Origin of the sequence: Helcococcus ovis, from assembly GCF_004524775.2 — a bacterium.
Taxonomy (GTDB): domain Bacteria; phylum Bacillota; class Clostridia; order Tissierellales; family Peptoniphilaceae; genus Helcococcus; species Helcococcus ovis.
Window position 1 is genome coordinate 634,385 of the sequence record NZ_CP119081.1, and the last position, 57,671, is coordinate 692,055.

Sequence of the window (57,671 nt, forward strand, 5' to 3'; positions counted from 1 at the left end):
TTCCTATGTTATATAATTAAATGTATATAAGTGGAAATTTTATCATTTAAAATATATTTGATTTATGATAAAATTTTAGGGTTAGGAGTTAAGATGAAATTAACAAAAGGAGACAAAATTCTAATTCTAATTCTTGTAATTTTCAGTCTTTTATTTGCTTTTTATATAACAAATGTAAATAAAAAAGTTACTGGAAAATATGTTAGTATACAAGTTAATGGTGAAGAGATAAATGCTATTAGGTTTTCAAAGGATATTATTGGAAAAAAGTATACTATCAAAACAAAATACGGAAAAAATGTTATTGAATTTGGAGATGATGAATTGAAAATTATTGAATCATCTTGCCTTGACAAATTATGTATAAAGCAAGGAAAAATAAGTCAAGTTGGTCAATTGTTAGTTTGTTTGCCAAATAGATTGGTTATTGAAATAAGAACAGATAGCCAAGATAAAAATAATTTAGATAGCATGGTATTTTAGTATGAATAAAGACATTAGAGATATGGTGTTTACAGGGATTTTAATTGCGATGGCATTAGCTGTGTCACTTGTTGAGAGGATGATACCAATTCCATTTGTAATGCCGGGAGCTAAACTTGGATTATCAAATATTATAATATTGGTAACTTTAATGGTTTATGGATTTGAGAGAGGATTGATCGTTGCATCATTGAAATCAGTTTTATTGATGATAATAATCGGTTTTGGACCAAGTTTTATATATAGTTTTTCAGGAGCTATTTTTAGCACTGTTATGATGTGGATTGCCTATAGATATTTTAATCAAAAGATTATGATATTTAGTATTATAGGGGTGAGTATAATTGGAGCTGTTTCACATAATTTTGCACAGATTACTGCTGCTGCATATATTTTGAAGTCACTTATGATTTATACTTATTTTCCTTTTTTAACAATTATAGGCATTATAACTGGATATTTTGTAGGATTAGGTTCATATAATGTGGCTTCTCATTTGAAAAAAATAGAAAATTTTTAAGGAGCAAATATGAACAATTATACTATAAAAGAACTTTCATTAAATGATAGACCAATGGAAAAGTTAATGAATTGTGGTGTTGAAAGCTTAAGTGATATTGAGCTTTTGGCGATTCTGATTGGAAGTGGTACCAAAACAAAAAATGCAATTGCTTTGGCAGATGAAATATTGAAAATAAAAATAAAAGATAATAGTTTGTTGTATACAACTATCGAGCAATTAATGCAGATTGAAGGTATTGGGCTTACAAAATCATGTAGGATAATTTCAGGATTAGAACTCGGAAAAAGATTATCCAAGATAGATAGATTTGAAAAAATATCACTAGATTCACCACAATCTGTAGCTAATTATTTGTATATTCACTATAGTCAATCAATTAGGGAAGAATTTTGTATTTTGCTTTTAGATACAAAAAATAAAGTGATTTCAATAGAAACTATTTCAATTGGTACAATAAATCAGTCACTTGTTCATCCAAGAGAAGTATTTAGAATTGCAATAATGAAAAATTCTAATAGTATAATATTGACTCACAACCATCCAAGTGGTGATCCTACACCAAGTAGAGAAGATATATTAATCACAGAAAGATTGATTAAAGCAGGAGAATATCTAGGAATAAAAATCTTAGATCATTTAGTAATAGGAAAAAATAAATTTATAAGTTTGAGAGAAAAAAAATTAGTTAAAGGATTTTAATATGAGTTTATTAAATATATTTGGGGCAAATCTTGCTATTGATTTGGGAACAGCAAATACACTAGTTTATAAAGAAAAAGAAGGTATCATAATAAATGAAGCCTCAGCAGTTGCATTTGATACAAGAACTGCTGAGGTAGTTGCAATAGGTAATGCTGCATATGATATGTATGGAAAATCACCAGAAAATGTTATGATTTTGAGACCATTAGAAAATGGAAAGATTTCTAATTTTGAAGTTACAAAAATATTATTTAAGTATTGCATTGATAAAGCTATAGAGGGTTTTACATTATTTCAACCTAAGGTTGTTATAACTGCACCAAGTGGCATTTCTGATATAGAATTGAGAGCATTAGAGGATGCATGTACATATTCTGGAGCTAGAGATGTGTACATTGTTGAATCTACACTTGCAAGTGCTATAGGAAGCGATATTGATATTTCAAAAAAAGAGGGTAGATTAATAGTTGATTTTGGTGCCGGAAGTACGGAAATATCTATTATCAGTATGAATGGTATTGTTATATCTAAAAATATAAAATATGGTGGAGATTATGTTGATCAGGAAATAATTGACTATATTTATGATAAGCATTCATTGATTATTGGAAAAACTACTGCGAAAGAAGCTAAAGAGAGTATAGGTGCTATCGGAGATATCACAACTTTTAGTGAAAAAGAAATTAGTGGAAGAGATGTTATGACAGGGATGCCTTTAAGCATAATAATTAATTCATCTGATATTATAGAAGCAATCAATGATACATATAAATCTATTCTTGATGGTATTAGGTATGTTTTAGAAAAAAATCCACCAGAACTGTCTAAAGATATATTAAAAAATGGAATATTTATTACTGGTGGTGGAAGTAGACTAAAAAACCTTGATATATATCTTGAAAAAGAATTAGGGTTAAAATTAGTAAAGTCAAAAAATCCATTTTCAGATGCTATCAACGGGGCAGGAACAATAGTAACTAATTTAGAAGAATATAAGAAAATTGGGAAATAAATATGTTATATTATAATGAAAAAAAGCAAAATAAAAAGCATGTTATAAGAATACTAATTTTATTAATTATGATATTCTTATCTATTATAAATCCAAAAACGAATAATTATTTAACTGGTATTTTTGGTTTGATTACAAAACCATTTACAGTTTTGACGTCTGTTGTTACAAATGGAATAAATGATGTAATAGATTTCACGTTTGGAAGTAAACCTAATAGAGATATGGTAAATAAATTAAAGGCTGAAAATGAAGAATTAAAAAAACAAGTAAACGATTTGACATTTGTAGTTGATAATAAGGAATACTTAAAACAAAATTATGATTTTATGAGAAATGCTAATTTAATGAATGCTAAAGTTATTATGCAGGATAATGATATATTTTTTAGTAATTTTAAGATAAATAAGGGATCATTAAATGGAATAAAAGTAGGGGATATAATAGTAAATGCATATAATGATAGTAATTCTAAAGGGGCGTTGACAGGTGTTGTTACATCAGTTGGATTGAATTCATCAGATGTATCATCAATATTAAATTCTAAATATAATATAACATTTGTTGATTCTAAATCAGATATTACTGGTGTTATAGATGAAAGATATGATGGATATTTATATGGATATCTTTTAGAGAAAAAAGATATTAAAGTTGGCGAAAAAATTTATACATCTGGTACAGGTGGAAGATATCCAAGAGGTGTATATATCGGTGATGTAGTAGAAGTTAAAGAAAGTGTTGATAGATTAAAAAAAATTGTTAAAATTAAAAGTCCAATCAATTTTTCAAAAATGTATAATGTATATGTTTTACCAATTAAGGAGTAATAATGAAAGGGTTAAAAATTATAATTTTATTTATATTAAATTTATTAATAGATTTAACAATATTATCAAAATATAATTTATATGGTGTTGTTCCAAGTATTACTATACCTTTGATTATTGTTCTTTCAATTTATTCAAAAAAAGAAAAAATTGTATATTATGGCTTATTTCAAGGTCTTTTACAAGATATAGCATTTGGTAATACATTAGGACTTAAGGCTCTATTATTTTATTTAATTTCATATTATGTATATACACTTAATATAAATGAACATAAAAATTTAGCTAAAAATTATTTATATCTAGTAATTGCGATAGTATTAAAAAAATTATATGTAATCATTATGAATTTAGTTATTTATAGAAATTCAAATATAATATTTAAGGAACTATTTAATTTTTCAATATTTGTTGAAATATTATTAAGTTTAGTCATTTTTATACTTATAAATTTTATAATGTATAGAATAGAAAAAAATAAACTAAGAAGTATTGTATAGGAGGTAATATGAAGAAAAATAGATTAAGAATTGTTTTCATAGTTTTCTTAATAGCTTTCTTAGTTTTAATTTCAAGGCTTTTTGAATTAACTATTATAAATGGATCAAAATATAAAAAATTTTCAGATAACAATAGAATAAAGCAAATTAATCTAGACTCTACTAGAGGAATTATATATGATAGAAATGGTATAGCTCTTGCAGATAATAAAGCAATATATTCATTGATAGCATATAAAGATAGATTTAGTGCATTATCTGATAAACAAAAAAAATCCATATTATTAGAGGTAACTAAATATCTTGAAAATGAAGGAATTAGTTTTGCAAATAATGATAAATTTGGTATTTATGAATTTATATATAAAAAAAGGGAAGATTATTTTAAAGAAAAAGTTTTACCTGATGAAAAAGTTATTAAAGCAATTCAAGATAAAAAAATATTAGAGAAAATATTTTTATCAAGTTATAAATATGATTCAGATAAAATTATTTTTTATCCTATAAAGAGAATGATAGACTATATTAAATTAAGAGGGACACAAATGCCTCTTAATCTAAAATTTGATAATGATAAAATTGTAGTCGAATTTGATAAAAATGATCAATATGAAAGATTAATAAAAACTAAAGAAGTAACAAATGATACCAAACCATTAGACTATTTTATCGCAAAAGTTATAAACGATGACAGTTTTTTAGATTATTTAATATCACATCCATTATCTAGAAAAATTGTATATGATGTATTAAAAGAAAATAAAAAAGAATCTAATATAATTCTTTCAGATGTAGTATTTAATTTAGATAAAAATTTTATAGAAGAAAAAGCTAGATTAAGTAAGGTAACGCCAAAAATTACTTTTAATTCAGATGCTAAATCTGATTTTTTAAATTTAGTAAAAGACATTTCTATAAAAAAATTATTAGAAACAGCGTATAAGGATAAGGAACAATTTATCATACCTGCAAGTAAATTGATAATATTACTTGAAAAAAATGGAGTAAAGACAAATATAAAGTTTAATATTAATGAGGAAAATAAAACTGTAGAATTATATTATGGAGAGGATACTCAAAATGTAGACACAAGGTTAAAACCTGTAGATGCATTAATTAAGTATGCTAAAGATGCTAATTTATTGGATGATTTTATTGTATCGGAAGATATAATCTACTATGCCCAATCATCTATATTTGAATCCGGAATATATCCAAAAATATATTTGAAAGATTGGCAATATTCATATATAAAAGATAAAGAAGATTTAGTTGATGGTGAAAAAAAGGATATATCAGCTAAAGAATTTTTTGAAAAATATGCAAAAGACCATAGTTTAGATTTTAAGGATAATTATTTACAATTTTCAACATTATCTATTTTAGAAAAAATAAATTCTAGAGGATATTTAGCATATTCTCCTATAGAAATAGCAAAAAACCTTAATAAAAATTCTATTGTAAAAATTGAAGAAAGAATCCCTAAAGATTCCGGATTTGAGATAATTTTGGAATCTAACAGAAATTATCCATTTAGAAATTTGGCATCTCATATGCTGGGATATATAGGCAAAATTTCTAGTGAAAAAGAAATAGACAAATATGTTGAATATAAAAAGTATGACCTAAATGACGTAATCGGAAAATATGGATTAGAAGAAAGTTTTGAAGATACATTGAGGGGAGCAAAAGGAAAAAAACTAGTTTATACAGATGTTTACGGAAAGACAACTGATGTAATTGAAGAAACAAAATCAGTTCCCGGAAATAATTTATATACTTCAATAGATATTAATTTACAAAGACAAACTGAAAAAATTATTGATGATTTGTTGAATTCTATAAGTACAGGGAAAAATTATGATTCTTATTTTGGACCATATAGTATGGCTGTATCACCTAAAGCAAAAATAGCTTCAGCTGTGGTTATAGATACAAAAACTGGACAAATTTTATCTATGGTTTCAAAACCGGATTATGACCCTAATTTATTTGTAAATGGTATTTCAAATTATGCGTGGGATAAATTAAATAATTTAGACCCAAATGATATTTATGCTCCAAGACCAATATTAAATAATGTATTACAGTCAGCGTTTATTCCGGGATCAACATTTAAGACTGTAGTTTCACTTGCAGCATTAGAAAAAGGGTTAGACCCAAATGATCCTATTTATACATCTGGATATATAGAAATTGGAGATAACAGGTTTTATGAACTTTTATTTTCTCAAACAGGTAAAACATGGGGAAATTTAAATTTATATGATGCATTAAAGGTATCAAGTAACTTTTATTTTTATGTTTTAGGTTTAGGATATAATCCGGAAAAACAAAATGATGTAAATGTACAAGTTACACTTAATGATATAAATAATATAACTAAAAAGCTAGGCTTACAAAATCCAACAGGTATAGAAATAAATTATCCTTCAGAATCCGGAGGAACTTCTCCAAGTATTGAAGGTAAGAGAAATATTGTTAGAATACAACTAAGATATTACTTGGAAAATAATTTACAAAAATATTCTAAAAACAATGTTAAAATTAATGATGTTAAATTGAAACATGATATTAACACAATAGTTTCATGGGTAGATAAAGGTGCTGATAATTCTAGAGATGATATAATTAAAAATTTAGAAAGTATGGGTTATGAAGCTGAAAAAATAATAGAAGGTCAAAATGATAATTTGGCTGATAGAATAAAATATACTTATTTAAATTTAGCTGTTTGGACGACATCTGATTCGCTAAACATGGTTATAGGACAGGGGCAAAATTCTTATACACCTATACAAATGGCACAATTAGCTTCTATTATTGCAAATGATGGGAAGTTGGTTCACCCTACATTGATTAATAAGATTAAAAATTATAATAATAGTAAACTTATTTATTCTCAAACACCAAAATCAAAAGATACAGGTATAAATATTAACAGTTTTAAGGCTGTTAAGGAAGGAATGAGAAGAGCATCTACAGAAGTATCGTACAGACAAAATTTTCCGTTTGAAATCGGATCAAAAACTGGTACAGCACAATTAGGAAGTATTGACCCTAAAACAGGAAAAAGTTATGAAGATTTAGTTTCGGAAATATCATTCGGACCATTAAATACACCGGAGATAGCAGTGTATGTTTCTGTTGTAGAAGGTGGAAAATCATCAAATGTTAGAGGGGCAGTAAATGATATTTATTATGCATATTATAAATATGTAAAAAAAGATCCTGCTTTTACAAATACGAGACCGGGTGAATTAGAAGAAATAAAAAAATAGAAAGAATGAGATTGGAATGAAAAAATATTATATAAATATAAACCAATATAAATTCTTGATTGAAAAATTCCCAGAAATCTTAAAAAAGTTTTCTGGGAAAACTTTAATATTAAGTTTAATTCAAGAAGATAGAAGTTTGGAAAAAAAATTAAAAATAAGTGATGAAATTATATATGATAATTCAGACTATATAAATGGGACTGTAGGATTTACTAAAGCTATTATGGAAATAGATGAAAACTTAGAAATTTTACCTTCATCGTATAAAATGAAAGAAACGTCCGTTGATTTTAATAAAATATTAGACGAAATAGATGGAGAAGAATATGAAAATTTAATCGTTTTATTTGATGATAAAATGGTTATTGAAAATATGATGAAATCTTCTAATGAAGAAATTAAAAAATTATTTAGTGGATTAGATATAGAGGATTTTATACATGAAGAAATTAATCGAGAAGAAATAATAGAAAAAGAAATTATGGATGAAAATATTGAGAAAATAGAAGATAAACAAGAAATTAATAATACGGACAATAAAAAAATTTTAGTAAAGAAAGTTTCAATATTTGAAAAAATAAAAAGGTTATTTAGAAAAAATGGATAATTTTAAATTTTTTTATGAAAAAGATGAAGAATTAATATGTGGAGAAGTTAAAAATAAAAGACTAATAGAATATATAGATTTAAGAAATAATATTCTAGGAAACATATACCGTGCTAAGGTTATAGACTATATAAATTCTATGAACGCATATGTATTAAATATTGGTCAATCTAAAAACGCTCTTTTAAGAAAAAAATTTTTAATTGAAGATATAAAACTTGGAGATGATGTTATTGTAGAGATTATAAAAGTTCCCGATAATGATAAAATGATTGAAGCAAGTCAAAAAATCAGTATAACTGATGGATATTTAATTTTAATGCCATATATTAAAGATAGTTTAAAAAATGTAAAATTTAATTTTGATTTACCATATAAATTAAGGACAAGAGCAAAAGAAATATCAAATGAAGAAATAAGGAAAAGATATTATAACTTAATTGAGGATTTTAATAAAATATTAAAAGAAAAAAATTTTTTACCTACTCCAAAATTAATTTATAAAGGTAAGTTTTTAAGAGATTATTTAATAGATTACGACATGGATGTCATATCCAATAATAAAAATCAATATGCAAATATAATTGATAATGAATTTAATCCTAAATATAATCAAATAATTTCATTAGATTTAGCAAAATCTTTAGAAAGAAAAATATTAAGTGATGATGTAGAGATAGTTATAGACAACTTAGAAGCACTGACAGTTATAGATATTAATTCTAAATATTCTGATCATAGTTTAGATAAAGAAGCATTATCATTAAATGTAAATATAAAGAGTATTGAAGAAATAGCAATTCAAATTAAATTAAGAAAAATAAAAAAAATGATAATAATTGATTTTTTAAGGATGAATTTAAAAAATAAAAAAGCATTAATAAATAATGTTAAAAATATTTTTGAACAATATAATATCAAACATAAAATAATGGGATTTTCAAACATGGATTTGTTTGAAATTATAGTGTTTTAGTTTGACAATAAGAAGTTAAGATGATATAATATTTCAGTATCTAAACCGCATACAGATAGGTTTAAGCATAGTCACCTATTTAGCGAGAAAATAATTAAGGAGGAAGATACTATGTACGCAGTAATAAAAACAGGTGGTAAACAATACCAAGTTAAAGAAGGCGATATCTTAAAAGTTGAAAAATTAGATTTAGAACAAGGTGCAAAATTTGACTTTGAAGAAGTTCTATTAGTTTCAAATGAAGGTGGAGTAAAAGTCGGTTCACCGGTTGTTGATGGAGCTAAAGTAAGTGCTGAAGTTTTAGAACATGGTAGAGGAAAGAAAATCGTTGTTTTCAAATATAAACCCAAAAAAGGTTCTTCAAGTAGACAAGGTCATAGACAACCATATACAAGAGTTAGAATTAATTCAATAGGATAATGATAAGAGTAGATATATATTTAAGAGAAGGTAAAATTAAAGGATTTAATGTTTCAGGACATGCAGAGTTTGATGATAGCGGAAAAGATATTGTTTGTGCAGGAGTTTCAATTTTAACGTTCAATACAATAGACGCTTTTACTGATATACTTAAAATTAAAAAATATATTCAATATTCTATAGAAGATAATCATATAGAACTTATATTAAATAAAGAATTAGATAAAGAAAAAATACACGATGCACAGTTGATATTAAAAAAATATGAACTAGGCATACAATCTATATTGAAAGAATATAGTGATTACATCGAATTATACTATACGGAGGTATAAAATGTTAAAATTAAATTTACAGTTTTTCGCAAGTAAAAAAGGGGTATCATCTACAAGAAACGGTAGAGATTCTAGAGCTAAAAGATTAGGAGCTAAGAGAAGTGATGGACAATTTGTACTTGCTGGAAATATCTTGGTAAGACAAAGAGGTACAAAAATTCATCCGGGAGCAAATGTAGGTATTGGTAAAGATGATACATTATTTGCAAAAGCTGATGGTATCGTTAAATTTGAAAGATTTGACAAGACAAGAAAAAAAGTTAGTGTTTATACAAGAGAACAATTAGCTTAATTAATTGAAAAGTATGTATCCAGAAATTTAAATTTTTCTGGATATTTTTTTATAAATGTAATATGATTAGAAAACCTGAAAAGAGGTAAAAATGTTTTTAGATGTAGCAAAGATTATTTTAAGATCTGGAGCTGGAGGAGACGGGGCAATTGCTTGGAGAAGAGAAATTTTTGAGCCGGCAGGAGGCCCGGCTGGTGGTGATGGTGGAGATGGAGGAAGCGTAATTTTAAAAGCTGATTCCAATGTACAGACTCTTCTTGACTTTAAGTATAGACGTCACTTTTTCGCACAAAACGGAGAACCGGGTAGAAATAAAAAACAATATGGTAAAAAAGGTGAAGATTTATATGTAAAAGTACCGGTAGGTACAATTGTAAGAGAAGCAAAATCTAATAAAGTAATATGTGACTTAATTGAAGATGGTGAAGAATTTATAATTGCAAAAGGTGGAAAAGGCGGAAAGGGAAATGCTAAATTTGCAAATTCCATAAGACAAGCACCAAAATTTGCACAACCGGGGGAAAATGCTCAAGAGATAGAAGTTATATTAGAAGTAAAGCTAATTGCTGATATAGGATTAATAGGCCTTCCAAATGTTGGTAAATCATCACTATTGTCAATTTTATCAGATGCTAAACCTAAGATTGCAAATTATCATTTTACAACATTAACTCCAAATCTTGGAGTTGTTAAGATAGATTTTCAAAATAACTTCGTTATAGCTGATATCCCAGGTTTAATTGATGGGGCAAGTGAAGGAATTGGTTTGGGACATCAATTTTTAAAACATGTTGAAAGAACACGTCTTTTAGTACATGTACTTGATATGGCGGGAAGTGAAGGTAGAGATCCGATTGATGATTTTAATATTATCATGAAAGAGTTGAGCAATTATAGTGATAAATTGAGAGAAAAAGATTTATTTGTTGTTGCTAATAAAATGGATTTGCCAAATGCAGTAGAAAATTTAGAAATTTTTAAATTAAATTTCCCTGAATTGAAAGTAATAGAAACGTCAGCAGCAACAACAAATGGTATTGAAGACTTAAAATACTATATGTTTGAGAGATTAAAAGATATTAAAAAAGATTATCATAGTTTAGATGAAGATGAAAGATTAGACTTAGAATCATTCTTTAAGGTTGATAGAACTATTGAAGTTAATAAGAAAAATGGAGAATACATCGTTAAAGGATATCCTATTTCTGAACTTATCAGAAAAACAAACTTTGATGATTATGAGTCGTTAAGACACTTTGAAGCTGTTTTAGAAAAAATGGGAGTAATGGCTCAATTAGAAGAGTTAGGAATAGAAGATGGAGATACTATCCACGTTGAAAGTATACAGATAGAATATTTCGGATAGGAGATATATGATTAATTCAAGACAAAGATCTTATTTAAAATCATTAGCAAACACAATGGAAGTAAAAATTATTATTGGTAAGAATGGTATCACCGATAATTTAATAAAACAAATACATGATACATTAAATGCTAATGAATTGGTAAAGATTAAAATATTAAAAAATAATTTATTTGATGATAAAGAAACAATACAAGAAATAATAGAAAAATTAAGTGCTGATTTTGTATCGCATATGGGTTCAAAATTTGTGATTTATAGACAATCAAAAGAAAAGATAATTACACTTCCAAAATAGGAGTAAATTATGAAAAAAATAGGAGTATTTGGCTCTTCATTTAATCCAATACACATTGGACATTTAATAATTTCAGAGCAAGCAAGGATTAGATTATGTTTAGATAAAATTTTATTTATACCTACAGCTAATCCATATCATAAAAAAGTGGATTTATTAGATTATAATATTAGATATGAAATGACGGAAAGAACTGTAGAAGACAATCCATTTTTTGAGGTGTCAGATATTGAAAAACACTTAAAAACAGCTTCATATAGCTTTGATATAATGAAAAAATTAAAGTCTAAAATTGATGCTGAAATTTATTTTATAATAGGTAGCGATAGTTTCATAAATTTACACACATGGCATAGATACGAAGAGCTTATTAAAATAGTAAATTTAGTTGTATTTCAAAGGCCGGGATATAAGATAAACTTAGAATTGATAGAAAAATATAGATTTTTAACAAAAAAACAAATAATATTTTATGATGATATTCAATTATTTATATCTTCATCAGATATAAGGAATAATATAAAAAATAATATATATCCAAAGTATTTGTTAAGAGATGAAACTATTAAATATATTATGGAGAATAATTTATGGCGTTAGATTTTGAAAATATAAAAAATAAGTTAAAAAAAATGCTTAAATTATCAAGATATGAACATGTCCTAAGGGTAAATGAAACCGCCTTAAAACTAAATCGAGATTTAGGATTAAATATAGATGAAGGAAAAATACAATACTCTTGTTTACTTCATGATTGTGCTAAAAATAATGAAGAGTATTATTTTGAAATGTACAAAGAAAAATACAATTTAATAAAAAAAGAAATATTTAGATTGCCTCTATTAGCTCATACAATTTTAGGCCCAATAGTTGCTAAAGAAGAGTATGGAATAGAAGATAAAGAAATTCTTGATGCTATAAGATGGCATACCACTGGCAAGGAAAATATGACACCTTTAGAAAAGTTAGTATTTATAGCAGATTATATAGAGCCGGGAAGAAGTTTTGAGACAGTAGATGAAGTCAGAAAAAAAGTATATGAAAATTTTGATTTAGGTATTTTATTATCATTAAATAATCAAATTAAGTATTTAATTTCAATTAATGCTATAATTGATTTGAATACTATTGAAGCAAGAAATTATTTGCAAAGGAGCATAAATGAATAAACTAGATATAGTTGTAAAAGCATGTGAAGATAAGCTTGGTGACAATATAAAAGTAATATCAATTGATGAAAAATCAACAATTGCAGATTATTTTGTAATTGTAACAGGTAAATCAATTCAACAAACAAAAGCTATTTCAGATGAAATTGAACAAAAAATTGAAAAAGCTGGTTTTACTGTTTTAGGAAATGAAGGCTTTAGAGATGCAAGCTGGATTTTAATGGATTTAGGAGATATTATCGTCCATATATTTACAGAGGAACAAAGAGAGTTTTATAATTTAGAAAAGTTATGGGATTAAGACAGCTCGCCCTAAGAGGTGAGTATGAAAATAAAAAATTATTTAGACAAAATTTTAATAGCTATAGTTATAATAGTGATTATAATTATAGGAATTTATAATAAAAGTAAAGAAAATAATGTAGATAATTCAGATATACTCAATAATGTATTGGAAACAAATATTGAGAAATTTGAAAGTAAAAAAAATGAAAAATTTGAAAAAAAAACTAAAATTCAAGATGAAGAGATTTATGCATATATAACGGGATGTGTAAAAAATCCCGGTGTATATAAATTAAATAGTACAAGTAGGGTTAAGGATTTAATAGATAAATCCGGTGGGTTTTGTAAGGATGCTGATTTAGAAAGTATAAATTTATCACAAAAATTAAAAGATGAGATGAAAATCCATGTTAATAAGATAGGTGAAGTAAAAAATCAAAAGTCAGCTAATCACGTAGAAAGTACTGACAATGAACAAAAAAACGGATTGTCTAAAATTAATATTAATACAGCAAGTAAAGAACAACTTATGACATTGCCGGGGGTAGGATCCTCTAGAGCTGATGAAATTATAAAATATAGAAGTAAAAATAGATTTCAAAGTATAGAGGATATTCAAAATATTTCTGGCATTGGACAAAAAAGTTTTGAAAAAATTAAAGAAAAAATTATAGTTGATTGAAATTATACATTTAATTTGATATAATTTTAGTATTGTAAAGAAAATGAAAGAGGAAGCTATGCAAAATATTTTATTAGGGATATTATTAATTTCATGTGTTGTTGTAATCATTTCAACAATGTTTATGGAACCAAAAGCAGAAGGCATGGGATCAATATCTGGTTCATCTGCTAATGTGTTTGGAAAAACTGCATCAAGAGGAAAGGAAAAGCTTTTAAGTACATTAACTTGGGTTTCAGGTGTAGTATTTGTTGTTACAACAATATTGTTGGCTATTATAAAATAGTTGATTTTGATTGTGTTGCGAAATGATTTACATTTTGCAGCACTTTTTTTATTTTATAAATCTTTTATATATATGATATAATTATAATGAAAAAAATTTGAGGATAAAAATATGCAGAAATTAATTGGAAAAATAAGTATAAATAAAAAGGGATTTGGATTTTTCATACCGGAAGATGAAAATATTTCCGATATTTTTATACCTAAAAAGTATTTAAATAGAGCATTAAATAATGATAAAGTTAGTGTGAAAATAATAAAAGAAGCTATTGATGGACAAAGATGTGAGGGAAAGGTTATTGAGGTATTAGAAAGAAGTAAGGAAATACTTGTAGGAGATTTTCAAAAAATAAAAAATTTTGGATTTGTGGTGCTTGATGGTAATAAATCCGATTATGACATTTATATTCCTAAAAAATATATAAATGGTGCTAAAAATAATGATAAAGTTGTAGTTGAGATAATATACTTTAATAAGAATGATAAGAATCCTACAGGCAAAGTTGTAGAGATACTTGGAAATACAAATGATACTGGCATACAAGTATTAGCTATTGCAAAGAAATATGATTTACCGGATGAATTTTCTTATGAAACATTAGAATATGCAAATTCTTTACCGTTAAATCCGGATAAAAAAGATTATAAAAATAGGGAAGATTTTAGAGAATTATTTACAGTTACAATTGATGGTGCAACAGCGAAAGATTTTGATGATGCTATATCAATTGAAAAGGACGGTAAAGATTATATTTTATATGTACACATTGCAGATGTAGCAAATTATGTAACTGAAAATAGTGCAATGAATAATGATGCTTATGAAAGGGGGAATTCTGTATATCTTTTAGATAGAGTTATTCCTATGTTACCAAAAGAGTTATCAAATAATTTATGTTCATTAAATCCTAATGTTGAAAGATTGGCTGTAACTGTAAAGATGAGACTGGATATAAATGGGAAGTTAATAGATTATGATTTTTATGAGTCAATTATAAAAAGTAATCATAGATTGATATATGAAGAAGTTTCAGATTTATTAGAAGGTAAGAAAAATATATATAATGATGAAATACTTGAAAGTCATTTATTTTTAATGGCAGAGCTTCATAAAATTTTAGAAGAAAAAAGAGTTGTAAATGGTGTATTAGATTTTGACTTTAAGGAATCATTTATAGAACTTGATAAAAATGGAAAACCAATTGATATACGTGAAAATGAACGGAGAGTTGCAAATAAATTAATAGAATCTTTTATGGTTTTAACTAATGAGGTTGTAGGAGAACATTTTGCAAATATTCAGGTTCCATTTTTATATAGAGTTCACGAGGAACCGGATGAAGAAAAAGTACTTGAATTTAGAGCTTTGATATCAAAATTTGGATTACAGATAAAAGGGGAAAAACTATATCCTAAGGATTTTCAAAAAGTGTTAAAAGAGGTTGAGGGTTCAAATTTAAGTTTTTTAATCAGTAATATTATGTTGAGAACCATGAAAAAAGCAATTTATCAAAGAGAGCCTGATATTCATTTTGGGCTTGCTACAAAAAACTATTCACATTTTACTTCTCCTATTAGAAGATATAGTGATTTAGTAGTTCATAGAATATTAAAAGGCAGTTTACACAATAATTATAAGCAACCAAAACGTTCTTACTTAAAGAGGCTAGATAAAATTGCAGAACATATATCGGAAACTGAAAGAAAAGCTCAAGAAGCAGAAAGAGATGTAGATGCTCTTAAAAAAGCAGAATATATGGAGCAAAGAATAGGTAAAATATATGATGGTATTATTAGTTCGGTTACATCTTTTGGTTTATTTGTTGAATTACCAAATACCGTAGAAGGTCTAATTCATTTTAGAAATCTAAATGACGATTATTATGAATTTGATCGTGAAAACTATAAAATAATAGGGCAACATACTGGAAGAGTATATGAATTAGGTCAAAAAGTAAGAGTAACGGTAAGTAGTGTTAATGTAGATTTAAGAGAAATAGATTTTAAGTTAGTGAAGGAAGAAGATGAGCGTTAAAACATTAGCTAGAAATAAAAAGGCAAAACATGATTTTAATCTAGAAGATTATTTTGAAGCAGGTATAGTCCTAGAGGGAAATGAGGTTAAGAGTATAAAAGCAGGACAAGTATCAATTAAAGAGTCATTTTGTCAAATAAGAAATAATGAAGTTTATATTGTTGGTATGCATGTTACACCTTATTCTTATGGAAATAATTTTAGTAAACAAGATCCACTTAGAACCCGAAAATTATTATTAAATAAAAAGGAAATAAGAAAGATATTAAGTAAAGTTAGTGAAAAAGGTTATGCATTTTTACCATTAGAAGTTAAAGATAAAGATGGACTTGTAAAGATTGATATAGCTATTGGTAAAGGTAAAAAACTTTATGATAAGAGAAATGATTTAAAAGAAAAAGATGATAAGAGACGTGTTGAACGTGCATTAAAAGATATGTACTGATAGGAGCGATTATGAATTTGGAAGAATATTTAAATATTATAACTGAAGTAAATCATAAAGCAGGAGGAGGATCTGTAGCTGCACTTAATGGAGCTTTAGCTTCATCACTTATGTTAAAAGCATATAATATGGCTAAAAAATCCAATCCGGAAGTTGAGCAGAGGCTTGGAAATGAGTACTACCTAAATTTAGAAAATTTAAAAAATGAATTTACTAGATTAATTTTTGAAGATGGTGAAGTTTTTGGAAAGGTATTAGAAGCTTATAAATTACCAAAAGATACACATGAACAAAGGAAATATAGAAGAATTCAAATTCAAGAAAAATTAAAATTTGCTGTAGATTCTCCTTTAGAAATAATCGTTAAATCCTTAAAATTATTTGAAAGTATTTTTGTGTTTATAGAATATTCTAATCCGGTTATAAATTCAGAAATAGCAGTAGCTAAAAATCAACTTATAGCTTCTATAGAATCTGCTATGGTAAATATGAAAATAAATATTAAGTCAATAGAAGATAAGGAATATAGGATAAAAAAGCAAAACAGCATTTTAAGGATATACCAAAATTTAGAATATAATAAAAAGAAGTTACAAAATTTTTTAGATAAAAATTTATAATATAAATATCAATATTTTTAGGAGGATTTTATGAAAAATATTTTAGCACTAAATTTAGGTGGTGGAACAATAACATTGATAGTTATTGCTATGGTAGTTGTATTTTTAATTTTGTATTTAATTTCAGTTTACAATAAACTTATAGCCTTAAGAGAAAATGTTAGAAATTCCATGAGTCAAATAGCTACTCAAATAGAGTCAAGATGGGATGTAATTACTAATCTTATAGGAGCTACATCAAAATATTCTGAACATGAAGCAAAAACCTTACGAGAAGTAATAGGAATGAGAACTGGAATTAATAGAAATTCTTCAGCAGCTGAAGTTTTGAAAGATGATCAATTATTTCAACAAGCAATGGATAGAATAAATGTAGTTGTAGAGTCATATCCTAATTTGAAAGCTGACAGTTTATATATTAATACAATGAACAATGTCGATAAATATGAAAATAATGTTAGAAATGCAAGAATGATTTTTAATGATTCGGTAACAAAATATAATAGAGAAATTTTAATGTTTCCTAAAAATATTTTTGCAGGAATGTTTGGATTCCAACAAGAAATATATTTCAAAAATTCTGAAACAAAGGCTGACATGCCACAATGGTAAAATTTATGAAAAAAATAGTCACACTGACTTTAGTATTTTTAATGCTGTTTGCTAATATATCTTTTGCAAATAGCATTGATTCTATAAATATTAAAGCTGAAATAAAAAAAGATGGTTCTGTTATGATAACAGATCATAGAATATTTAAGATAGACAAAGGAACGGAGCATTTTATATCATTAGGTAATTTAGCAGATTCTACTGTAACTGATTTTAAGGTTTTTGATAACAGCAATAAACTATTAAAAAAGATAGATAAATGGAATGTAAATGCAAGTAGAGAAGAGAAAAATGGAAAATATGGGATTAATCATACATCGAATGGCATAGAACTTTGTTTTGGAATTGGAGAGCTTGGTAAAAAAGAATTTACTATACAATATAGAGTAACTAATTTTATTAAAAATTTAAATGATGGGAATCAGACATTTTATTGGAAATTTATAAATGAAAATATGGATCCAATTGATTTTGTAAATATTGAAGTTACAAATGAAATTGGATACAAATTTGAAACTCCAAAAACAAGAATATGGGGATATGGTTATAAAGGTAATACTCAAATTTTTTCAGATAAATTAATAGCAACAACCGCTAAAAGTAATCCTTCTATTAATTATATGGTGCTTTTAGGTATATTTGAAGGGAAAGTTTTTGATAGTCAATCAAATTTTGATAAGAGCACAGAACAATTAATTGAACAATCAAGACAAGGTTCATTTATTTACAGAAAAGATGGATCTAAACAATACTATAAAAATCAAAAAGATAATGGTGGACTTTTTAAATCTATTTGGAAAATAGTTGTTGTTTTTTTTGCTTTGACTGGTGCGGGTAGTTTAGCTATATCAAAAAGAAGAAAGGATAATTTAAAATTTGAAGAAACTGATGAATTAAATTATTATAGAGATTTACCAGACGAGAATTTCTTAATTTCAGATTATTTGGTAGAAGAAGCTAATGTACAAAGCATAATATCTGCACTTTTATTAAAATGGATTGTTGAGGAACGCCTTGTAAATAAAAAAATTGAAGAAGGTTTTATTTTTAAAAAAGAAAAAGATGTATTTAAGATAAATTTTACAGATACAAGACCATTTGATTCAACAATTGAAAAAGATTTTTGGGATATAGTGCTGAAAGCATGTGGAAAAGATGATATACTTACTCAATCAGAGTTAAATTCGTATATAAAAAATAATACAAAAAGATTTAATACATGGATGGAAAGTATAAATAAAACATCAAAGAATTATTTAATTAGAAATAATTATGTAAAAGAACAATCAAAAAAATCTTTTTTGGGTTCAACACTATATGAAAGAACTGAAAAAGGTATTAATCTACAAAAACAAATTTATGGATTTAAGAAATATCTATTAGATTTTTCATTACTAAATGAGAGAGATGTTAATTATGTTAAATTATGGGATAGTTACATGGTTTGGGCTGCATATTTGGGAATTACAAAAGAAGTTTATGAACAATTTAAGGTAGTAGATCCTCAATTTGAACAACAGGTATATTATAATCCTTCTACATTTATTTATATTAATTCCATTTCTGATTCAGTATATAATTCAAGTATACAAAGTTCATATAGCGGTTTTGGTGGCACATCATTTGGCGGCGGTGGAGGCGGCTCATTTGGTGGTGGCTTTGGCGGAGGTAGTAGATAAAATAAAGTTTGCTAGACACCACGTTTTCTAGACCTTTTGGCTGGGAGGTGGCTACGCAAACTTTTATTTTTATTTTAAATTAATTTAACAATATAGAAATTTAGCTGTATAATAGTATTGAAATGATAATGGAGGAATTTAATGAAAACATATTACAAGGCAAATAAGATTTTTACTGAAAATAGAGTAATCGAAAATGGATTTATGGTTGTTGAAGGCAGTAAAATAGTTGAATTCTTAAATGAATATGATGGAGAATTTATCGACTTTGGAGATAAGTATATTGCTCCGGGATTAGTAGATACACATGTTCATGGATATAAGAATGTTGATGTGACTGATGCAGTAGAGGGTGCTTTAAATGTAATGTCAGAAGGTGTGTTACAAATGGGAGTGACATCATTTTTGCCTACGACGCTTACATCATCTGTTGAACAATTAAATAAAGCTTTAGAAGTTATTGGAAAAGAATATAAAGATGTTAAGGGTGCAAAGGTTAAAGGTATATTTATGGAAGGTCCATATTTTACTGAGGAATTTAAAGGGGCACAAAATCCAGCATATATGTCAGATCCAAGTATTGATCAATTAAAAAAATGGCAAGAAATTTCTAATAATTTGATAAAAAAAATTGCAGTTGCTCCAGAACGCAAAGGAGTAGCGGAATTTACTAGAGAAGCAAGAAAAATGGGAGTTTATGTAGCTTTAGGTCATTCAAATGCAACATATGATGATGCTATGAAAGCTATAGATGCCGGTGCAAATATATTTGTTCATTTGTATAATGGAATGAGAGGATTGCACCATAGAGAACCTGGTATGGTAGGAGCGGCATTGCAATCAGATGCATATGCAGAATTAATTTGCGATGGACACCATGTAAATCCTAAATCTGTTGATGTTGCTGTTAAAGCGAAGGGACATGATAAGATTGCATTGATAACAGATTGTATGAGGGCTGGAGGAATGCCGGATGGAAATTATAAATTAGGAGAATTTCCTGTAACTGTTAAAGATGGTACTGCAAGATTAGATTCCGGAAGTTTAGCAGGTTCGATACTTGATTTAATTGATGGTGTTAAAAATGTATATAATTGGGATATAGCTACATTAAAAGAAGCTATTGATATGGGTTCAAAATATCCAGCAAGATCTGTTGGACTTGATAATGAATGTGGCATTTTGCAAATCGGAAGAGATGCAGATTTTATAGTTTTAGATAAAAATTTTGTATTATTAAAAACATTTATAAATGGTGAATTAAAATATCAGAAATAATTAAGGAGAATTTATGTTTGGATTATCAAAGGATGAATGGAAGAATTTAGATGGTTTGTATACAGCTTCTGAAATCTATCAACAGCCAAAATTGTGGAGTGAGGTATCTAAAATTTTAGAAGATAGAAAAGAAGAAATAAAATCATTTTTAGATAATGTGTTATCCAAAGAAAATGTGCAAATTATATTTACAGGAGCTGGTACATCTGCTTATACAGGAGATTTTATAACTCCATATTTAAATAAAAAAGTAGCACATAAGTTTAAGTCTATTGCAACTACAGACATTGTGTCTAATCCTGAAATATATTTAGATAAAGAAAGTCCTATATTATTAGTTAGTTTTGCACGCTCGGGAAATAGTCCGGAATCAGTTGCAACCTTAAATGTAGCGAATAAAGTAGTCAAAGAAATTTATCACTTAGTTATTACATGTAATAAAAATGGTAAGCTTGCAGAATATGCAGGGAATGATGAAAATGCCTTAGCTATTATTCTTCCTGAAGAATCAAACGATAAAGGTTTTGCTATGACAAGTTCATTTTCTTGTATGGCACTCACTGCTACTTTAATATTTGATAGTAATTATTCTAAAGAGGAACTTGAACTAACTGTTGAAACAGCTTCAAATATGTTAGGTAATATTGAAGAAAAATTAAATCCGATAGTTGATTTTGATTTTAATAGAATAGTATATTTAGGCTCAGGTTCATATCACGGACTTTCAAAAGAAGCTTCATTGAAATTGTTGGAATTAACTAGAGGAAAAGTTGTTGGATATTATGAAAGCAGTTTAGGATTTAGACATGGTCCAAAATCAATAGTTGATGATAAAACTGTGGTTTTAGTATTTCAGTCAAACAATGATTACTCATTAGATTATGATAAAGATATATTAAGGGAAATGTATTATGATAATGGTAACCATAAAGTTGTATCCATTGGTATAAATAAAGATGTAAAAGACTATACTCATTTTTATTTGGATATTCCTGTTGAAAAATTAAAAAATGATGTATTTTTAGGACTGTTATATGTTTTATATGCTCAGGCATTTAGCTTGTTGGCATCTGTAAAAAACGGGATAAATCCAGATAATCCAAATCCATCAGGAGCAGTAAATAGAGTAGTTAAGGGAGTTATTATCCACGAATTTAACTAAAAATAAAAAACGCCGCCACTTCAAGTTGATATTAAGCACAACTTGAAGTGGCGGCTTCCAATTTATAAATTATTTAATGTATTTTATTAATTCATTGTAAACTATTTCTTTATCGTTTGTTGAAATAAATAGATCTACTATTTCAGTTTTTTTTAGTAACTTAGCTAGACCGGATAAAATTCTTAAATGATTATTTCCTTTACCTGCTGAAGCAATTAATAATTCAGCTTTATTTCCATTTCCAAAATCAATGCCATCTTTGAATTGTAAAAATACAATACCTGATTGAATGATTAATTGTTGAGATTCTCTATCACCATGAGGGATTGCAACACCATAATCCATATATGTTGTCAATAACTCTTCTCTGTGTAACATTGATTCTACATATCCATCAGCAACATATCCGGCTTCAAGTAATTTATTTCCAGCTAATCTTATAGCTTCTTCTTTTGTTGTAGATTGTAAATTTAAAAATATATTTTCTTTTTCAATTGCGATATTTGCCATTATTCCTCCTAAAAACTTTCTATTTAATTATAACACTCTTTTTTAATTATTAAAAATTTTATTTTTTTTAATTATTTGGTACTATAAACTTAAAATAAAGTTAAAGATGAGAAACTATTAAATGGCAAGGTAGGAGAGAAAGTGACAATGTAACCAAATTCAGCGGAGGAGATTCATTAGGTAGAGGAGAAATGTTAGGTGGACTAGGGATAACTGGTAGACTTATAGTTGTAGTAATTTTATTACTTTTAGGACAAAATTCATTAAGTTTATTAGAAAATATAACTGGAACAGGGCAAACTGATACTATACAGTCACAAACATATACTCCGAGAAATAAAGAAGAAGCAGAATTAGAATAGTTATTACATTTGATTGTATAATTTTTGTTATAACCATTTAATATATACTGTCAAAATGTAATTAACATAATTTTTGGGTAATTCTGATGTCGATTTTAATTTTTTCATTTTATTAAATAATAATGAAGAAAATTGCTACAAAGTAACTAAAAAACATATCTTATAGTAACTTTTTTATATAAATATTTAAAATAAAAAACTACTACAAATAATTGCAGTAGTTAAATTATAAAAATTATTTTTTTATTTCCATAATTTCAGTTTTTCCAGCAATTACATCACCGGTTTTCTTTTCTAAGTTTTTAATTTCTTCCATATTTGTTATAACTACAGGAGTTTCTGTTGGATATCCGTTTTCTTCAAGATAGTTTAAGTCAACTTCAACAAGTTTATCACCTATATTTACTTTATCACCTTCTTTTACGAATACTTCAAAACCTTTTCCTTTTAGTTCTACAGTATTCATACCAATATGTATTAAAATTTCGATGCCTTTAACATTTATGCCTAAAGCGTGTTTTGTATGAAATACTTGAATTATTTTACCGTCAACCGGAGATACAACAGTACCTTCTGTTGGTTTAATAGCAACACCATCACCTAAAAATTTTTGTGAGAAGGTAATATCTTCTACTTCTGTAATATCAACAAGTTTACCTGTCATAGGTGAAACTAATTTAATTTTTTTACTAAATAATCCCATCATTTCCTCCTAAGATTTTATCTGTAAAAATTTACATCAAAAATATTCTACCATATTTATAAAAAAAATGAAAATATCTATAATATTTGTATTTTTCTTATGCTATAATGATTTATATATTATTATAGGAGAAAATTATGTTTTTTGAATTATTTGGAAGAAAATCTATAATTGAAAAAATAAATATTGCTGATTTAGTAAGTTCTTTAGGTGGTAAAGAAAATATTTTAAGTCATGAAATATGTTCTTCTAGGATAAGGATTACAATTTTAAAATCTTCTGATTTTAATGAACAAATGTTAAAAAAATGTAATTTACCGGGATATTCACTTCCTGAGGATAATAAGGTTCATTTGATTATTGGACCTGACGTGTCAAAATTTTATGAGAAATTAAAATGTTATATATGATATAATTTATTAGGTGTGATTAAATCCATTTATTGGAGGAAATATGAGATTGGATAAATTTTTAAAAAATTCAAGAGTTATAAAAAGAAGAACTGTTGCTAAAGAAGCTGCAGAATCTGGGAGAATAAAAGTTAATGGGAAAACAGCAAAGCCGGGACTGGAAATTTCTTTAAATGATATTGTAGAAGTTACATTTGGAAATAATATAGTCAAATTTGAAGTTTTGCAAATAATTGAAAATCCTAAAAAGGATGAAGCAGATAAAATGTTTAGGATAATACAATGAGAAAAGATGTAAATTCTAGAAAAAAAATTAAAAGGAAATTTATTTCCGATCCTAGAAAAGTTAATATAATTTTTTGTATTTCGGCTATATTTTTGATAGTGTTTTTGGTTATTTTCATTGGTCAAAAAAGACAAATAAAACAACTTAAACAAAATACGAATAAGTTAGTTACTAGGCAGAAAGAATTAGAAGATAATATCTCTAAATTAAAAACAGAAATTGAAAATTCTAATTCACTGGAATATATAGAAAAAAAAGCAAGAGAAGATCTTGGAATGATAAAAAAAGATGAAAAAATTTATACGGATGATGAAAGTAGTATAAATACTGTTCCAAAAGAATCACATGATGAGACAAAAAATGAAACAAAAAAAGAAAATTAGGATTTTATATGAAAATTGATAAAAATATTATTGATTTAATTAGAAAAAAAAATATTCTAATAGGGGTGAGTGGCGGAGTTGACTCAATTGTATTATTTGATTTGATAAATAAAATTAAAGATGAAATAAATTTAAATATTGAAATAGCTCATTTTAATCATTCTACTAGAAATGGAGAATCTGATGATGATGAATTATTTGTTAAAAAAATATGTGAAATAAATTCTATAAAATTTCATTCGAGAAGAGATTCTATGTCCAAATATGCAAAAAATAATAAAATCTCAGAAGAAGAGGCTGGTAGAATTTTAAGGCATAAATTTTTTGATGATATTCTAAAAGATAAAGACGATTTAGAAAACTGGTATCTTGCATTGGCTCATAATTTGGATGACCAAATAGAAACTATTTTTATGAGAATATTTAGAGGAACCGGTATAAAAGGACTTGAAGGTATGCATCAAATAGATGGTAAAATTATTAGGCCCTTGCTTAATTTCAAGAAAGAAGAAATTTTAGAATATGCAAAAAAAAATAAATTAGAATATCATCAAGACTATACAAATTTTGAAAATATTTATACAAGAAATTCTATCAGAAATGAACTAATACCTATTATAAAAGAAAAATATAGCAAAAATATTTATGACTCTATTTTAAATTTGTCAAAGTATTCAATTGAATATAACGAATATATAAACAATAAACTTAATGAGAAACTTAATGGATTAGATATTGAGATTTCACAAGATTACACTAAAATAAAAAAAACAGATATACATAAATTTACAAGTTTTGAAAGAAATATTTTTCTTAGAAATGAAATTGATAGGATAAATAATAGTAATTATGATTTTACTAAAAACCATTATTTAGAAATAGGAAAAATAATTGATTCTGATAAAGGAGTATATGTCATAATTAATGGAATGATATTTTATAATTCATTTAATTATTTTATAATAAGAAGGTATGATGATTTTAATGAAAGCGTTGATTTTGAAGTAAAAGAAGATATAATTGATTTTGGTAAATATAAAATATTTTTTAACAAAAACTGTGATAAGCCAGGACTTTTGAAACTTAATTCAGGAGATAAAATAAAGATTAGGTTTAGAAAAAATGGAGATAAGATATGCATCAATGGGAAAATAAAAAAACTTAAGGATTTTTTAATTGATAAAAAAATAGATAGATTTGAAAGAGATTTATTGCCTGTTATTGAATATAATGGTGAGATAGTTATGGTTTCAAATTTATATAAAAGAAAAATAAAAGATAATGGAAAAATTACTATACAAATAAAGGAGAAATAATGAATAGAAGAAAACAGAGTTTTATGTCATTTTTACTTCCTATATTATTGATAATACTTGTATTTTCATATATTGGAGATATATTTAATACATCAAATAATATTGGAATTGGTGAGCTTGTAAAAAATATCAGCTCAAATAAAGTGAAGAAAATTACTACAAAAGGCTCGAAAGTGGAAGGCGTTTTAAAGGATAATTCAACTTTCGTTTCTGAATTACCGGCAGAATTTCAAAATAATTTCTATGATAATTATTTGAAAAAAAGTGTAGATGCTGGACAAATTGAATATCAAGGATTACCGGTTGATGGACCAAATATATTTATCCAAATTTTACCAACACTTATACTTTTAGGAGGGCTGAGTGTACTGTGGTATATTTTTATGGCTAGAGGTGCAAATGGAAGTTCTCAAGCTATGAAGTTTGGTAAGAGCAGGGCAAAAATGAATCTTGAAAAAAATAATAACATTACATTTGCTGATGTTGCCGGGTTAAGAGAAGAAAAAGAAGAAATGGAAGAATTAGTTGATTTCCTAAAAAATCCTAAAAAATATGTTGAACAAGGAGCTAGAATTCCTAAAGGTGTTTTACTTGTAGGACAACCAGGTACTGGTAAAACATATATTTCTAAAGCTGTTGCCGGAGAAGCAAAAGTGCCATTTTACAGTATAAGCGGTTCTGATTTTGTTGAAATGTTTGTAGGGGTTGGAGCATCAAGAGTTCGAGATATGTTTGCAGAAGCAAAGAAAAATGCCCCATGTATTATATTTATAGATGAAATAGATGCTGTTGGACGTAAGAGAGGATCAGGTTTAGGTGGTGGACATGATGAAAGAGAACAGACATTGAATCAATTACTTGTGGAAATGGATGGTTTTGAAAAAAATGAAGGAATCATAATGATCGCTGCAACAAACAGACCTGATATTTTAGATCCCGCTTTATTAAGACCGGGTAGATTTGATAGAACTATTCATATTGGAATGCCTGATGTAAAAGAAAGATATGAAATTTTACAAGTTCATACAAGAAATAAAAAATTATCAGAAAGTATAAATTTAGAAAATGTTGCAAAATCAACTGCTGGATTTTCTCCAGCGGAACTTGAAAACTTAACAAATGAAGCTGCACTATTGGCAGCAAGAAACAATCAAGAGTTTATTACTCCTGATTTAATGGACGAAGCTGCAATAAGAATTATGGCAGGTCCAGAAAAGAAATCTAAAGTAGTTATTGAAAGAGAAAGAAAACTTACAGCATATCATGAAGCAGGACATGCTGTTACAGCACAATTTTTAAAAGATTTAGATCCTGTGCATATGATAACAATTGTGCCTAGAGGTCAAGCTGGTGGATTTACAGCATATCTTCCTGATGAAGATAAAACATTTAGAACTAAAGGCGAAATGAAAAATAGAATTGTTGCTTTATTAGGCGGAAGAGCTGCAGAAGAGATTGTATTAGATGATATATCAACCGGTGCTTCAAATGATATTGAAAGAGCTACACATATTGCCAGAGCAATGATTAAAATCTATGGTATGAGTGATATACTTGGACCTGTTCAATATGATGATGCTAGTGGAAATGTATTCCTTGGAGGAAACAATTATTCAAAAGGTGATCATTATTCAGAAAAAACGGCTATAGAAATTGACAAAGAAGTTACAGATATTATTAAATCAGCTTACGTAAAAGCAAAAGAAATAATAGTAGAACATAGAGATTTGTTAGAAGAATTGGCTCAAGAATTACTAAAAAAAGAAACTATCAGAAAAGATGAGTATATTGAAATTGTAAAAAAATATGATATAAACTTTAAGGAAGAGGAAGTTTCTTTCACACAAAATGATGAAAAATAATTATAAAGGAGAATAATATGTTTTTAACTCAAACTCAACAAGGAGGGATTAATTCATTTATATATATTTTATATGGTGGGTTGATTATGTTTTTTATATATAAATTTTATAAACAACATGTTGCTGCAAAAAGTGCAAAAGGACAAATTTTTAGATTTAGAAAAGATGTAAATAAAATAATGATTTTATTAACATTTTTAATTACCGGATTTGGAATTTATAATATAATCACTGGACAAATTATTTCAGGTGTAATAATGTTAATATTAATTTTAATATTAGGGGTTGAATATACATATCCAAATGTTTTCGCTGAAAACGGATTTGTAATTGATGGAAAATTTGTTGAATGGCATGAAGTTAAAAAATGGGGATTTGATGTTGAAAGGGGGGAACTTTTAGTAAGATTTAAAAAAGATTTTGAGGAAAAACAAGGCCTTTTAAGGATTGCAAAGAAAGACATCAAAGAGGTTGAAAATTTATTTAGAAAATATAAATTAAAAAAATAAAAAAATAAAAAAATTAAAATGACTGGTATCTTTTAAGAACTAGATCGGAGGAAAAATGAATAACAAAACACAAAACATTACTTTATTAGGAATTTTAACGTCAATAATTATAATTATGACAGCAGTGCCAGGTATTGGTTTTATACCAATTGGATTAGTAAACGCAACAATTATTCATGTGCCTGTAATTATTTTAGCAATAGTTAAGGGACCAAAAATGGGGGCTATTATAGGACTTATATTTGGACTTTCATCGATGGCGAATGCTTTTTTAAGACCAACACCAGCATCGTTTTTATTTATGAATCCAATTATAGCAATAGGACCTAGAGTTTTAATAGGTGTATTTTCAGGCTATAGCTTTATTTTTATAAAGAAATTATTAAAAAATGATAGCATTTCCGCAGGTTTAGCTGCTGGTATTGGTTCAATGACAAATACAGCAGGAGTTTTGGGGTTAATTTATATAATTTATGCACAAAGATATTTAGAAGTGACAAAGAGAGCGGGGCAAAATGCGTTTAATGTTTTACTAGGTATTGCAGGTGGTCAAGGAATTATTGAGATGCTTGTATGTATTGCGATTGTAATTCCGGTAGCTACAATTTTATTAAAACTAGATAAAAGAGGAATTTTATGATATTAATCATAGATATTGGAAATACCAATGTTGTATTAGGTATTTATAAACAAGATAAAAAAATCAATAGTTGGAGATTGGAAACTAGACAGACAAAAACGATGGATGAATATGGGTCACAAATTGAATCGATTTTATTACATGAAGGTATATCAGTAAATGATATTGAGGATGTAATTATTGGTTCAGTGGTTCCAACACTACAGCATACATTTAAACTTATGTGTAAAAAATATTTAAGTCATGAACCTATTGTGATTGGAGAAAATACTAGAACCGGCATGCCTATTAAATATGAAAATCCAAAAGAGGTAGGAGCAGACAGGATTGCAAATTCTGTTGCAATGATTGAGCATTATGAGTTACCGGCAATATTAATTGATATGGGAACAGCTATAACATTTGATGTTGTTAGTTCAAAAGGAGAATATTTAGGAGGAGCAATTGCACCTGGTATGAATATTGCTTCTAATGCTCTTTTTGAAAAAACATCAAAGTTACCTAAAGTTGAGTTTGATATACCGAAATCATCAATCGGAAAGACAACGGAAGAAGCTATTAAATCCGGTTTAGTTTATGGTTATGTTGGTTTAGTTGATAATATAATAGAGCAAATTCTTAAAGATTTAGGCGTTACAAAGGAAGATACGTCTATAATAGGTACTGGTGGGTATTCTAATTTGATTTCACAAATGTCTAAGTATATTACAGATATAGATAAGGATATTACACTGGAAGGTATGAGACTTATATATGAAAAAACAAAAAGGAAGGCTTAATGAAAAAATCAAAGACAAAACTTAATTTACTTGAGGGAAGTATTCTAAAAAAATTAGTATTATTAAGTGCTCCTTTGATGGCTACATCTTTTGTAAACATGGCTTACAATATGACAGATGCAGCATGGTTAGGCAGATTGGGGTCCGATTCGGTGGCAGCATCGGGATCGGCTCATTTTTTTGTTTGGATTGCTAGTGCATTAATAGGAATTTCAAGAGTGGGAACAAGTATATTTGTTGCTCATGAATATGGTTCAAATAATAAAAATAGATTAAAAAATACAATAAAAAACGGTATTGTTTTATTATTTTTAATAGTGTTGGCATATTCCTTATTAATAAATATTTTTGCTGAAAATTTAATAGGAATCTATAATCTAAATTCAAAAGTTTCAGGCCTTGCTATAACTTATCTTACAATATTTTCATACGGATTTATTTTTACAGGATTAAATATGTTGTTTTCAAATATTTATAATAGCTTGGGAAATAGTTTTTATCCATTTGTTGCTAATGTTGTAGGGTTGGTAATAAATATTTTATTAGATCCTATATTAATTTTTGGATTTGGTCCAATTCCATCAATGAGTATAGCAGGAGCAGCATATGCTTCAGTATTTTCACAATTTGTGGTTTTAGTAATTTTATTAGTTGATATCTTCAGGACTAAAAATGAAATTTATGAAGGAATATTTCAAGGTGTGGTATCTTTTAAGGATTTATCGATTAAATTTAAAAAGGGTTTTCCAGCTGGACTTATGAGTATTACCCATGCAATTATTTCTTTAACTTTAGCAAGATATACTTCATTTTATGGGACAAAGCCAATGGCTGTCGCATCAGTAGGAGCTATTATTGAATCAATAACATGGATGACAACAGAAGGACTACAAGGAGCCATAATAGGTTTTGTAGGACAAAATTTTGGAGCAAGATTACATAAAAGATTAAATAGGGTAATTAGTACATCATTAAAAATTGTATTTGGAATAGGAGTTATCGGGACATTTGTATTGATAACATTTAGATATCGTTTATTTAGCTTATTTATTCCAAATGAATCTGATACTATTGTGATAGGTGCTTCTTATTTACTAATTTTAGGAATGTCACAATTATTTATGGCTATGGAAATAGGAATTGCAGGCGTACTTAATGGTCTTGGAGAAACTAAATCTCCAGCAGTTGTTTCAATGATATTTAATATTTTAAGAATACCAATGGCTCTTATATTAATGCGATATTACCAATTTTATGGTATTTGGATTGCAATGACAATTTCTTCAATTTTTAAGGGAATATTTGCATATATTATTTTAATAAAGGAAAAACAAAAAGTTGAAAAAGTATTTGAATAATAAAAAAAGGGATGTTGAAAAATAAAAAATAGCTTTTAAATTACAAAAAATTAATAAAAATAAAACAAGCCCTAGATTTCAACATCTAGGGCTTGTTTTTAGGTATAATATTAATATGAAAAGCAAAAATAATATACCATGCTTAAATTTTAATTTAAATAACGGGACAAATTCAATTTCTAAAGTGTATAAATGTTTCGATTGAAACTTCAATTAAAAAGAAAAAGCTATTACAAAATAACATCTTTAGTTATTTTGCAACAGCCCTTTTTAAGTTTTTTACATTGTAATTGTAAAATCTGTACCTTTACCTAATTCAGAATTTACATCTATTTTAAATCCTAGTAGTTCAACATATGTCTTAGTTATCGCTAATCCTAATCCTTGACCACTTACTTTTGTATTTCTAACATTATCTACCCTGTAAAATCTTTCGAAAATATGAGGTAGATCATCTTTACTTATCCCAATTCCATTATCAGATATTGTTATAACATCTCGATTTGAAAATGATTGAAATATGATTTGAATTGTTCCATTTTCATTACTTGCTTTAATTGCATTTGATATTATATTTGCTACTACCTGTGTAAGTTTATCATAATCAGAATTTATTATTTTACTTTTATCAAAATTTTTAACTAATTTTATATTTTTTTCTTTCAGTAGAGGCTCAAAACTTGAAGATACGGTTTCTAATAAATTTACTATATCAAAATCTTCAATTTTTAACTCATTAAAGTTTTCTTTTTTATTAAATGTTATTTCCAAATTATCTATCATAGAACTAATTCTTCTAGTTTCAGATAAAAGCATTGAAATAGTTTCTTTATCTGCATCAATAATTTCATCTTTAATAGCTTCTAAATGAAGAATTAAATTTGTTATGGGAGTTCTTAATTCATGTGCTATATCATGGGAATAGTCAATTCTATATTGTTCTTGCATTTTTAAGGATTTTGATAAATAGTTTATATTATCAGATAACTCATCTAGTTCATATATATCATATTTTTTTTCAGAACTTACATATTTTTTCTCTATTAATTTTTTAGTTTTATCTTGAATTTCTTTTATAGGTATAGTGATATTTTTACTTAGTAGTACAATCAATATTGTTGCGATTATAATAGAAATAATGAAAATAACCACATACTGGGTAATTATATCTGATTGAAATACATTCATAATTTTATTGTAAGAATAAACATTGTCTATGTATGATACTTCTAATGTACCGGCAATTTCATTATTGGAATTTATTATATTATATGAAGATTTAACTATATCATTATTTTTTAGATTTTTATTATTTTTATAATCTAAATTGTCATATTGTAGTAAAAGTTTTTTTTCATTATTATAATATTTAATCAAAATTCCCTTATTTTTTGAATATAATTCCAATAGAAATGGATTTAAGCCATTTTGACTTTTTATTATTTCGGTAATATCATCTTTTATTTGATTAAATTCAGTTTGTCTTTGATTTCTAAGATAATATTTTAATGTATTATCAAATGTATATATTGATGTGAATGCTGAAATCATTAGAACAAAAATTAATAAAGAAATAAACGTAATATTTAATTTTTTACCTAGATTCATTAGTATCTCCAGCTTTATATCCTAATCCATATATTGTTTTAATATATATTGGATTTCTTGGATTATCTTCAATTTTTGCTCTAATATTTTTGATATGAGTATCAACAGCTCTGTCAAATGCATCATATTCATATCCAAATGCTATTTCAATTATTTCATTTCTTGTAAATGTTTTTGACGGGTTTTTGTATAATGTAAGAATAATCATTAACTCATTTTTTGTTAAAGCAACTTCCTCATTATTTTTTAATACTCTATTATTGGTTATATCAATTTTAAGTTTTCCATCATTTGTAGTTATAATTTCATTGTTATGTATAGTTTCAGTTCTTCTTAATACTGCTTTCACTCTCTCAACTAATTCTAATGCTGAAAAAGGTTTTCTAACATAGTCATCAGCACCTGATTTAAGTCCTTTAATTATGTCATCTTCATTTACTTTAGCTGTCACTAAAATTACAGGAATTTTAGAGGTTTCTCTAACTAATTCCAATACTTTTTCACCACTTAATTTAGGTATCATAAGATCTAAAATTATTAAATCAAAATTATTTTTATAAAATTTATCAATTGCTTCAGAACCATCTTGTGCAATTTCTGCATAAAATCCATTTTTTTCTAAATATGATTTTTCCATTCTTGCAATGCCGGGTTCGTCTTCAACTATTAGTATTTTGTATTTCATATTAACCTCCAATTTTATAAATTTAGCTGCTACATTTTGTAGCAGCTAAATAAAATTCTAAAAATCAAGAATAGACCTTCTTGTGTTTAAATTGTTTTCTTTTTGAGTTTCTTTTTGAGTTTCTTTATTATCTTCCGGATTTTGATCCGGTTTGTTATTAGTGGTTCCTTTTTTTATGTTTGTAGTTACTTTACCATCTTTTGTAGTTGTTTGGGTAATTACAGTACCATCCGGTTTTGTAGTTATTACTTCATTATCTCCATTTGGTTTAATTGTTGTAATAACAACACTTCCATCAGGGAGTTTTTTAACTTCAGGTTGTATTACTAGTGGTAAATTAGAATATTTTGTCGGTACTAAGTAAGCCCAATCTTGAGGAATAATATTATTGAATTCTCTAGGATTATATGGGATTGGTCTGTTTATAAATACTCTTTTTTCTACAATACCTAAAGGTGCATTATCAGCTGCAAGTAAATTATTTCTTTTATCTATATTTACCAATACATGAGCATTTGATACTTTTTTAGGTTCAGTACCTTTTTTAAAATATTCTGTATATACCATATTTCCTCTTGGGTCAAGAGCTGTATATTTCGATGGAAGTAATCCGTCAACTTTGCTTACTTTTACTTTTATAATATCTTTAGGTTTTTCAAATTTTTTAGCTTCCTTTCCATCTAGTAGTTTATTCATAAAATTACCGTAAAATGATGTCAAGTTTGCTGACTTACCGTACATGTGTAGATTATTATTATCAAAACCTATCCATGTAGCAGATGTATAATATGGATTAAAACCTGCAAACCAAAAATCCGCATTGTCATTATTTGTACCGGTTTTTCCTGCTGTATCAATACCATTTTTATTTAGTGCATCATTATGGTAATCAAAATCATTTACAATACCTTTTAGTACATCTGTAATTAAAAAATTTGTTTCTTTAGAAAATACTTTTATTGGTTTATATTCGTTTTTATAAATTAAACCAACTTTAGGTTTTTCAATTTTTGATATGATTGATGCAGGTATTCTTTCACCATTATTTGCAAATGTTTGATATGCATTTGCCATTTTGAATACACTAAATCCTTCAACTACTGAACCTATACCCATTGCAGGTCTTTCGTCATTCTCATTTGGATTTTCCTCCGCACTGACAAATGTATCTTTATCTGGATGTTCTTTATCTATTAATCCTAATTTTTCAAGATATGGTAATGATTTGCTTACACCTAAATCTTCTCCTAAGATTTTAACGGCAGGAGGGTTTAGTGATTCCTTTAATGCATCTCTTGTTGTTACAATACCTCTATAAATATTGTCGTAGTTAACAGGCCATGGTTGATTACCTATCAATTGATAAGGCGTGTCATCAACAGGAGTTGCTAATGTACGGCCTTCTTCAATAGCAGGTGCATAAACAGCTAGCGGTTTTATTGAAGATACAGGTTGTCTGAAGAAATTTGTAGCCCTATCAATTGTGTCATCTGTACTATTTCCTCTTTTAGCTACCATTGCTACTACCTCTGCTGTTTTACTATCTAATACAACTGTTGAAGATTGGGGTTGTACTGTACCATTTTTTTCAACTGAATAGTACTTTTTATTTATAACTAAATTGTCATTTTTAATATTGTAAAAATCTTTAACATTTTCAAAAAATTCTTTTTTTATCATAAATTTTTCGTCATTTATTTCTTTTAGATAATCATTTTTTATTTCTATATTTGAAATCCTAAATGTATATAATTGATTATCATCGCTTATTTTATAAAATGGTTTTATATATATACCATTATTAATTTTAGCTAGTCTTGATGATGAAAAAATTAAGTTTTTATCTTTATCAAATTCATACCATCCTGATGGGATATATAATTCTTCTTTGTCAGTTAAAAGATTTGACTTCTTATAATATAATTTATTTTTATCTGAATTTATAATATCTCCCAAATTATCGAATTTAATGTCTCCGAATAGGGGACCTCCATTTGTTTGATAGCTAAATATATTTGCAAAATCATTATAAGTTTCTTCTAATTTTTTTTGGGCATTCCAATCAATAGTAGTTGTTATGTCAAGACCACCGGTATAAAGAAGATTTTTTGCTTCTTCATATTTCATATCTTGAGTTTTCATTATAATGTCTATTGCTTGTGATTTAATTAGAGAAGAAATAGCGGTTGCGTATTGTTTATTCTCTTTTGAACCGGGTTTAACGCTTCCCAGCAAATCAAATTTTATTGCCTCATCATATTCTTTTTTAGTAATTTTGCCTAAATTATACATTTTTTTCAATGTGAAATTTTTTCTATCAAGTATTGAATCATTTAAAACTGCAACATATTCCACTCCTTGTAGTCTATATGTCCCAGCAGTTTTTGCATCCTTAGGCACATCAGCAGGACTATACGCATAAAATAGACTATAGTTTGATGGAGCTTGAACAATTGAAGCAATAGCAGCCGATTGAGCAATATTTAAATCTTTTGCAGACTTTGAAAAATAGGTTTGAGATGCCGCTTCAACACCATAAGAATTTTGTCCTAAGAATACTCTATTTAAGTATCCTTCAAGAATTTCATCTTTACTTATTTGTTTTTCAACACCTAATGCAAGATACATTTCCTGTATTTTTCTTTCCCAGCTTACTTCATTTGTTAAATAAACATTTTTTATAAGTTGTTGTGTAATTGTTGATCCACCTTGAGATATCCCGCCAGATGTAATATTTGTAAAAAATGATCTTATAACACTTTTCGGATCTACTCCTCTATGTGTTTCAAATCTTTCATCTTCTAAACTTATAAATGCATCTTTTAGAGATTTTGGTACATCTTTTATACTTATAATTTCTCTGTATTCATCAAACGCTATTGATTCAATTAAATTACCATCTCTATCTAAAATATTAGAATTTTGATTTAAATTTAATGAAATATTTTTAGGATTGATTTTTGGAGAATTTTCAGCAACTTTAATTATTGAAACTCCAAGCATCGCTCCAACTGTAATCACTAGTATTCCTATAACTAATACAAATAATAAAATAATTTGCACTATTATTTTTAACATAGATGTAGGAATATCAGATATTTTTTTCTTCATATTTTACTCCTTGGAAATTTAACATATTTATATTAAATTCTTGTGTTTAAATATTTTCTATTATATTATAACATAATACCCGAATAATTAAAATATACACATTCTTACTTATTTGTTATAATGAATTAAGGTGGTTAAAATGAAAAAAGAAAAAGTAATAATAGTTGATGTAAACTTAAACAATAAATATACAGAAAGTCAATTAGAATCAAGAATTTTTGAGTTAAAAGAGCTAGTAAGGGCTTCAAATTCTGAGTTTGTAGCAAGTGTAGTACAAAATTTAAAAGAAATTAATTCTAAATATTATATTGGATCCGGTAAAGCACAAGAATTAGCAGAAATGGTTCAAAATCTTGAAATAGATACAGTTATTTTTAATAATGAGCTTACTGGCTCCCAAATGAAAAATCTTGAAGATGTGATTAATAAAAAAATTGTAGATAGAACGGGATTAATTTTAGATATATTTGCAACTAGAGCTAGAACTAATGAATCTAAGCTTCAGATTAAACTTGCACAATTAGAGTATAGATTGCCTAGATTAGTCGGATTTAGAAATTATCTTTCTAGAGAAGGTGCAGGTATTGGGACAAGAGGACCCGGGGAACAAAAACTTGAAATAGATAGAAGATCGGTTCAAATGGAAATAAATTCCATAAAGAATAAATTAAAAAATATAGAAAATAAACGTATTGTAGAAAAGAGAAAAAGATTAAATTCCAGTATACCGATAGTTTCTTTAATTGGTTATTCAAATGCTGGGAAATCAACGTTATTAAATACAATAAGTGAAAAATATGCAGAGAATGTAAAAAAAGTATATTCAGATGATTTATTATTTGCAACTTTAGATACATCTGCAAGAAAAATTAAATTGTTAAATGGTAAAGATATTATAATCACTGATACTGTAGGATTTATTTCTGATTTACCTACAAAATTGGTAGAATCTTTTAAATCTACTTTAGAGGAAGTAAGAGATTCTAATTTAGTTTTAATTGTTGTTGATGCATCAAATTATGATTATGAAATACAGATTAAAGCGACAGAAGATATATTGGCAGATATGGATTTGATCGGAAAAAATATTTTATATGTCTTTAATAAAATGGATAAAAATCCTGATTTTAGGTTTTATAAAAAAGTTGATAATGAAATTTACATTTCTGCAATGGATGAAAATGATATAGAAAGATTAATTAAAAAGATAGAAAATCTATTATTTGGAGATTATTCAATTTATGAAGTTTTTGTATCCTATTCAGATTATGATAAAATAAAAAAACTAGTTCCTTTTTCATTAAAAAAAGACGAAAAGTTTGAAGCAGATGGAATTAAAACTTATTTATTATTAGATGATAATATGAAAATAAAATATAGAAAGTTTATTAAAAATGAAGTATAAAGAATATAAATCAATTTTAAATGAATATTCAAGTGAAATAGAAATAAATAGATCTAGATTTATTTCTAATATAAAATATTGTGAAACAGAAGAAGAATCTTTAGCTTTTATTGAAAAAATAAGTAAAAAGTATAGAGATGCTACTCATAATTGTACAGCATATATAAATGGTAATATCTCAAATATACAAAGGTATAATGATGATGGTGAACCTCAGGGAACAGCAGGTATACCTATGCTGGAAGTATTAAAAAAAGAAGAGTTAACTAATTTGTGTGTAGTGGTTACAAGATATTTTGGTGGTAAAAAACTTGGAGCATCAGGTCTTATAAGAGCATATGGAGGTGCTGTTTCAGATGTTTTAAGGGTTTCAGAAATTATAGAATTTAAAAATTATTATAAAGTTAAACTTGTATTTGATTATAATTTTTTAGGAAAAATTGATAATTATATAGGAGAACAAAACTTTTACATTAAGCAAAGAGATTATTTAGAAAAAATAGAAAATATAATGTATATAAGTGTTTTGAAATATCAAAAATTTAAGGAACAATTATTTGAAATTACAAGTGCAAATATTGATATTAAAATAATTGATGAAGTATTATTAAAAGTTAGAAATGGAGAAATTATAGACTTATGAGTATTTTTTGTAAAAAATATGCTAAATTAATAACAGTTTTATTTTCTTTTTCTTTAATATTATTTTTACTTACACTTTCAATAAATATCGGTTCAGAAGATTTTAATTTTTACAAAAATTTTTCTATTGAACATAATTTGAAAAATCAAGTTGGAGTAAGTCAAGATAATTTAGAGAAAATGTATAAAAGTTTGCAGGGACAAATAAAAACCGGGGATGAAAAAGAAATTAAACAATATTTTAACGATAGAGAAGTTTCACACATGAAAGATGTGTATAAATTGTTTAATCTTAATAGAAATATTAATAGGATTATGATGGTAATAGTTATAATTAGTTCCACTTTAGTTTATTACAATAAAGAAGACAAAGTACAGAATTCAAAATATATAATAAATTATTTACTAATTATATTAGTCGGATTTTTAATATTAGGTGGTATAGTTTATTTTAATTTTGAATCTTCATTTATTAAATTTCATGAATTATTTTTTAATAATGATTTATGGTTATTGAATCCTGAAACAGATATAATGATAAGGATGTTACCACAGGAATTTTTTATGAGTATTGCATTTAAGATTTTTTCGATATTTATTTTGTTTATGGGTATAGTAATAGCAAGTTTGATAATTTTTATTTTTGTAAAGAAAAGAGGTAAAAGAAATGTTTCAGTATAATGGAAGTAGGGTAGCATTTTCGTTTCTAGGGATAGATGTATACTGGTATGGTGTGCTTATTGTTACAGGAATGATATTAGCAGTATATCTTGTAAGTAGAGAATTAAAACGATTGGGAGAGAATCCGGATTTAATATATGATATAGCAATTTGGGTGTTACCAGCGTCTATAATAGGAGCTAGGTTATATTATGTTATTTTTGAATTTGGAAGATATGATAATATTTGGGAAATGATTAATGTTAGAGATGGTGGATTAGCAATACATGGAGGAGTAATAGCCGCCGTATTAGTAGGATTTATTTATAGTAAAATTAAAAGAATCAATTTCTTTAAGGTTTCTGATTTAGTTGCAATTTTTATGCCATTAGCTCAAGCTATTGGTAGATGGGGAAATTTTATAAATAACGAAGCACATGGGGGACCAACTAATGCACCTTGGGCTCTTATAATTGATGGACAAAAATATCATCCGACATTTTTTTATGAGTCACTTGGAAATTTTTTAATATTTTTGGGATTATTTATTTATTATAGAAAAAAATCTCCAAATACAGGGAAACTTACAGCATTGTATATGATTTTTTACGGAATATTAAGATTTTTTGTTGAGTCTTTAAGAACCGATAGTTTATGGTGGGGACCAATAAGAGTTGCTCAATTGGTATCAATTTTTGGAATTATCACAGGGGTAATTATAATTTATTTTGCAAATAAAAATAAGTTTTATTCAGAAGATTTTTATAATATTAAAAATATTTAACATTTAAGTTTTTTAAATAGAATACTATATATAGTATTCTATTTTTTTTATTACATTACATTGTGTGTTGAAATAAATAAAAAAAATTTTTTAAAAAAAAATTAAAGGAAAAATATAAAAAAAAGATAAAAAAATTTTTTATCTTTTTTTTTATATTTAAAATCTTGTAATTTACACTAAAATAGGATAGAATATAAGCAAGTGGAGAGTAAGTGGAATAAAGTGGTAGAAAGTGGTGAAAGTTATGTATATAGGAGAATATACACATTCAATAGATGACAAAGGTAGAGTTATAATGCCTTCTAAGTTTAGAGAAGAGCTTGGTGTGAAATTTTATGTCACAAAAGGCATGGAAGGTTGTATCTTCGTATATGATGAAGTTGAATGGAAAAGACTTGAAGAAAAAACAAAAAACTTAAAACTTACCTCAAAAAAAGCAAGACAGTTCGAAAGATTATTTTATGCACCTGCTAGAGAATTAGAGTTTGATAAACAAGGACGTTTTGTAATACCACAGAATTTAAGAGATTATGCAAAAATAGAAAAAGAAGCATCAATAATCGGTGTATCTTCTAGGATTGAAATTTGGGATAAAAATAAATATGAAGAGTATATTAGTGGTTCAGAAATGGATTATGATTCAATAACAGAAGATTTTGAAGATTTAGATATATAGGATGAGGGACTATGAAATTCAATCACGAACCTGTATTGTTAAAAGAAACAATAGAGGCATTAAATATTAAAGAAAATGGAATATATGTTGATTGTACAGTTGGTGGAGCTGGTCATTCTATCGAAATTTTAAAAAGAATGGGTAGTGAAGGAAGACTTGTTGCTATCGATCAAGATGAAGAAGCACTTTTAGCTGCGTCTAATAGGTTACAAGGATATAAAAATCAAGTTTATTTTATAAAATGCAATTATGCTTATTTAGGTAAAATTCTTGACGAATTATCAATCGATAAGGTCGATGGAGTTTTAATGGATATAGGAGTATCTTCTCATCAACTTGATGAAAAAGAAAGAGGGTTTTCATACCATCAAGATGCTGAATTAGATATGAGAATGGATAAAGACCAAGAATTGACAGCTAGATATATAGTAAATAATTACGATAAAGATGATCTTGAAAAAATATTTTGGCAATATGGTGAAGAAAAATGGGGAATGAGAATTGCTGAATTCATAATTGAAGCAAGAAAAGATAGAGAGATAGTTACTACTTTTGATTTGGTTGAAATTATTAAAGCAGCAGTTCCGAAAAAAGCAAGGGTAGATAAACATCCTGCAAAAAAAATATTTCAAGCATTAAGAATTGAAGTAAATAAGGAGTTAGATGTTTTAGAAACAGGGATACAGTCAGCAGTTGAAAGATTAAAGCAAGGTGGAAGGTTAGCTATCATAACTTTTCATTCATTAGAAGATAGAATTGTGAAAAATAATTTTAAGGAATTATCAAGAGGATGTACATGTCCTTCAGAATTTCCTGTATGTGTATGTAATAGAAAAGAAATAATTAAAGTTATAAATAAAAGACCTATTACAGCAACTGAAGAAGAATTAAAAAATAATAATAGATCAAGATCTGCAAAACTAAGAGTTTGTGAAAAATTATAGAGGCTAATATGGAAAATTTAAGAGAATTAAAAGTAAATAGTATGACTACCTCTATAAGAAGGGTTAGAGTAAAATCAAAACGTAAAGTAAAAATAAATTTTGAAACATTAAAATATAATATGATGTTTATAAATGTAATATTTTCTGTTGTTTTGTTTTTTATCTTAATTGCAGGATATTCAGAAATGGTACACATAAGTAGTAATAACTTGGTAATGCAAAGTAAACTTGATGCATTAGAAGTAGATCAAAATTCCTTAAAAAATATAGCTGCTCCATTACAAAATAAAAAAAGAATAGAAGCAATTGCTAAATCAAGACTGGATATGATATATCCAAATAAAGACAATATTGTTAAAGTTGATAGCATGGGAAGTGATAAAAAATTAGTATTAAGTGATTTTGATTTGAAAAGAAAATCAAATAGTAATACAAATTCAATTTTATCAATTATAACAAATATATTTAGATGAGGTTTTGATGAAGAAAAAAGCTAATGAAAAAATGCTGAAAAATTTTGAAAATACAGATGCGAAAATGTATTATTTCTTAATAGTTTTAGCATTTTTTGTTTTTATATATATTATAAGATTTTATATGTTGCAAATTGTAGATATTAATGATTATAAAATTAAAGGTCAGAATATAGTAAAAGTAGGGAGTGTTATCAATTCAGCAAGAGGATCAATATTGGATAGAAATGGCAAGGAACTTGCAATTACACAAAAAATTGATTCTTTATATATGCTTCCTGTTACAACGAAAGAGAAAAGCGAAAAAGCAGAAAAAATTATTTCAGATAGCAAGAAGTTTAATTCATTAAGTAGTGATAAACAAAAAGAAATAAAAAAACAAGCTTCTATTTCTATTTATAGGCCTGAAGAAATTGAAAAAATTTCAAATATTTTAGGTATTTCAAAAAAAATAATAGACTATAATATTAAAAATAGCAAAGAGGGGTACATTTACGATGGATTAAATAAAATTCAAAAGGAAAAGATTGAAGAGTTAAATTTGAATTATCTAAAGATTGTGCAATTAGATAAAAGACTATATCCTAATAATAATATTTTATCTAGTACTTTAGGATTTACAGAAAATAATGTCGGAGAATATGGATTGGAAAAATATTATGATAAGGTTCTTTCCGGTGAATTAGGTTATAAAGAGTTTTATAAGGCGTTACATGGAACAGAAATACCATTTTATAGCGGAAGCACTCTGGAAGCAAAAGAGTCTAGAAATATTGTAACTACAATAAATTTAGATTTACAAAAGATACTTTATAAATATACTAAAGAAGCAATGATTTCTACAAAATCACTTTCTGCTACAGCGGTATTAATGAATCCAAATAATGGAGAGGTATTGGCTATGGAGTCATTTCCATCTTTTAATCCTAATAGCCCAAGAATGTTAAATTCGGATATCGATAAGTTATTTTTAAGTAATTTAGATAAATCAAAAGAATCTGAATATTTGATATCAAGATGGAATAATAATGCTGTATCTATGAGATATGATCCGGGTTCTGTATATAAAGTAATAACCACATCTATTGCACTTGAGGCAGATAATGAAATAAAAAATAAAATATATGATGACAATGGATATTATGAAATAGCACCTGGAGTAATTATACGTAGTTGGAGATATTGGGATCCTCATGGTCAACAAAATTTAAGAGAAGCACTAAAGAATTCGTCCAATCCTGTGTTTGTTCAAGTTGCGAAAGATATAGGAAAGCAAAGATATATTGATTATGGGCAATCTTTTAGGTTTGGACATAAAACAGGAATAGATTTACCAAATGAAATTGATGGTTTTTTCCCTAATTCGCCTGCTATATCAGATGTTGATTTTGGAATAATGAGTTATGGACACTATGTAAATGTTAATCCAACACAATTATTAAGTTCTATTAACACAACTGTTAATGGAGGCAAATACTATAAACCCCATTTATTAAAAAAAATACAAAATAAAAATAATCAAGATATTTATGAAAATAAAGAAGAATATTTAGGAAAAACAATTTCGGAAACAACATCGAAAGAGGTAAGAGAATATTTAGAATATACTGCGGATAGTTATGGATTAAATACTGAAAAAGTTAAATTTGGAGCTAAAACAGGTACAACGGTAAAATATACTAATGATAATATTTTTAATCATGATAATGAAAAATATGAATCAGTTTATGCATCAATTTTTATGGCATATCCATCAGATAAACCAAAATACACACTTTTATTAGTTTTAAATGAACCGCTGACAAGTCAATTGTCATCTGATACTGCAGTACCTTTTGCAAATAAAATTATGAAAGATGTAGTATCATATGATTCCGGAGATTCTAATAAATTGAAAAAAGTTAATAGTTTTGTAAAAATACCAAATGTAATTGGATTATCTTTTGAAGAGGCTAGCGCACTATTAGATAAGAATAATGTGAAAGCTACTACTAATCAAGAGATGGGAAGATTTCATATTATAAAGGAGCAAAATCCCTCGGCTGACGGATTATTAAAAAAAGATGATTATTTAAGATTAGATTTTGATAGCAAAATAAAAGTTCCTGATTTAATAGGAAGAAATGTAAGAAATATTGGAGAATACTTAAAATTAAATAAAATAAATTATATAATAAATGGAAAGGGAAGCACTATAAAATCTCAATCAGTAAAACCAGGAGAAATTATAGATGATCAACAAATTATAAAATTAGAAACAGAATAGGAGAAGTTTATGAAAGAAATTTTATTGATGATGCTATCTATAGTGTTATCAACATTATTTGTATGGGGATTAATTCCCATTTTAAGAAAAATGAAAGCAGGACAACCAATTAGAGAAGAAGGTAATAAAGAACATTATAAAAAAGCAGGTACGCCAACCATGGGTGGTTTAGCATTTCTTGCCGCATTTCTAATTATTTCTTTAGCATTTAATTATAATTTGAATGTTTTGTTTGTAGTTTTAGGCACATTATTTTTTGGATTGATTGGATTTATTGATGATTTTGAAAAAATTGTGAAAAAACATAATTTAGGACTAAATGAAAAACAAAAATTAATATTACAATTTGGAATTTCTTTTATATTAATTTTATTAATGTATGTATTATTGGATACTAAGATGTATATGCTAAATATACCATTTATAACAAATGGTATAAACATTAGCGTTTTAGTTATACCAATCTTAATGTTTATAATGGTCGGTACAGTTAATGCCGTAAATTTAACTGATGGATTAGACGGGTTATTATCTTCAGTTTCTATTCCTGTTTATATTGGAATTTATTTCTTAGCCAGAGTTAGTCATCCAAATGTTGCAATAAGTGCATTAATTTTTGCGGGAGTTCTTTTAGGATTTTTAGTATTTAATTCAAATCCATGTTCTGTAATGATGGGGGATACTGGTTCGATGGCGATTGGTGGTTCAATAGTGGTTATGATGTTTATTATTAATAAACCAATATATTTAATTTTTATTGGAGGTATCTATTTTATTGAAGCACTATCAGTTATTATACAGGTGCTATATTTTAAGAAAACAGGTGGAAAGAGAATATTTAGAATGAGCCCAATTCATCATCATTTTGAATTAGGGGGACATAAAGAAACTAAAATAGTTGCAAGTTTTATGGTTGTAAGTGTTTTATTAACATTATTTACATTGTATATTGTTTAAGGAAGAAGTATGGATATTAAAGATAAAAAAGTTATCGTATTTGGACTTGGAGTTACAGGTAAGTCATCAATAAGAGCGTTATCAAAATTGGGTGCTAAAGTATATATATATGACGATAGGAAATATGAAGAATATAAAGATACATTAAATGATTTAAAAGAATATGAGTATCAAATAATTGAAAATAAAGATGAAATAGAATGGGAAGAAATAGAATTTATATTAAAAAGTCCGGGAATTAAACTGGACAATAAATTTATATTATTGGCTTTAGAAAAAAATATAAAAGTTTATTCCGACATAGAAGTAGCATATCAACTATGGGGAGGAGATAATTTAATTTCTGTTACAGGTACAAATGGTAAAACTACAACCACCGCAATGATAAGTCATATACTTAATAAATGTGGAATAAAATCTAAAGTTGTTGGGAATATTGGTGTAGGAATTTTATGGGAAATCTTACAAAATGGATTAGATTATAAATATGTTTTAGAGTTATCAAGTTTTCAATTATCCAGTATTGATAAATTTAGATCAAAAGTATCTATTATTACAAATATTAGTGAAGATCATACAGATTGGCATGGAACATTTGATAATTATAAAGAATCTAAATATACAATTTTTAAAAATGTATTAAAAAATGATGTTGTTATTCTAAATAAAGATGATATTTACTTAAAAAATTTAAATATAAACAGTGATAATATATTGTATTTTTCATTGAAAAATGATGCGGATGCGTATTTAAATAATAATGATATTGTAGTTTTAGATAATAAATTTAATAAAGATAAAATACATTTAGTTGGAAATCACAATATTGCAAATACTTTAGCTGCGTGTTTGGCTATATCAAATTTATATATACCATTTAATAAAATCGTTGATTCAATCAGTACTTTTAATGCTATTGAACATAGAATTGAATTTGTAAAAGAAATTAACGGCGTAAAATATTTTAATGATTCAAAAGGAACTAATATAGATTCAACAAAAGTTGCATTAGATGGATTTGAATCCAATGTTATATTAATTGGTGGCGGATATGATAAACATGTTGAATTTGATACATTATTCAATTGTAATAAAAATATAAAATTATTAATTTTATATGGTGAAACAAAATATAAAATGGAAAAATCAGCTAAGAAATGTAATATTAAAAATATTGAAATAGTAAATGATTTAGAGCAAGCTGTAAATCTTGCATATAATTATGCGGTAAATGGAGATACTGTATTATTTTCTCCTGCAAATGCAAGTTGGGATATGTATAACAGCTATGAAGAAAGAGGGAAACATTTTAAGGAATTGGTATTAAAATATGCAAAGTAAAGTAAAAGCATTGTTTAATGGTTTAAGAAAATTTAATACTAAATATTTTAATTCTGATGCATCAAAACATAGTTCCAATTCGTTTATTATTATATTTCTTTCAATTTTGAGTATATCTGGTTTAATTATTTTATTGAGTGCAAGTTCGTATTTGACAATAAAGTATGAAAGTAGCAGATTTTTCTATGTTATTAGGCAAGCTGTTTTTACTATTATTGGATTTATTGTTATGATAATATTTTCTAAAATTGATTATAATTTTTATAAAAAATATGGAGGAATGTTTTATATAATATCCATAATACTATTAATATTATGTTATGTGCCATTTATATCATCACCAATAAATGGTGCTAAAAGAGCAATAAAAATATTTATAACATTCATGCCGTCAGATGTTGCTAAGTTGTTTGTGTTGATAGCTTTATCAAAACTATTAATCACTAATTATAAAGAAAATGATGAGTGGAAAAATGGATTTTTCAAAATTATGATATTCATTTTTATTCCATTTATATTGATTTTTTTTCAGACAGATTTATCTACATCGCTTGTATTACTTTTTGCATGTTTATCAGTATATTTTATATATGGATTTAACAAAAAATTTCTTTTGGTTTTAATACCGGGAATTTTAGTTTCTGTCTTATCTTTAAAGTTTATACTTAAACCTTATCAAATTGACAGGTTAATTGCATTTTTAAATCCGGAAGCATATTATGATGATATTTCTTGGCAAGTATTAAATGGATTGTTTGGATTTTCAAGAGGCGGTGTATTTGGTGTAGGGTTTGGTAAAGGGATATATAAGCATGGATATTTATCAAATGAAGTAATAAATGACATGATATTTTCTGTAGTAGGTGAAGAATTTGGATTTATTGGTGCAATTGCAATATTACTATTAGTATTTATAATTACATATTTAGTAATAAGAGAAGCTATGAAGTCTAAAGATATATATGCAAAATTATTATGTTTTGGTATAGGAATGGTTTATTTTTTTCAATCAATGATTAATATTGGTGTTACAATAAGTTTAGTTCCAAACACAGGCATTACACTTCCTTTTATATCTAATGGGGGTACATCGCTTATAGCATTTTTTGCAATGTTTGGTGTGGTATTAAATATTTCCAGACAAAATAAGTATTTAGAAAAAAATGAAAATAATAAAAATAAAAAAAATGTTTAAAAAATATTAATATATTGTTATACTAATAGTAATAGCATAAAATTTTGTAAAAAATATATGATAATTTATTTGGAGGGTTAAATGAGTAATTTTGATATAGAAGTTAACAACACAGGTTTAGCTAAAATTAAAGTAATCGGTGTTGGTGGCGGTGGTAATAATGCCATCAGTAGAATGAAAGAGTCAGGTTTGGTTGGTGTTGAATTCGTTGCGATTAATACGGATAAACAAATTTTAGATGCAATTAATAGTGATGTTACATTACAAATTGGCACAAAATTAACCAAAGGTTTAGGTTCCGGTGGAAATCCTGAAGTGGGTGAAAAGGCTGCTGAGGAAAGTAAACAAGAAATCGCTCAAGTATTACAAGGATCGGATATGGTATTTGTAACTGCCGGTATGGGTGGCGGGACAGGTACAGGGGCAGCACCAATCGTTGCACAAGTTGCTAAGGAGATGGGGATTTTAACTGTTTCTGTTGTAACAAAACCATTCCTATTTGAGGGAAGAAATAGACAATTACAAGCTGAAGCTGGTATTGAAAGATTAAAGAAAAATGTTGATACATTAATTGTTGTACCAAACGATAGATTGCTACAAATTGCTGAAAAAAGAACAACAATGATTGAAGCATTTAAGATGGCTGATAAAGTATTATTAGATGGTATTAAAGGTATTTCAGATTTAATTGCAGTTCCAAACATAATTAACTTAGATTTTGCTGACGTTCAATCAGTTATGAAAGAACAAGGTGTTGCTCATATGGGTATTGGGTATGCAACAGGAGAAAATAGAGCTGTTGAGGCCGCAAAAGCTGCTATTAAATCACCATTATTGGAAACATCTATTGATGGTGCTAAAGCAGTATTGATAAATGTTACATCATCTGATTTAGGAATTATGGAGGTTCAAGAAGCTTCAGAATTAATTAGAGAACACGTAGATAAAGATGCAAATATTATATTTGGTGCCGGATATGATGATTCATTAAAAGATGAAATTAAGATTACAGTTATAGGTACAGGTTTTGATAATAAGAGAATTATTTCCTCAAATACATCAAGTACAGCATCTGCTAGAAAAGATGATAATAAAGGATTTGCGATACCAGATTTTTTAAAATAAGATAGGATAAATAAATGAAGTGTCCATATTGCGGTTTTCTTGATTCAAAAGTTATCGATTCTAGACCAACGGATGGAAATGAGTGTATTAGACGTAGAAGAGTTTGTATAAAATGTGAAAAAAGATTTACTACCTATGAAAGAGTAGAAGATCAAACCATTGTTGTAATCAAAAAAGATGATACAAGAGAACCATTTTCAAGAACAAAATTACTTAATAGCTTAATAAAATCATGTGAAAAAAGACCAATTAAGGTTGAAGTTTTAGAAGATGCTGTTGATGAAATAGAAAAAGAAATAAATTATTTAAATCAAAAAGAAGTTACATCTGCTTATATTGGAGATTTAGTTATGGATAAATTAAAAACTATAGATAAAGTTGCATATGTAAGATTTGCTTCTGTTTATAGAGAATTTGCAGATGTTCAATCTTTTGCAGATGAAATAGAGAATTTAAGAGAATAATTTAATTTAACTGCTGCAAAACATGTTTTGTAGCAGTTTTTAGGTATTACTTAGTAAATGGAGAATTAGATGGATGATAATCTAGATTTTTTTGATATTAATAAAAATGAACAATTGAGTACAAATAGACCAATGGCTGCTAGACTAAGACCAAACTCTATTGATGATTTTATTGGACAAGAACATTTAATAGGAAAAGATAAGCCATTATATCGTATGATAAAAGCTGATAAATTATCTTCTATGATATTTTATGGACCTCCGGGAACTGGTAAAACAACATTAGCGTATATAATAGCGAAAAGTACAAAAATGGATTTTGTTGAGTTATCAGCTACATCTGCGGGAGTTAAAGATATAAAAAATGTTATAGAAAGAGCAGAGAATAATTTATCATTGTATTCTATTAGAACATTATTATTTATAGATGAAATTCATAGGTTTAATAAATCGCAGCAAGACACACTGTTACCACACGTTGAAAGTGGGTTGATAACTTTAATAGGTGCTACTACGGAAAATCCATATTTTGAAGTAAATAAAGCTTTGATTTCTAGAGCACATATTTTAACTTTAGAAAGATTTAAAGATAATGATTTAAGAAAATTGATAAATAATGCTATAAATGATAAAAAAAATGGATTTGGTAATTTGAATATTGAAATAACAGATGAAGCTATTGATTATTTAATAATGACATCATCAGGAGATGCAAGACAATTATTAAACAATCTTGAAATTTCAGTGCTTTCAACCGATTCAATTGATGGTAAAATATTTTTAGACTTAAAAGTTTTACAAGATACAGTTATAAAAAAAGCAGCGATATATGATAAATCGGCTGATGAACATTATGATACTATATCTGCTTTTATAAAGTCAATGCGAGGCTCAGACCCGGATGCTTCGTTATATTATTTAGCTAAAATGTTAGTAGCTGGAGAGGACATAAAATTTATTGCAAGACGTATTTTAATTTTTGCAGCCGAAGATATTGGTGTTTCAGATCCAAATGCAATTAATATTGCTAACTCCACATTTCAAGCTATAAATGCTGTAGGGATGCCTGAAGCAAGGATTATTTTATCAAATGCTGTTATATATATGGCATTAGCACCTAAATCTAACTCTGCATATTTAGCTATAGATAAGGCGATAGATTTTGTTAAAAACGGAAAGCATTATAATGTTCCGACGCATTTACGTGATTCACATTATAAAGACGCTCATAAGTTAGGAAGAGGAGAAAGATACAAATATCCTCATAATTATGATTTGGGATATGTAAATCAAACATATCTTCCACAAGAAATTCGTGATATAATATTTTATGAAAATAAAAAAATAGGATATGAAAAATCCATAAATGATAGATTAAATAAAATTAAGGAGAGACATAATAATGGAAATTAAAGAGCTATTTAAAAGCTATAAAGATTATGTAAACAAAGAAGTTGAAATACACGGTTGGATAAAAAAATCAAGAGAATCAAAAACAATTGGTTTCTTAGAAATAAATGATGGATCGTTTTTTAATAATGTTCAAGTAATCGTAAATAGTGATTTATCAAATTTTAAGGAAATATTCTCATTAGGCATTTATGCTGCGGTTAATGTAAAAGGTGTTTTGGTTGAACCGGAAAATGCAAAACAAGATTTTGAAATTCAAGCAACAGAAATAGAAATTTTAAATGACTCTGATAAGGATTATCCATTACAAAATAAGAGACATACATTTGAGTTTTTAAGAACATTACCTTCGTTAAGAGCAAGGACTAATGCTTTTAATGCAGTATTTAGAGTAAGAAGTGAATTAGCATTTGCTATTCATAAATTTTTTAATGAAAGAGGATTTGTATACATTCATACTCCATTAATAACAGCTTCAGATGCTGAAGGTGCAGGGGAAATGTTTAGAGTAACGACATTAGATTTAAATAATCCTCCAAGAGATGAAGAAGGTAAGGTAGATAATTCAAAAGATTTCTTCGGTGCATTATCAAACCTTACAGTTAGTGGTCAACTTGAAGTTGAAGGTTTTGCTATGGCTTACTCAAAAGTTTATACTTTTGGGCCAACATTTAGAGCGGAAAACTCAAATACTCCACGTCATGCTGCTGAATTTTGGATGATTGAACCTGAAATAGCATTTGCTGAATTAAAAGATGTTATGGAAGTTGCAGAAGATATGGTTAAATATATAGTTAAATATGTGATGGAAAAATTACCTGAAGAAATGAATTTATTTGACCAATTCGTTGAAAAAGGTATTAAAGAAAGACTTACAAAACTTGTAAATTCTGAATTTAAGAAAGTAACATACACAGAAGCGGTTGAACTTTTACAAAACTCAGGTAAGAAATTTGAATATCCGGTTAAATGGGGTTCTGATTTACAAACAGAACATGAAAGATATTTGACAGAAGAGGTATTTAATGGCCCTGTTTTTGTTACAGATTATCCAAAAGATATTAAATCATTCTATATGAAATTAAATGATGACAAAAAGACGGTTGCTGCAATGGATATGTTAGTTCCGGGGGTTGGAGAATTAATTGGTGGATCTGAAAGAGAAAATGATTTAGAAACATTATTACAATTAATGGAAGAAAAAGGTATTAACGCAGAAGATTATAAATGGTATTCAGACTTAAGAAGATTCGGTGGGGTAAAGCACGGTGGATTTGGATTAGGTTTTGAAAGAATGGTTATGTACATGACAGGTATGAAAAATATTAGAGATGTTTTACCATATCCAAGAACAGTACACAGCATGAAAGAAGTTAAATAGTAAGTAAGGAGCTGTTGCAAAATAACTAAAAATGTTATTTTGTAATAGCTTTTTCTTTTTAAGAGACTGTAATAAATTTTGTGTATGAAAATCTTTCTGATTAAGGTAATATAAACTTAATCAGAAGGATTTTTTTATGGGAAGAAAAAAACAAAAACAGCAAAAAGTAGATTAGCAAAATAATTAATAGAGTCATACGATATAAAAACTGCACAAGATATACAAGAAGCATTAAAAGACTTGCTAGGAGAAACAATAGAAAGCGTGTTAAAAGCAGAAATTGATGAGCATTTGGATTATGAATATGGACAAACACCACTTTCAATAAATACAAGAAATGGAAGTAGTAAAAAAACAGTTAAATCCAGCATTGGAAAACTAGAAATAAATATACCAAGAGATAGAGATGCAAGTTTTGAGCCACAAATATTGAAAAAATACGATAAAGATATTTCAAATATTGAAGCACAAATAATATCAATGTATTCTAAAGGTATGACAACAAGAGATATTTCATCACACATTAAAGATATATATGGTTTTGGAGTATCAGCAGGACTTGTAAGCAGCATTACAAATAAAATATTACCAACTATTGATGAGTGGCAAAATAGACCTTTAGATAAGGTTTATCCTTTTGTATTCATAGATGCAATACACTATCATGTAAGAGAAAATGGTCTAATAGTAAAAAAAGCTGTATACATAGCTTTAGGATATAACATAAATGGTTTTAAGGAAATATTAGGAATGTGGATTGGAGAAAATGAAACATCTAAATATTGGCTAATGGTTCTAAATCAAATGAAAGATAGAGGTTTGGAAGATATTTTAATAATATCAAGTGATAATTTACCAGGAATAAGTCAAGCAATAGAAGCAGTATTTCCAAAAACAGAAATACAAAAATGTATAATTCATCAAATAAGAAATTCAACAAAATTTGTATCATATAAAGATTTAAAAGACTTAATGAAAGACTTAAAAATGGTATACCAAGCAAAAAATGAGAAAACAGCATTACAAAATTTGGAAAACTTTGAAGAAAAATGGGCAAAGAAATATCCTGGATGTGTAAAAAGTTGGAAGAATAATTGGGCTGAACTTTCAACATATTTTAAGTATCCAAAAGATATAAGAAGATTAATATATACAACAAACTCAATAGAGAATTTTAATAGACAGTTAAGAAAAGTAACTAAAAATAAAGCAATATTTACAAATGATTATGCACTAGCTAAAAGTCTGTATTTAGCAATGGTAGATGCATCAAATAAATGGACAAGTAGAATGAATCAATGGGATTTAATAATATCTCAATTATCTATTTATTTTGAAGGTAGAATTTAATTTTCTTTGTTGAAGAATAAACAAAACCAAAGGCAAAGTCAAGGGTTCGCTTCGCCGAAAATTCGCCCTTGACTGTGTCTTTGGTTTTGTATACCTAAAATTAGGAAAATTAAATTTGATAAATTTAAAATTTTATGTAACAATCAAATTGAAAAATAAAATATCTGATCAGAATTAATTTTTCAAAAATATCAATATATCTTAATCAGTAATAGACTGATACACAAAATTATTTACATAACCGTAGAACCTATTAATTAAATATTAGCGTGACAATATAAGGCTCTTCTTTTTTTTCAAGATTTTTCCATTTAAATATTATTTTTTTATTATTTATTTCTTTATTATTAATAATATATTGTTGCAATTCACTGGAATATCCATCACGTCTCTCTGCTTCTTTTATATCTAATTCTATTTGATTATATTCTTTAAGTATATTATCATTTTCTATCTCTAATTTCCATGCATGCGTTGGATATAATTTAGGTAATATAATTTTAGTATAACTCTTTGAAGATTTTTTAACATTAAGCTCTATATTATCACCTAATCCATCATATCCAAAATTTTTTAATCCATAAGACTTATTATCTATTAAAATCACTTTATTAGGATAACCTTTTTTATCAGTTGGAAATATATAAAAACTTTCTTTATTACAGGAAACTAATATAAATATGCAAGATATTATAACTACACTTTTTAGAATTCTATTGTATATACCCATGCGTTTGAACCTCCCCCTAAAGAATAATAAAAATTATTATTTTTTAAAGTTACACTTTTCTTTACACCACCATTTGGTTCTAATAATATAAGAACTCTATCACCACCATAATTAGGTATCCATCTTTGGTATCCTATTAAACCTACTGAATGCCCCTTTAATCTTATATGCATAGGCTTATTTCTATCAATATTCCATGCAACAGTGTTAAACCCTATTACACCTTTATGTGTTGGATATAGTCCCCAATGATTGTATGCTTTCTTCATATTTGCCCAATTTCCGCCCTGTTCAGGATTATTTGGAAATACATATTCTGCAATTCGTTTTGCCGTTAAAGAATAATTCTTGTAATAGTTAATCATTGCAGCTGTAGTTGCTGCCCAACACCAAGGATGATTCCCTTGATCAACACCTTTAACATTTAAAGTTTTTCCTTCATAAGGACTTATTGATGAAAATAAAGATATATCTCTTGGATTATAATTAAACATCGAAATATTATTAATTCCAACATTGTGAGTATTCATTTTTTTAGTTAAATCTGTTAAAGATAATTTATTTTTATTTTTCAAGTCAACTGAATCATTTTTTGATAAAAATTTTTCATTATGTTCATTTTCATATATTTCATACAATTTAATGTTATTTTCTCCATCATATGCTTTCAAATTTATACCATCTGTTAATAATATAAATTCCTTTGATTTTAATTGCATATTTTTTAATAATATTTCTAAATTTTCTGAAAAAGATTTGGATAATGAAGATAAATAGTTAAATTTATCACCATATACTTCAAGTATTAATACTATTTTAGAGTTTCTTATTATAGGAAAACATGTAGAATTAGTATTCTTTATTACATTATATATTTTAAATGGAGTTCCTAATATATAATCAGAAACATTTCCTTTTATTTCTTGAGCATCAATTAATGCTATTAAATGCTTTTGAAATATACTTTCGGCATATTTTTTTATATCATACTCAATATTTTCAGTAATTATATATGACTTATTATCATCATTTTCTATAGCAATCACTTTTCCAATACTTATGTTAAAAAAAATAATGGAAAAAATTAATATTAAACTTAATATTTTTTTTAATGAATTTTTTATAGTCATAGATATCTCCTTTTTATTCATACATTATAATTATATAAATTTTAGTTAAATGTTATCGATAATCCAAAAATATCTCCATTACTATATCTGCTAGGATATAATTGAGTATTAATACTAAACATTTTTCACCTCCTCTTTAATATTATTTTTTTTATATTATTTATGTCATTATAACATATAATTTTTATATATATCAATAAAGATTAATAAATTTAATATCATAAAATGTATAAAAGATGGAATATTTGGAATATTAAATTTATTGATTATTTATGGTAAAATAAATCAAACGGATAAATAAGATAAATATATTTATAAACTTATAAATCAATGTTCTAAAATATATTCTCCTTCTCCAAGTTTTTATTTTGGAAGTGCAGGATTTTTGTATACATATCTAAATTTATATGAGTATACGAAAGATAATAATTTTATTGAAAATGCTAATTTATATTACAATGATACATTAATTACATTAAAAGATAATAAATTTTACAATCCTAATTTAAAAATTAATTTAGATAATTTTTTAGAAGGAAAATATGGCATTTATTGTGTGTTAAAAATGTTTGAAGATGGAATAGTTTTTAATATATTTCCGTTTATATAGGAGAAAACATGAAATTTAATAAAAAATTACAAATAAATTATTTTAATGAAGCGCTATTATTAGCTAATTATCTATTTAATAATGATGAATCATTTGATACTGAAATATTTGATGAAAATGAAAAATATGTAATTAATAAAAAACAACTAGATTCAGAATTTAATCAATTGGAAGAATTTTTAATTAAAATTAGGAAGAAAGGTAGAAAATTAATAAAAGAAAATTCAGAATTTGAAAATTTATTTTACATCTATAAAGAAGAAAATAATCCAAATATCATGTATATGATGATTTATTCAAATTTAAAAACTAGTATATTAGAATATAATAATGATGAATTAAGTAAACTATTTAATAAAATGTTTATTTCAAACATGGAGTCTCAAGGATTTAATTATGAAGATAATAATATGATTAAATTTATTGATGAAATCAGCATTTTTAATGATAAGCAAAAATATGCAATACTTAAATTTATGAATAATATAAATGGTATGTTTGATAGATTTATAGATTTTATTGAAAAATTAGAAAATATTATTAAAGAATATATAAAAATTATTGAATATAAACTTTTAGATTTTGATTTAGATTTTGATGAAATAACTAAATTTAAGGATTTTAACATAATTAAAGACACAGATGTTTACAAACAAATTAAAGAAATTGATTTGAAAATTTTTATACAATTAAATCAATTGCTTGCCTTTAGTGTGGAGGAAAAAAATAAAAAAATATTAGGAACATTCTTCTTGGGATATATTCCATTATTGAAAAAAATGCATTTAAGAGATGAGCAAACTGAGCAAGATATTTATAATAAATTATGTGCTATCTCTGATGAAAAACGATTTGAACTATTAAATATTTTATCTAATGGTAAAAAATATGGTAAAGAGTTATCTGATTTACTTGGAATAAGTACTGGTACGGTAAGTCATCACATAACAAGTTTAATGGAAAATAATTTAATTAATTCAGAAATCGATGGCAAAAAAATATATTACACAATTAATAAAAAATCAATTGAAAGTATTATTAAATACTTACAAGAGATAATAGAGAGATAAATTATGACGGGATTTACTATTAAATTGATTGCTATTATTGCGATGCTAATAGATCATGTTGGTGCTTATTTTCAATTAAGTGGAATTGAGATAGTTCCATTTCAATATGCTTTTTTAATGAGAAGTATAGGAAGGCTTGCATTACCTATATTTTCATTTTTCTTAGTTGAAGGATATTTAAAAACAAAAAATTTAAAAAAATATATTGATAGATTACATGTGTTTGCGTTAAAAACACAAATTCCATTTGTGTTTTTATTTACTCAAGAAAATTATATGTTTGGAGGACTTGCTTCAAATTATTTTACATTTTCATACAAGTTTGAATATTTAATTTTTATTGCATTTATAATTTTTGCATATTGGAAATATATATGTGATGAAAAAGTTAAAACTTCACTATTTTTAATTGTATTTGCTTATTTAATAGTTCCGTTAAAATTAGAATATAATGGATATGTGCTACTTTCTGCAGATAATTTAAATATTATGTATGAATTGGGGATTTCTCTGATATTCATGAGATTGATAATAGTTATTGAAAAATACATGGAATATAAAAAATATAAAAAATTAATTATTCCAGTGATTGCACTAATTGTTAGTGTGTATTTTATGGGAACAGTAGCAAATTATAATTATAATGCTATTATGCTTAT

62 protein-coding genes (1 of these 62 cut by a window edge) are annotated in these 57,671 nt (G+C 26.4%); 55 read left to right on the top strand and 7 right to left on the bottom strand.

Features of this window, described 5'->3' with window-relative positions:
* The first annotated feature begins 93 nt into the window (after nucleotides 1-93).
* From EQF90_RS02910 to EQF90_RS03035, 26 genes are all read left to right on the top strand, one after another.
* Nucleotides 94-483, top strand: coding sequence for a NusG domain II-containing protein (locus tag EQF90_RS02910; RefSeq protein ID WP_134711684.1), 390 nt, complete (start codon nucleotides 94-96; stop codon nucleotides 481-483).
* A gap of 1 nt (nucleotide 484) precedes the next feature.
* The gene (locus tag EQF90_RS02915; protein ID WP_134711685.1) at nucleotides 485-1,003 is read left to right on the top strand and encodes a Gx transporter family protein; all 519 of its coding nucleotides are present in this window, start codon (nucleotides 485-487) and stop codon (nucleotides 1,001-1,003) included.
* 9 nt (nucleotides 1,004-1,012) lie between these two features.
* Entirely contained in the window at nucleotides 1,013-1,705 is a 693-nt protein-coding gene (gene radC / locus EQF90_RS02920; protein WP_134711686.1) for a RadC family protein, read from the top strand.
* A gap of 1 nt (nucleotide 1,706) precedes the next feature.
* Entirely contained in the window at nucleotides 1,707-2,720 is a 1,014-nt protein-coding gene (gene mreB, locus EQF90_RS02925; protein WP_134711687.1) for a rod shape-determining protein, read from the top strand.
* Nucleotides 2,721-2,722: 2 nt separating this feature from the next.
* Complete coding sequence (mreC, locus tag EQF90_RS02930) at nucleotides 2,723-3,550, top strand: rod shape-determining protein MreC (RefSeq protein ID WP_134711688.1); 828 nt, start codon at nucleotides 2,723-2,725, stop codon at nucleotides 3,548-3,550.
* Nucleotides 3,551-3,552: 2 nt separating this feature from the next.
* Nucleotides 3,553-4,050, top strand: coding sequence for a rod shape-determining protein MreD (gene mreD / locus EQF90_RS02935; RefSeq protein WP_134711689.1), 498 nt, complete (start codon nucleotides 3,553-3,555; stop codon nucleotides 4,048-4,050).
* A gap of 8 nt (nucleotides 4,051-4,058) precedes the next feature.
* Nucleotides 4,059-7,331 carry a penicillin-binding transpeptidase domain-containing protein gene (locus EQF90_RS02940; protein WP_134711690.1) on the top strand — a complete coding sequence of 1,091 codons (3,273 nt, stop codon included), beginning with the start codon at nucleotides 4,059-4,061 and terminating at the stop codon, nucleotides 7,329-7,331.
* Between the two features lie 16 nt (nucleotides 7,332-7,347).
* Entirely contained in the window at nucleotides 7,348-7,938 is a 591-nt protein-coding gene (locus tag EQF90_RS02945) for a hypothetical protein (RefSeq protein ID WP_134711691.1), read from the top strand.
* The gene (locus EQF90_RS02950) at nucleotides 7,931-8,914 is read left to right on the top strand and encodes a ribonuclease E/G (RefSeq protein WP_134711692.1); all 984 of its coding nucleotides are present in this window, start codon (nucleotides 7,931-7,933) and stop codon (nucleotides 8,912-8,914) included. Before EQF90_RS02945 ends, EQF90_RS02950 begins: the two co-directional genes overlap by 8 nt.
* Nucleotides 8,915-9,025: 111 nt before the next feature.
* On the top strand, nucleotides 9,026-9,334 hold the full coding sequence (rplU, locus tag EQF90_RS02955) for a 50S ribosomal protein L21 (protein WP_134711693.1): 309 nt from the start codon (nucleotides 9,026-9,028) through the stop codon (nucleotides 9,332-9,334).
* Nucleotides 9,334-9,669: a ribosomal-processing cysteine protease Prp gene (locus EQF90_RS02960; RefSeq protein WP_134711694.1), complete on the top strand. Its 336-nt coding sequence runs from the start codon at nucleotides 9,334-9,336 to the stop codon at nucleotides 9,667-9,669. The genes rplU and EQF90_RS02960 overlap by 1 nt, the downstream gene beginning before the upstream one ends.
* Before the next feature lies 1 nt (nucleotide 9,670).
* Nucleotides 9,671-9,961, top strand: a complete 291-nt coding sequence (gene rpmA / locus EQF90_RS02965; protein WP_134711695.1) for a 50S ribosomal protein L27 — start codon at nucleotides 9,671-9,673, stop codon at nucleotides 9,959-9,961.
* 91 nt (nucleotides 9,962-10,052) lie between these two features.
* Nucleotides 10,053-11,327 carry a GTPase ObgE gene (gene obgE / locus EQF90_RS02970; RefSeq protein ID WP_134711696.1) on the top strand — a complete coding sequence of 425 codons (1,275 nt, stop codon included), beginning with the start codon at nucleotides 10,053-10,055 and terminating at the stop codon, nucleotides 11,325-11,327.
* 7 nt (nucleotides 11,328-11,334) lie between these two features.
* Nucleotides 11,335-11,625: a YhbY family RNA-binding protein gene (locus EQF90_RS02975; RefSeq protein WP_134711697.1), complete on the top strand. Its 291-nt coding sequence runs from the start codon at nucleotides 11,335-11,337 to the stop codon at nucleotides 11,623-11,625.
* A gap of 9 nt (nucleotides 11,626-11,634) precedes the next feature.
* A complete protein-coding gene (gene nadD / locus EQF90_RS02980) occupies nucleotides 11,635-12,225 on the top strand; it encodes a nicotinate-nucleotide adenylyltransferase (RefSeq protein ID WP_134711698.1) in 591 nt (196 codons plus the stop codon).
* Nucleotides 12,216-12,794 carry a bis(5'-nucleosyl)-tetraphosphatase (symmetrical) YqeK gene (yqeK, locus tag EQF90_RS02985; protein WP_134711699.1) on the top strand — a complete coding sequence of 193 codons (579 nt, stop codon included), beginning with the start codon at nucleotides 12,216-12,218 and terminating at the stop codon, nucleotides 12,792-12,794. The genes nadD and yqeK overlap by 10 nt, the downstream gene beginning before the upstream one ends.
* The gene (rsfS, locus tag EQF90_RS02990) at nucleotides 12,787-13,095 is read left to right on the top strand and encodes a ribosome silencing factor (protein ID WP_134711700.1); all 309 of its coding nucleotides are present in this window, start codon (nucleotides 12,787-12,789) and stop codon (nucleotides 13,093-13,095) included. The genes yqeK and rsfS overlap by 8 nt, the downstream gene beginning before the upstream one ends.
* Nucleotides 13,096-13,119: 24 nt before the next feature.
* Nucleotides 13,120-13,761 carry a ComEA family DNA-binding protein gene (locus EQF90_RS02995; protein ID WP_134711701.1) on the top strand — a complete coding sequence of 214 codons (642 nt, stop codon included), beginning with the start codon at nucleotides 13,120-13,122 and terminating at the stop codon, nucleotides 13,759-13,761.
* Nucleotides 13,762-13,819: 58 nt separating this feature from the next.
* Nucleotides 13,820-14,047 carry a preprotein translocase subunit SecG gene (gene secG / locus EQF90_RS03000; RefSeq protein ID WP_134711702.1) on the top strand — a complete coding sequence of 76 codons (228 nt, stop codon included), beginning with the start codon at nucleotides 13,820-13,822 and terminating at the stop codon, nucleotides 14,045-14,047.
* 111 nt (nucleotides 14,048-14,158) lie between these two features.
* Nucleotides 14,159-16,081 (top strand): ribonuclease R, encoded by a 1,923-nt coding sequence (rnr, locus tag EQF90_RS03005; RefSeq protein ID WP_134711703.1) that lies wholly within the window; start codon nucleotides 14,159-14,161, stop codon nucleotides 16,079-16,081.
* The gene (gene smpB, locus EQF90_RS03010; RefSeq protein ID WP_134711704.1) at nucleotides 16,071-16,526 is read left to right on the top strand and encodes an SsrA-binding protein SmpB; all 456 of its coding nucleotides are present in this window, start codon (nucleotides 16,071-16,073) and stop codon (nucleotides 16,524-16,526) included. The genes rnr and smpB overlap by 11 nt, the downstream gene beginning before the upstream one ends.
* Before the next feature lie 11 nt (nucleotides 16,527-16,537).
* Nucleotides 16,538-17,146 carry a cyclodeaminase/cyclohydrolase family protein gene (locus EQF90_RS03015; RefSeq protein ID WP_134711705.1) on the top strand — a complete coding sequence of 203 codons (609 nt, stop codon included), beginning with the start codon at nucleotides 16,538-16,540 and terminating at the stop codon, nucleotides 17,144-17,146.
* Nucleotides 17,147-17,176: 30 nt separating this feature from the next.
* Nucleotides 17,177-17,758: a LemA family protein gene (locus tag EQF90_RS03020; protein WP_134711706.1), complete on the top strand. Its 582-nt coding sequence runs from the start codon at nucleotides 17,177-17,179 to the stop codon at nucleotides 17,756-17,758.
* Between the two features lie 5 nt (nucleotides 17,759-17,763).
* Complete coding sequence (locus EQF90_RS03025) at nucleotides 17,764-19,437, top strand: DUF2207 family protein (protein ID WP_167554105.1); 1,674 nt, start codon at nucleotides 17,764-17,766, stop codon at nucleotides 19,435-19,437.
* A 141-nt stretch (nucleotides 19,438-19,578) separates the two neighbouring features.
* The gene (gene nagA / locus EQF90_RS03030) at nucleotides 19,579-20,715 is read left to right on the top strand and encodes an N-acetylglucosamine-6-phosphate deacetylase (RefSeq protein ID WP_134711708.1); all 1,137 of its coding nucleotides are present in this window, start codon (nucleotides 19,579-19,581) and stop codon (nucleotides 20,713-20,715) included.
* A 13-nt stretch (nucleotides 20,716-20,728) separates the two neighbouring features.
* The gene (locus tag EQF90_RS03035) at nucleotides 20,729-21,877 is read left to right on the top strand and encodes an SIS domain-containing protein (RefSeq protein ID WP_134711709.1); all 1,149 of its coding nucleotides are present in this window, start codon (nucleotides 20,729-20,731) and stop codon (nucleotides 21,875-21,877) included.
* Nucleotides 21,878-21,946: 69 nt separating this feature from the next.
* Here EQF90_RS03035 and EQF90_RS03040 read toward each other — a convergent pair whose 3' ends face one another.
* A complete protein-coding gene (locus EQF90_RS03040) occupies nucleotides 21,947-22,387 on the bottom strand; it encodes a PTS sugar transporter subunit IIA (RefSeq protein ID WP_134711710.1) in 441 nt (146 codons plus the stop codon).
* A 116-nt stretch (nucleotides 22,388-22,503) separates the two neighbouring features.
* On the opposite strand from EQF90_RS03040, the gene EQF90_RS03045 reads away from it, so the two are divergent.
* Entirely contained in the window at nucleotides 22,504-22,749 is a 246-nt protein-coding gene (locus tag EQF90_RS03045) for a neutral zinc metallopeptidase (RefSeq protein WP_134711711.1), read from the top strand.
* 235 nt (nucleotides 22,750-22,984) lie between these two features.
* Here the strand turns inward: EQF90_RS03045 and EQF90_RS03050 are convergent, their stop codons facing one another.
* Entirely contained in the window at nucleotides 22,985-23,452 is a 468-nt protein-coding gene (locus tag EQF90_RS03050; protein WP_134711712.1) for a PTS sugar transporter subunit IIA, read from the bottom strand.
* Nucleotides 23,453-23,589: 137 nt separating this feature from the next.
* Here EQF90_RS03050 and EQF90_RS03055 point away from each other — a divergent pair, with 137 nt between their 5' ends.
* Genes EQF90_RS03055 through EQF90_RS03095 form a run of 9 tightly spaced genes read left to right on the top strand, consistent with a single transcriptional unit; the run spans nucleotide 23,590 to nucleotide 30,995 of the window.
* Nucleotides 23,590-23,862 (top strand): PTS transporter subunit EIIB, encoded by a 273-nt coding sequence (locus tag EQF90_RS03055; protein WP_134711713.1) that lies wholly within the window; start codon nucleotides 23,590-23,592, stop codon nucleotides 23,860-23,862.
* A gap of 43 nt (nucleotides 23,863-23,905) precedes the next feature.
* On the top strand, nucleotides 23,906-24,148 hold the full coding sequence (locus EQF90_RS03060; RefSeq protein WP_134711714.1) for an RNA-binding S4 domain-containing protein: 243 nt from the start codon (nucleotides 23,906-23,908) through the stop codon (nucleotides 24,146-24,148).
* The gene (locus EQF90_RS03065; protein ID WP_134711715.1) at nucleotides 24,145-24,531 is read left to right on the top strand and encodes an FtsB family cell division protein; all 387 of its coding nucleotides are present in this window, start codon (nucleotides 24,145-24,147) and stop codon (nucleotides 24,529-24,531) included. The genes EQF90_RS03060 and EQF90_RS03065 overlap by 4 nt, the downstream gene beginning before the upstream one ends.
* An 8-nt stretch (nucleotides 24,532-24,539) precedes the next feature.
* Nucleotides 24,540-25,847 (top strand): tRNA lysidine(34) synthetase TilS, encoded by a 1,308-nt coding sequence (gene tilS, locus EQF90_RS03070; protein ID WP_134711716.1) that lies wholly within the window; start codon nucleotides 24,540-24,542, stop codon nucleotides 25,845-25,847.
* Nucleotides 25,847-27,709: an ATP-dependent zinc metalloprotease FtsH gene (gene ftsH / locus EQF90_RS03075; protein WP_134711717.1), complete on the top strand. Its 1,863-nt coding sequence runs from the start codon at nucleotides 25,847-25,849 to the stop codon at nucleotides 27,707-27,709. The genes tilS and ftsH overlap by 1 nt, the downstream gene beginning before the upstream one ends.
* Before the next feature lie 17 nt (nucleotides 27,710-27,726).
* Complete coding sequence (locus EQF90_RS03080; RefSeq protein WP_134711718.1) at nucleotides 27,727-28,218, top strand: DUF5673 domain-containing protein; 492 nt, start codon at nucleotides 27,727-27,729, stop codon at nucleotides 28,216-28,218.
* 55 nt (nucleotides 28,219-28,273) lie between these two features.
* Complete coding sequence (locus tag EQF90_RS03085) at nucleotides 28,274-28,858, top strand: ECF transporter S component (protein WP_134711719.1); 585 nt, start codon at nucleotides 28,274-28,276, stop codon at nucleotides 28,856-28,858.
* Entirely contained in the window at nucleotides 28,855-29,637 is a 783-nt protein-coding gene (locus EQF90_RS03090) for a type III pantothenate kinase (protein ID WP_134711720.1), read from the top strand. The genes EQF90_RS03085 and EQF90_RS03090 overlap by 4 nt, the downstream gene beginning before the upstream one ends.
* Nucleotides 29,637-30,995: an MATE family efflux transporter gene (locus EQF90_RS03095; RefSeq protein ID WP_134711721.1), complete on the top strand. Its 1,359-nt coding sequence runs from the start codon at nucleotides 29,637-29,639 to the stop codon at nucleotides 30,993-30,995. Before EQF90_RS03090 ends, EQF90_RS03095 begins: the two co-directional genes overlap by 1 nt.
* Nucleotides 30,996-31,274: 279 nt before the next feature.
* Here EQF90_RS03095 and EQF90_RS03100 read toward each other — a convergent pair whose 3' ends face one another.
* From EQF90_RS03100 to EQF90_RS03110, 3 genes are read right to left on the bottom strand one after another with little or no spacing between them, the layout of a single operon-like run.
* Complete coding sequence (locus EQF90_RS03100; protein WP_134711722.1) at nucleotides 31,275-32,603, bottom strand: sensor histidine kinase; 1,329 nt, start codon at nucleotides 32,601-32,603, stop codon at nucleotides 31,275-31,277.
* Nucleotides 32,590-33,288 (bottom strand): response regulator transcription factor, encoded by a 699-nt coding sequence (locus tag EQF90_RS03105; RefSeq protein ID WP_134711723.1) that lies wholly within the window; start codon nucleotides 33,286-33,288, stop codon nucleotides 32,590-32,592. Before EQF90_RS03105 ends, EQF90_RS03100 begins: the two co-directional genes overlap by 14 nt.
* A 57-nt stretch (nucleotides 33,289-33,345) precedes the next feature.
* Nucleotides 33,346-36,399: a transglycosylase domain-containing protein gene (locus EQF90_RS03110; protein WP_134711724.1), complete on the bottom strand. Its 3,054-nt coding sequence runs from the start codon at nucleotides 36,397-36,399 to the stop codon at nucleotides 33,346-33,348.
* Between the two features lie 139 nt (nucleotides 36,400-36,538).
* On the opposite strand from EQF90_RS03110, the gene hflX reads away from it, so the two are divergent.
* The 16 genes from hflX (at nucleotide 36,539) to EQF90_RS03190 (ending at nucleotide 53,472) form a co-directional block, all read left to right on the top strand.
* Nucleotides 36,539-37,804: a GTPase HflX gene (hflX, locus tag EQF90_RS03115; RefSeq protein WP_134711725.1), complete on the top strand. Its 1,266-nt coding sequence runs from the start codon at nucleotides 36,539-36,541 to the stop codon at nucleotides 37,802-37,804.
* Entirely contained in the window at nucleotides 37,794-38,447 is a 654-nt protein-coding gene (locus EQF90_RS03120; protein WP_134711726.1) for a YigZ family protein, read from the top strand. The genes hflX and EQF90_RS03120 overlap by 11 nt, the downstream gene beginning before the upstream one ends.
* On the top strand, nucleotides 38,444-39,127 hold the full coding sequence (locus EQF90_RS03125) for a TIGR01906 family membrane protein (protein WP_134711727.1): 684 nt from the start codon (nucleotides 38,444-38,446) through the stop codon (nucleotides 39,125-39,127). The genes EQF90_RS03120 and EQF90_RS03125 overlap by 4 nt, the downstream gene beginning before the upstream one ends.
* Nucleotides 39,114-39,890, top strand: coding sequence for a prolipoprotein diacylglyceryl transferase (gene lgt, locus EQF90_RS03130; protein ID WP_134711728.1), 777 nt, complete (start codon nucleotides 39,114-39,116; stop codon nucleotides 39,888-39,890). The genes EQF90_RS03125 and lgt overlap by 14 nt, the downstream gene beginning before the upstream one ends.
* 244 nt (nucleotides 39,891-40,134) lie before the next feature.
* Nucleotides 40,135-40,566, top strand: a complete 432-nt coding sequence (gene mraZ, locus EQF90_RS03135; RefSeq protein ID WP_134711729.1) for a division/cell wall cluster transcriptional repressor MraZ — start codon at nucleotides 40,135-40,137, stop codon at nucleotides 40,564-40,566.
* A gap of 11 nt (nucleotides 40,567-40,577) precedes the next feature.
* Entirely contained in the window at nucleotides 40,578-41,510 is a 933-nt protein-coding gene (gene rsmH, locus EQF90_RS03140) for a 16S rRNA (cytosine(1402)-N(4))-methyltransferase RsmH (protein WP_134711730.1), read from the top strand.
* 8 nt (nucleotides 41,511-41,518) lie between these two features.
* Complete coding sequence (locus EQF90_RS03145) at nucleotides 41,519-41,983, top strand: septum formation initiator family protein (RefSeq protein WP_134711731.1); 465 nt, start codon at nucleotides 41,519-41,521, stop codon at nucleotides 41,981-41,983.
* A 7-nt stretch (nucleotides 41,984-41,990) separates the two neighbouring features.
* Entirely contained in the window at nucleotides 41,991-44,249 is a 2,259-nt protein-coding gene (locus tag EQF90_RS03150) for a penicillin-binding transpeptidase domain-containing protein (protein WP_134711732.1), read from the top strand.
* 9 nt (nucleotides 44,250-44,258) lie between these two features.
* Nucleotides 44,259-45,206 carry a phospho-N-acetylmuramoyl-pentapeptide-transferase gene (mraY, locus tag EQF90_RS03155; RefSeq protein ID WP_134711733.1) on the top strand — a complete coding sequence of 316 codons (948 nt, stop codon included), beginning with the start codon at nucleotides 44,259-44,261 and terminating at the stop codon, nucleotides 45,204-45,206.
* Between the two features lie 9 nt (nucleotides 45,207-45,215).
* Nucleotides 45,216-46,547, top strand: a complete 1,332-nt coding sequence (murD, locus tag EQF90_RS03160; protein ID WP_134711734.1) for a UDP-N-acetylmuramoyl-L-alanine--D-glutamate ligase — start codon at nucleotides 45,216-45,218, stop codon at nucleotides 46,545-46,547.
* A complete protein-coding gene (locus EQF90_RS03165) occupies nucleotides 46,537-47,742 on the top strand; it encodes an FtsW/RodA/SpoVE family cell cycle protein (RefSeq protein ID WP_134711735.1) in 1,206 nt (401 codons plus the stop codon). Before murD ends, EQF90_RS03165 begins: the two co-directional genes overlap by 11 nt.
* Before the next feature lie 81 nt (nucleotides 47,743-47,823).
* Nucleotides 47,824-48,867, top strand: a complete 1,044-nt coding sequence (gene ftsZ / locus EQF90_RS03170) for a cell division protein FtsZ (protein WP_134711736.1) — start codon at nucleotides 47,824-47,826, stop codon at nucleotides 48,865-48,867.
* 14 nt (nucleotides 48,868-48,881) lie between these two features.
* On the top strand, nucleotides 48,882-49,331 hold the full coding sequence (gene nrdR / locus EQF90_RS03175) for a transcriptional regulator NrdR (protein WP_134711737.1): 450 nt from the start codon (nucleotides 48,882-48,884) through the stop codon (nucleotides 49,329-49,331).
* Between the two features lie 69 nt (nucleotides 49,332-49,400).
* Nucleotides 49,401-50,744 carry a replication-associated recombination protein A gene (locus EQF90_RS03180; RefSeq protein ID WP_134711738.1) on the top strand — a complete coding sequence of 448 codons (1,344 nt, stop codon included), beginning with the start codon at nucleotides 49,401-49,403 and terminating at the stop codon, nucleotides 50,742-50,744.
* Entirely contained in the window at nucleotides 50,731-52,122 is a 1,392-nt protein-coding gene (gene asnS / locus EQF90_RS03185; RefSeq protein ID WP_280633469.1) for an asparagine--tRNA ligase, read from the top strand. Before EQF90_RS03180 ends, asnS begins: the two co-directional genes overlap by 14 nt.
* 186 nt (nucleotides 52,123-52,308) lie before the next feature.
* Nucleotides 52,309-53,472 (top strand): IS256 family transposase, encoded by a 1,164-nt coding sequence (locus tag EQF90_RS03190; RefSeq protein ID WP_330167167.1) that lies wholly within the window; start codon nucleotides 52,309-52,311, stop codon nucleotides 53,470-53,472.
* A gap of 253 nt (nucleotides 53,473-53,725) precedes the next feature.
* Here EQF90_RS03190 and EQF90_RS03195 read toward each other — a convergent pair whose 3' ends face one another.
* Complete coding sequence (locus EQF90_RS03195; RefSeq protein ID WP_134711566.1) at nucleotides 53,726-54,202, bottom strand: hypothetical protein; 477 nt, start codon at nucleotides 54,200-54,202, stop codon at nucleotides 53,726-53,728.
* On the bottom strand, nucleotides 54,178-55,332 hold the full coding sequence (locus EQF90_RS03200) for a papain-like cysteine protease family protein (protein WP_167604075.1): 1,155 nt from the start codon (nucleotides 55,330-55,332) through the stop codon (nucleotides 54,178-54,180). The genes EQF90_RS03195 and EQF90_RS03200 overlap by 25 nt, the downstream gene beginning before the upstream one ends.
* Before the next feature lie 310 nt (nucleotides 55,333-55,642).
* Here EQF90_RS03200 and EQF90_RS03205 point away from each other — a divergent pair, with 310 nt between their 5' ends.
* The 3 genes in view from EQF90_RS03205 to EQF90_RS03215 are tightly spaced (at most 8 nt apart) and all read left to right on the top strand, a layout consistent with a single transcriptional unit that may run on beyond the window.
* A complete protein-coding gene (locus EQF90_RS03205) occupies nucleotides 55,643-55,942 on the top strand; it encodes a hypothetical protein (RefSeq protein ID WP_134711568.1) in 300 nt (99 codons plus the stop codon).
* A gap of 8 nt (nucleotides 55,943-55,950) precedes the next feature.
* The gene (locus EQF90_RS03210; protein ID WP_134711569.1) at nucleotides 55,951-57,012 is read left to right on the top strand and encodes an ArsR/SmtB family transcription factor; all 1,062 of its coding nucleotides are present in this window, start codon (nucleotides 55,951-55,953) and stop codon (nucleotides 57,010-57,012) included.
* 3 nt (nucleotides 57,013-57,015) lie between these two features.
* Nucleotides 57,016-57,671 carry the 5' portion of a TraX family protein gene (locus tag EQF90_RS03215; RefSeq protein ID WP_134711570.1) on the top strand. Its footprint extends 232 nt past the window's final position, so the window shows 656 of its 888 coding nt (coding positions 1-656); it begins with the start codon at nucleotides 57,016-57,018; its stop codon lies off the right edge, out of view.

Bases quoted from the DNA above. Each gene is read 5' to 3' on its own strand.
- EQF90_RS02975 (WP_134711697.1), top strand. From the start codon at position 11,335: ATGATTAATTCAAGACAAAGATCTTATTTAAAATCATTAGCAAACACA.
- EQF90_RS02995 (WP_134711701.1), top strand. From the start codon at position 13,120: ATGAAAATAAAAAATTATTTAGACAAAATTTTAATAGCTATAGTTATA.
- mreC (WP_134711688.1), top strand. From the start codon at position 2,723: ATGTTATATTATAATGAAAAAAAGCAAAATAAAAAGCATGTTATAAGA.
- radC (WP_134711686.1), top strand. From the start codon at position 1,013: ATGAACAATTATACTATAAAAGAACTTTCATTAAATGATAGACCAATG.
- EQF90_RS03145 (WP_134711731.1), top strand. From the start codon at position 41,519: ATGGAAAATTTAAGAGAATTAAAAGTAAATAGTATGACTACCTCTATA.
- EQF90_RS03035 (WP_134711709.1), top strand. From the start codon at position 20,729: ATGTTTGGATTATCAAAGGATGAATGGAAGAATTTAGATGGTTTGTAT.
- EQF90_RS02960 (WP_134711694.1), top strand. From the start codon at position 9,334: ATGATAAGAGTAGATATATATTTAAGAGAAGGTAAAATTAAAGGATTT.
- EQF90_RS02945 (WP_134711691.1), top strand. From the start codon at position 7,348: ATGAAAAAATATTATATAAATATAAACCAATATAAATTCTTGATTGAA.
- EQF90_RS03110 (WP_134711724.1), bottom strand. From the start codon at position 36,399: ATGAAGAAAAAAATATCTGATATTCCTACATCTATGTTAAAAATAATA.
- smpB (WP_134711704.1), top strand. From the start codon at position 16,071: ATGAGCGTTAAAACATTAGCTAGAAATAAAAAGGCAAAACATGATTTT.
- nrdR (WP_134711737.1), top strand. From the start codon at position 48,882: ATGAAGTGTCCATATTGCGGTTTTCTTGATTCAAAAGTTATCGATTCT.
- mraZ (WP_134711729.1), top strand. From the start codon at position 40,135: ATGTATATAGGAGAATATACACATTCAATAGATGACAAAGGTAGAGTT.
- EQF90_RS03040 (WP_134711710.1), bottom strand. From the start codon at position 22,387: ATGGCAAATATCGCAATTGAAAAAGAAAATATATTTTTAAATTTACAA.
- EQF90_RS02940 (WP_134711690.1), top strand. From the start codon at position 4,059: ATGAAGAAAAATAGATTAAGAATTGTTTTCATAGTTTTCTTAATAGCT.
- EQF90_RS03100 (WP_134711722.1), bottom strand. From the start codon at position 32,603: ATGAATCTAGGTAAAAAATTAAATATTACGTTTATTTCTTTATTAATT.
- mreB (WP_134711687.1), top strand. From the start codon at position 1,707: ATGAGTTTATTAAATATATTTGGGGCAAATCTTGCTATTGATTTGGGA.
- mraY (WP_134711733.1), top strand. From the start codon at position 44,259: ATGAAAGAAATTTTATTGATGATGCTATCTATAGTGTTATCAACATTA.
- EQF90_RS03210 (WP_134711569.1), top strand. From the start codon at position 55,951: ATGAAATTTAATAAAAAATTACAAATAAATTATTTTAATGAAGCGCTA.
- EQF90_RS03090 (WP_134711720.1), top strand. From the start codon at position 28,855: ATGATATTAATCATAGATATTGGAAATACCAATGTTGTATTAGGTATT.
- EQF90_RS03105 (WP_134711723.1), bottom strand. From the start codon at position 33,288: ATGAAATACAAAATACTAATAGTTGAAGACGAACCCGGCATTGCAAGA.
- obgE (WP_134711696.1), top strand. From the start codon at position 10,053: ATGTTTTTAGATGTAGCAAAGATTATTTTAAGATCTGGAGCTGGAGGA.
- EQF90_RS03200 (WP_167604075.1), bottom strand. From the start codon at position 55,332: ATGACTATAAAAAATTCATTAAAAAAAATATTAAGTTTAATATTAATT.
- rnr (WP_134711703.1), top strand. From the start codon at position 14,159: ATGCAGAAATTAATTGGAAAAATAAGTATAAATAAAAAGGGATTTGGA.
- EQF90_RS03050 (WP_134711712.1), bottom strand. From the start codon at position 23,452: ATGGGATTATTTAGTAAAAAAATTAAATTAGTTTCACCTATGACAGGT.
- tilS (WP_134711716.1), top strand. From the start codon at position 24,540: ATGAAAATTGATAAAAATATTATTGATTTAATTAGAAAAAAAAATATT.
- EQF90_RS02910 (WP_134711684.1), top strand. From the start codon at position 94: ATGAAATTAACAAAAGGAGACAAAATTCTAATTCTAATTCTTGTAATT.
- EQF90_RS03060 (WP_134711714.1), top strand. From the start codon at position 23,906: ATGAGATTGGATAAATTTTTAAAAAATTCAAGAGTTATAAAAAGAAGA.
- EQF90_RS03165 (WP_134711735.1), top strand. From the start codon at position 46,537: ATGCAAAGTAAAGTAAAAGCATTGTTTAATGGTTTAAGAAAATTTAAT.
- EQF90_RS03025 (WP_167554105.1), top strand. From the start codon at position 17,764: ATGAAAAAAATAGTCACACTGACTTTAGTATTTTTAATGCTGTTTGCT.
- nagA (WP_134711708.1), top strand. From the start codon at position 19,579: ATGAAAACATATTACAAGGCAAATAAGATTTTTACTGAAAATAGAGTA.
- lgt (WP_134711728.1), top strand. From the start codon at position 39,114: ATGTTTCAGTATAATGGAAGTAGGGTAGCATTTTCGTTTCTAGGGATA.
- hflX (WP_134711725.1), top strand. From the start codon at position 36,539: ATGAAAAAAGAAAAAGTAATAATAGTTGATGTAAACTTAAACAATAAA.
- EQF90_RS03195 (WP_134711566.1), bottom strand. From the start codon at position 54,202: ATGGGTATATACAATAGAATTCTAAAAAGTGTAGTTATAATATCTTGC.
- EQF90_RS03120 (WP_134711726.1), top strand. From the start codon at position 37,794: ATGAAGTATAAAGAATATAAATCAATTTTAAATGAATATTCAAGTGAA.
- EQF90_RS03085 (WP_134711719.1), top strand. From the start codon at position 28,274: ATGAATAACAAAACACAAAACATTACTTTATTAGGAATTTTAACGTCA.
- ftsZ (WP_134711736.1), top strand. From the start codon at position 47,824: ATGAGTAATTTTGATATAGAAGTTAACAACACAGGTTTAGCTAAAATT.
- EQF90_RS02950 (WP_134711692.1), top strand. From the start codon at position 7,931: ATGGATAATTTTAAATTTTTTTATGAAAAAGATGAAGAATTAATATGT.
- secG (WP_134711702.1), top strand. From the start codon at position 13,820: ATGCAAAATATTTTATTAGGGATATTATTAATTTCATGTGTTGTTGTA.
- EQF90_RS03150 (WP_134711732.1), top strand. From the start codon at position 41,991: ATGAAGAAAAAAGCTAATGAAAAAATGCTGAAAAATTTTGAAAATACA.
- EQF90_RS03015 (WP_134711705.1), top strand. From the start codon at position 16,538: ATGAATTTGGAAGAATATTTAAATATTATAACTGAAGTAAATCATAAA.
- EQF90_RS03125 (WP_134711727.1), top strand. From the start codon at position 38,444: ATGAGTATTTTTTGTAAAAAATATGCTAAATTAATAACAGTTTTATTT.
- EQF90_RS03065 (WP_134711715.1), top strand. From the start codon at position 24,145: ATGAGAAAAGATGTAAATTCTAGAAAAAAAATTAAAAGGAAATTTATT.
- yqeK (WP_134711699.1), top strand. From the start codon at position 12,216: ATGGCGTTAGATTTTGAAAATATAAAAAATAAGTTAAAAAAAATGCTT.
- EQF90_RS03080 (WP_134711718.1), top strand. From the start codon at position 27,727: ATGTTTTTAACTCAAACTCAACAAGGAGGGATTAATTCATTTATATAT.
- EQF90_RS03020 (WP_134711706.1), top strand. From the start codon at position 17,177: ATGAAAAATATTTTAGCACTAAATTTAGGTGGTGGAACAATAACATTG.
- EQF90_RS03180 (WP_134711738.1), top strand. From the start codon at position 49,401: ATGGATGATAATCTAGATTTTTTTGATATTAATAAAAATGAACAATTG.
- EQF90_RS03055 (WP_134711713.1), top strand. From the start codon at position 23,590: ATGTTTTTTGAATTATTTGGAAGAAAATCTATAATTGAAAAAATAAAT.
- rsfS (WP_134711700.1), top strand. From the start codon at position 12,787: ATGAATAAACTAGATATAGTTGTAAAAGCATGTGAAGATAAGCTTGGT.
- rpmA (WP_134711695.1), top strand. From the start codon at position 9,671: ATGTTAAAATTAAATTTACAGTTTTTCGCAAGTAAAAAAGGGGTATCA.
- rsmH (WP_134711730.1), top strand. From the start codon at position 40,578: ATGAAATTCAATCACGAACCTGTATTGTTAAAAGAAACAATAGAGGCA.
- nadD (WP_134711698.1), top strand. From the start codon at position 11,635: ATGAAAAAAATAGGAGTATTTGGCTCTTCATTTAATCCAATACACATT.
- mreD (WP_134711689.1), top strand. From the start codon at position 3,553: ATGAAAGGGTTAAAAATTATAATTTTATTTATATTAAATTTATTAATA.
- EQF90_RS02915 (WP_134711685.1), top strand. From the start codon at position 485: ATGAATAAAGACATTAGAGATATGGTGTTTACAGGGATTTTAATTGCG.
- rplU (WP_134711693.1), top strand. From the start codon at position 9,026: ATGTACGCAGTAATAAAAACAGGTGGTAAACAATACCAAGTTAAAGAA.
- murD (WP_134711734.1), top strand. From the start codon at position 45,216: ATGGATATTAAAGATAAAAAAGTTATCGTATTTGGACTTGGAGTTACA.
- EQF90_RS03095 (WP_134711721.1), top strand. From the start codon at position 29,637: ATGAAAAAATCAAAGACAAAACTTAATTTACTTGAGGGAAGTATTCTA.
- ftsH (WP_134711717.1), top strand. From the start codon at position 25,847: ATGAATAGAAGAAAACAGAGTTTTATGTCATTTTTACTTCCTATATTA.